51 protein-coding genes and 3 pseudogenes (2 of these 54 running past the window's edge) are annotated in these 55,709 nt (G+C 67.2%); 29 read left to right on the forward strand and 25 right to left on the reverse strand.

What is annotated here, in order from left to right; translation table 11 throughout:
- Window positions 1-252 carry the 3' end of a hypothetical protein gene (locus tag HZI36_RS04520; RefSeq protein WP_246326964.1) on the forward strand. It extends 423 nt beyond the left edge of the window, so the window shows 252 of its 675 coding nt (coding positions 424-675); its start codon lies beyond the left edge, outside the window; it ends in the stop codon at window positions 250-252.
- Window positions 253-276: 24 nt separating this feature from the next.
- A complete protein-coding gene (locus HZI36_RS04525; RefSeq protein WP_179401438.1) occupies window positions 277-1,074 on the forward strand; it encodes a protein phosphatase 2C domain-containing protein in 798 nt (265 codons plus the stop codon).
- Window positions 1,075-1,096: 22 nt separating this feature from the next.
- On the opposite strand, the gene HZI36_RS04530 is transcribed toward HZI36_RS04525, so the two are convergent.
- The 4 genes from HZI36_RS04530 to HZI36_RS04545 form a co-directional block, all read right to left on the reverse strand.
- Window positions 1,097-1,720: a hypothetical protein gene (locus HZI36_RS04530; protein WP_179401439.1), complete on the reverse strand. Its 624-nt coding sequence runs from the start codon at window positions 1,718-1,720 to the stop codon at window positions 1,097-1,099.
- Window positions 1,721-1,827: 107 nt separating this feature from the next.
- Window positions 1,828-6,450, reverse strand: coding sequence for a beta strand repeat-containing protein (locus tag HZI36_RS04535; protein ID WP_179401440.1), 4,623 nt, complete (start codon window positions 6,448-6,450; stop codon window positions 1,828-1,830).
- A gap of 108 nt (window positions 6,451-6,558) precedes the next feature.
- The gene (locus tag HZI36_RS04540; RefSeq protein ID WP_179401441.1) at window positions 6,559-8,241 is read right to left on the reverse strand and encodes a ShlB/FhaC/HecB family hemolysin secretion/activation protein; all 1,683 of its coding nucleotides are present in this window, start codon (window positions 8,239-8,241) and stop codon (window positions 6,559-6,561) included.
- A gap of 28 nt (window positions 8,242-8,269) precedes the next feature.
- Window positions 8,270-10,492: a CHAT domain-containing protein gene (locus tag HZI36_RS04545; protein ID WP_246326955.1), complete on the reverse strand. Its 2,223-nt coding sequence runs from the start codon at window positions 10,490-10,492 to the stop codon at window positions 8,270-8,272.
- Window positions 10,493-10,938: 446 nt separating this feature from the next.
- Here HZI36_RS04545 and HZI36_RS04550 point away from each other — a divergent pair, with 446 nt between their 5' ends.
- Window positions 10,939-13,191, forward strand: a complete 2,253-nt coding sequence (locus HZI36_RS04550) for a serine/threonine-protein kinase (RefSeq protein WP_179401442.1) — start codon at window positions 10,939-10,941, stop codon at window positions 13,189-13,191.
- 61 nt (window positions 13,192-13,252) lie between these two features.
- Window positions 13,253-15,145: a murein transglycosylase A gene (gene mltA, locus HZI36_RS04555; protein ID WP_246326956.1), complete on the forward strand. Its 1,893-nt coding sequence runs from the start codon at window positions 13,253-13,255 to the stop codon at window positions 15,143-15,145.
- Window positions 15,146-15,244: 99 nt separating this feature from the next.
- Here the strand turns inward: mltA and HZI36_RS04560 are convergent, their stop codons facing one another.
- Window positions 15,245-15,850 (reverse strand): TetR/AcrR family transcriptional regulator, encoded by a 606-nt coding sequence (locus tag HZI36_RS04560; protein ID WP_179401443.1) that lies wholly within the window; start codon window positions 15,848-15,850, stop codon window positions 15,245-15,247.
- 168 nt (window positions 15,851-16,018) lie between these two features.
- Here HZI36_RS04560 and HZI36_RS04565 point away from each other — a divergent pair, with 168 nt between their 5' ends.
- Window positions 16,019-16,789 (forward strand): alpha/beta hydrolase, encoded by a 771-nt coding sequence (locus HZI36_RS04565; RefSeq protein WP_179401444.1) that lies wholly within the window; start codon window positions 16,019-16,021, stop codon window positions 16,787-16,789.
- A gap of 161 nt (window positions 16,790-16,950) precedes the next feature.
- Here HZI36_RS04565 and HZI36_RS04570 read toward each other — a convergent pair whose 3' ends face one another.
- The 5 genes from HZI36_RS04570 to HZI36_RS04590 form a co-directional block, all read right to left on the reverse strand.
- Window positions 16,951-17,577, reverse strand: coding sequence for a 2OG-Fe(II) oxygenase family protein (locus HZI36_RS04570; RefSeq protein WP_179401445.1), 627 nt, complete (start codon window positions 17,575-17,577; stop codon window positions 16,951-16,953).
- 154 nt (window positions 17,578-17,731) lie between these two features.
- Window positions 17,732-18,358: a methyltransferase domain-containing protein gene (locus HZI36_RS04575; protein WP_179401446.1), complete on the reverse strand. Its 627-nt coding sequence runs from the start codon at window positions 18,356-18,358 to the stop codon at window positions 17,732-17,734.
- Between the two features lie 109 nt (window positions 18,359-18,467).
- Entirely contained in the window at window positions 18,468-19,004 is a 537-nt protein-coding gene (locus tag HZI36_RS04580; RefSeq protein ID WP_179401447.1) for a GNAT family N-acetyltransferase, read from the reverse strand.
- A gap of 183 nt (window positions 19,005-19,187) precedes the next feature.
- A complete protein-coding gene (locus HZI36_RS04585) occupies window positions 19,188-19,601 on the reverse strand; it encodes a hypothetical protein (RefSeq protein WP_179401297.1) in 414 nt (137 codons plus the stop codon).
- 206 nt (window positions 19,602-19,807) lie between these two features.
- Window positions 19,808-20,020, reverse strand: a complete 213-nt coding sequence (locus HZI36_RS04590; RefSeq protein WP_179401448.1) for a hypothetical protein — start codon at window positions 20,018-20,020, stop codon at window positions 19,808-19,810.
- Window positions 20,021-20,490: 470 nt separating this feature from the next.
- On the opposite strand from HZI36_RS04590, the gene HZI36_RS04595 reads away from it, so the two are divergent.
- Genes HZI36_RS04595 through HZI36_RS04605 form a run of 3 tightly spaced genes read left to right on the forward strand, consistent with a single transcriptional unit; the run spans window position 20,491 to window position 21,928 of the window.
- Complete coding sequence (locus tag HZI36_RS04595; RefSeq protein ID WP_179401449.1) at window positions 20,491-20,730, forward strand: hypothetical protein; 240 nt, start codon at window positions 20,491-20,493, stop codon at window positions 20,728-20,730.
- A gap of 26 nt (window positions 20,731-20,756) precedes the next feature.
- The gene (locus tag HZI36_RS04600; RefSeq protein ID WP_179401450.1) at window positions 20,757-20,909 is read left to right on the forward strand and encodes a hypothetical protein; all 153 of its coding nucleotides are present in this window, start codon (window positions 20,757-20,759) and stop codon (window positions 20,907-20,909) included.
- Entirely contained in the window at window positions 20,906-21,928 is a 1,023-nt protein-coding gene (locus HZI36_RS04605; protein ID WP_179401451.1) for a hypothetical protein, read from the forward strand. Before HZI36_RS04600 ends, HZI36_RS04605 begins: the two co-directional genes overlap by 4 nt.
- On the opposite strand, the gene HZI36_RS04610 is transcribed toward HZI36_RS04605, so the two are convergent.
- From HZI36_RS04610 to HZI36_RS04620, 3 genes are all read right to left on the reverse strand, one after another.
- Window positions 21,929-22,909 carry a lysylphosphatidylglycerol synthase domain-containing protein gene (locus HZI36_RS04610; protein WP_179401497.1) on the reverse strand — a complete coding sequence of 327 codons (981 nt, stop codon included), beginning with the start codon at window positions 22,907-22,909 and terminating at the stop codon, window positions 21,929-21,931. It abuts the gene before it with no gap.
- A gap of 135 nt (window positions 22,910-23,044) precedes the next feature.
- On the reverse strand, window positions 23,045-24,280 hold the full coding sequence (gene hpnI, locus HZI36_RS04615) for a bacteriohopanetetrol glucosamine biosynthesis glycosyltransferase HpnI (RefSeq protein ID WP_179401452.1): 1,236 nt from the start codon (window positions 24,278-24,280) through the stop codon (window positions 23,045-23,047).
- 186 nt (window positions 24,281-24,466) lie between these two features.
- Window positions 24,467-24,865, reverse strand: a complete 399-nt coding sequence (locus tag HZI36_RS04620; RefSeq protein ID WP_179401453.1) for an FKBP-type peptidyl-prolyl cis-trans isomerase — start codon at window positions 24,863-24,865, stop codon at window positions 24,467-24,469.
- Between the two features lie 69 nt (window positions 24,866-24,934).
- Between HZI36_RS04620 and HZI36_RS04625 the strand changes: the two genes are divergently transcribed.
- Window positions 24,935-25,714: a glutathione S-transferase family protein gene (locus HZI36_RS04625; RefSeq protein ID WP_179401454.1), complete on the forward strand. Its 780-nt coding sequence runs from the start codon at window positions 24,935-24,937 to the stop codon at window positions 25,712-25,714.
- Window positions 25,715-25,760: 46 nt separating this feature from the next.
- On the opposite strand, the gene HZI36_RS04630 is transcribed toward HZI36_RS04625, so the two are convergent.
- The 3 genes from HZI36_RS04630 to HZI36_RS04640 all read right to left on the reverse strand — a co-directional run bounded on the left by HZI36_RS04630 (window position 25,761) and on the right by HZI36_RS04640 (window position 29,413).
- Window positions 25,761-27,005, reverse strand: a complete 1,245-nt coding sequence (locus tag HZI36_RS04630; RefSeq protein WP_179401455.1) for a multidrug effflux MFS transporter — start codon at window positions 27,003-27,005, stop codon at window positions 25,761-25,763.
- 175 nt (window positions 27,006-27,180) lie between these two features.
- A complete protein-coding gene (locus HZI36_RS04635; protein ID WP_179401456.1) occupies window positions 27,181-28,698 on the reverse strand; it encodes a trypsin-like peptidase domain-containing protein in 1,518 nt (505 codons plus the stop codon).
- 169 nt (window positions 28,699-28,867) lie between these two features.
- Window positions 28,868-29,413, reverse strand: a complete 546-nt coding sequence (locus tag HZI36_RS04640; protein ID WP_179401457.1) for a PadR family transcriptional regulator — start codon at window positions 29,411-29,413, stop codon at window positions 28,868-28,870.
- 126 nt (window positions 29,414-29,539) lie between these two features.
- Between HZI36_RS04640 and HZI36_RS04645 the strand changes: the two genes are divergently transcribed.
- The 6 genes from HZI36_RS04645 (at window position 29,540) to HZI36_RS04670 (ending at window position 34,226) form a co-directional block, all read left to right on the forward strand.
- Entirely contained in the window at window positions 29,540-31,561 is a 2,022-nt protein-coding gene (locus HZI36_RS04645) for an FAD-dependent oxidoreductase (RefSeq protein ID WP_179401458.1), read from the forward strand.
- A 43-nt stretch (window positions 31,562-31,604) separates the two neighbouring features.
- On the forward strand, window positions 31,605-32,045 hold the full coding sequence (locus HZI36_RS04650) for a nuclear transport factor 2 family protein (RefSeq protein WP_179401459.1): 441 nt from the start codon (window positions 31,605-31,607) through the stop codon (window positions 32,043-32,045).
- Between the two features lie 28 nt (window positions 32,046-32,073).
- Window positions 32,074-32,937, forward strand: coding sequence for an enoyl-CoA hydratase-related protein (locus tag HZI36_RS04655; RefSeq protein ID WP_179401460.1), 864 nt, complete (start codon window positions 32,074-32,076; stop codon window positions 32,935-32,937).
- A 172-nt stretch (window positions 32,938-33,109) separates the two neighbouring features.
- Window positions 33,110-33,322 (forward strand): hypothetical protein, encoded by a 213-nt coding sequence (locus HZI36_RS04660; protein ID WP_179401461.1) that lies wholly within the window; start codon window positions 33,110-33,112, stop codon window positions 33,320-33,322.
- A gap of 78 nt (window positions 33,323-33,400) precedes the next feature.
- The gene (locus tag HZI36_RS04665; RefSeq protein ID WP_179401462.1) at window positions 33,401-33,763 is read left to right on the forward strand and encodes an ArsR/SmtB family transcription factor; all 363 of its coding nucleotides are present in this window, start codon (window positions 33,401-33,403) and stop codon (window positions 33,761-33,763) included.
- Window positions 33,741-34,226, forward strand: a complete 486-nt coding sequence (locus HZI36_RS04670; protein ID WP_179401463.1) for an SRPBCC family protein — start codon at window positions 33,741-33,743, stop codon at window positions 34,224-34,226. The genes HZI36_RS04665 and HZI36_RS04670 overlap by 23 nt, the downstream gene beginning before the upstream one ends.
- A 50-nt stretch (window positions 34,227-34,276) precedes the next feature.
- Here the strand turns inward: HZI36_RS04670 and HZI36_RS04675 are convergent, their stop codons facing one another.
- Window positions 34,277-34,930, reverse strand: a complete 654-nt coding sequence (locus HZI36_RS04675; RefSeq protein WP_179401464.1) for a J domain-containing protein — start codon at window positions 34,928-34,930, stop codon at window positions 34,277-34,279.
- Window positions 34,931-35,042: 112 nt separating this feature from the next.
- Here HZI36_RS04675 and HZI36_RS04680 point away from each other — a divergent pair, with 112 nt between their 5' ends.
- A complete protein-coding gene (locus tag HZI36_RS04680) occupies window positions 35,043-35,840 on the forward strand; it encodes a glycosyltransferase family 2 protein (protein WP_179401465.1) in 798 nt (265 codons plus the stop codon).
- A 1-nt stretch (window position 35,841) separates the two neighbouring features.
- On the opposite strand, the gene HZI36_RS26835 is transcribed toward HZI36_RS04680, so the two are convergent.
- The 3 genes from HZI36_RS26835 to HZI36_RS04695 form a co-directional block, all read right to left on the reverse strand.
- Window positions 35,842-37,053, reverse strand: a complete 1,212-nt coding sequence (locus HZI36_RS26835; protein WP_246326957.1) for a hypothetical protein — start codon at window positions 37,051-37,053, stop codon at window positions 35,842-35,844.
- A 176-nt stretch (window positions 37,054-37,229) separates the two neighbouring features.
- Window positions 37,230-37,994 carry a DUF169 domain-containing protein gene (locus HZI36_RS04690; RefSeq protein WP_179401466.1) on the reverse strand — a complete coding sequence of 255 codons (765 nt, stop codon included), beginning with the start codon at window positions 37,992-37,994 and terminating at the stop codon, window positions 37,230-37,232.
- A gap of 100 nt (window positions 37,995-38,094) precedes the next feature.
- Window positions 38,095-39,423, reverse strand: a complete 1,329-nt coding sequence (locus tag HZI36_RS04695) for a hypothetical protein (protein ID WP_179401467.1) — start codon at window positions 39,421-39,423, stop codon at window positions 38,095-38,097.
- A gap of 98 nt (window positions 39,424-39,521) precedes the next feature.
- Here HZI36_RS04695 and HZI36_RS04700 point away from each other — a divergent pair, with 98 nt between their 5' ends.
- Window positions 39,522-40,481, forward strand: a complete 960-nt coding sequence (locus HZI36_RS04700; RefSeq protein WP_179401468.1) for a LysR substrate-binding domain-containing protein — start codon at window positions 39,522-39,524, stop codon at window positions 40,479-40,481.
- 18 nt (window positions 40,482-40,499) lie between these two features.
- On the opposite strand, the gene amaB is transcribed toward HZI36_RS04700, so the two are convergent.
- The gene (gene amaB, locus HZI36_RS04705) at window positions 40,500-42,011 is read right to left on the reverse strand and encodes an L-piperidine-6-carboxylate dehydrogenase (protein ID WP_179401469.1); all 1,512 of its coding nucleotides are present in this window, start codon (window positions 42,009-42,011) and stop codon (window positions 40,500-40,502) included.
- Between the two features lie 157 nt (window positions 42,012-42,168).
- Between amaB and HZI36_RS04710 the strand changes: the two genes are divergently transcribed.
- Together HZI36_RS04710 and HZI36_RS04715 are read left to right on the forward strand one after the other, a co-directional pair.
- A complete protein-coding gene (locus HZI36_RS04710; RefSeq protein ID WP_179401470.1) occupies window positions 42,169-43,437 on the forward strand; it encodes an NAD(P)/FAD-dependent oxidoreductase in 1,269 nt (422 codons plus the stop codon).
- 67 nt (window positions 43,438-43,504) lie between these two features.
- Entirely contained in the window at window positions 43,505-44,179 is a 675-nt protein-coding gene (locus HZI36_RS04715) for a TetR/AcrR family transcriptional regulator (protein WP_179401471.1), read from the forward strand.
- A 58-nt stretch (window positions 44,180-44,237) separates the two neighbouring features.
- On the opposite strand, the gene HZI36_RS04720 is transcribed toward HZI36_RS04715, so the two are convergent.
- Window positions 44,238-44,996 carry a DeoR/GlpR family DNA-binding transcription regulator gene (locus HZI36_RS04720; protein ID WP_179401472.1) on the reverse strand — a complete coding sequence of 253 codons (759 nt, stop codon included), beginning with the start codon at window positions 44,994-44,996 and terminating at the stop codon, window positions 44,238-44,240.
- A 181-nt stretch (window positions 44,997-45,177) separates the two neighbouring features.
- On the opposite strand from HZI36_RS04720, the gene HZI36_RS04725 reads away from it, so the two are divergent.
- The 9 genes and pseudogenes from HZI36_RS04725 to HZI36_RS04760 all read left to right on the forward strand — a co-directional run bounded on the left by HZI36_RS04725 (window position 45,178) and on the right by HZI36_RS04760 (window position 51,423).
- Window positions 45,178-45,363: a hypothetical protein gene (locus HZI36_RS04725; protein WP_179401473.1), complete on the forward strand. Its 186-nt coding sequence runs from the start codon at window positions 45,178-45,180 to the stop codon at window positions 45,361-45,363.
- Window positions 45,364-45,471: 108 nt separating this feature from the next.
- Window positions 45,472-45,894, forward strand: a pseudogene (locus HZI36_RS27470) (EamA family transporter); the annotation flags it as partial.
- A gap of 168 nt (window positions 45,895-46,062) precedes the next feature.
- Window positions 46,063-46,494: pseudogene (locus HZI36_RS27475) on the forward strand (EamA family transporter); the annotation flags it as partial.
- A gap of 124 nt (window positions 46,495-46,618) precedes the next feature.
- Window positions 46,619-46,909, forward strand: a complete 291-nt coding sequence (locus HZI36_RS04735) for a YXWGXW repeat-containing protein (RefSeq protein WP_179401475.1) — start codon at window positions 46,619-46,621, stop codon at window positions 46,907-46,909.
- Between the two features lie 144 nt (window positions 46,910-47,053).
- On the forward strand, window positions 47,054-47,836 hold the full coding sequence (locus HZI36_RS04740; protein WP_425485200.1) for an RNA polymerase sigma factor: 783 nt from the start codon (window positions 47,054-47,056) through the stop codon (window positions 47,834-47,836).
- Window positions 47,833-48,252, forward strand: coding sequence for a hypothetical protein (locus HZI36_RS04745; protein WP_179401476.1), 420 nt, complete (start codon window positions 47,833-47,835; stop codon window positions 48,250-48,252). Before HZI36_RS04740 ends, HZI36_RS04745 begins: the two co-directional genes overlap by 4 nt.
- Complete coding sequence (locus HZI36_RS04750) at window positions 48,249-48,743, forward strand: periplasmic heavy metal sensor (RefSeq protein ID WP_179401477.1); 495 nt, start codon at window positions 48,249-48,251, stop codon at window positions 48,741-48,743. The genes HZI36_RS04745 and HZI36_RS04750 overlap by 4 nt, the downstream gene beginning before the upstream one ends.
- A gap of 113 nt (window positions 48,744-48,856) precedes the next feature.
- A pseudogene (locus tag HZI36_RS04755) lies at window positions 48,857-50,269 on the forward strand (DUF1800 domain-containing protein).
- A complete protein-coding gene (locus tag HZI36_RS04760; RefSeq protein WP_179401478.1) occupies window positions 50,266-51,423 on the forward strand; it encodes a DUF1501 domain-containing protein in 1,158 nt (385 codons plus the stop codon). The pseudogene HZI36_RS04755 and the gene HZI36_RS04760 overlap by 4 nt, the downstream one beginning before the upstream one ends.
- Window positions 51,424-51,506: 83 nt before the next feature.
- Here the strand turns inward: HZI36_RS04760 and HZI36_RS04765 are convergent, their stop codons facing one another.
- From HZI36_RS04765 to HZI36_RS04775, 3 genes are read right to left on the reverse strand one after another with little or no spacing between them, the layout of a single operon-like run.
- Complete coding sequence (locus HZI36_RS04765; protein WP_179401479.1) at window positions 51,507-52,226, reverse strand: OmpA/MotB family protein; 720 nt, start codon at window positions 52,224-52,226, stop codon at window positions 51,507-51,509.
- A gap of 36 nt (window positions 52,227-52,262) precedes the next feature.
- Entirely contained in the window at window positions 52,263-53,027 is a 765-nt protein-coding gene (locus tag HZI36_RS04770) for a flagellar motor protein (RefSeq protein WP_179401480.1), read from the reverse strand.
- Between the two features lie 59 nt (window positions 53,028-53,086).
- Window positions 53,087-54,337, reverse strand: coding sequence for a cyclic nucleotide-binding domain-containing protein (locus tag HZI36_RS04775; RefSeq protein WP_179401481.1), 1,251 nt, complete (start codon window positions 54,335-54,337; stop codon window positions 53,087-53,089).
- 402 nt (window positions 54,338-54,739) lie between these two features.
- Here HZI36_RS04775 and HZI36_RS04780 point away from each other — a divergent pair, with 402 nt between their 5' ends.
- Window positions 54,740-55,709, forward strand: the 5' portion of a protein-coding gene (locus tag HZI36_RS04780) for a class I SAM-dependent methyltransferase (protein ID WP_179401482.1). Its footprint extends 29 nt past the window's final position; 970 of the gene's 999 nt are visible here — the first part of the coding sequence; it begins with the start codon at window positions 54,740-54,742; the stop codon falls past the right edge of the window.

The following is a 55,709-nucleotide window of genomic DNA, read 5'->3' on the forward strand; positions in this document are numbered from 1 at the left end:
CTCGGCTGGCTGTCCGACTGCCAGGGCGGACTCTCGCAGGTCGCCGCGCGCTACCGGATCGCGTCGTATCACTATCGCGCGGCGAAGCTCGGCGTCACGCTGAAGAAGCACGCGCAGACGGCCGATTTCGCACGCACCGCGATCGGCCGCTGGATTACACAGACGCTCGGCATCGACATCGCGCCCGACAACCGCGCGGCCATCCTCGCGGTGCTCGGCATCCTGTCCGCGCAATCGCGAGAGCCCGAATAACGAGGAACGAGGAAAGAGGCAACGGTGCAACTGGCCACTGCAAGCCTGACCGACCCCGGCGGCCGGTCGCGCAACGAAGATTCGCTCGGCGAGTGGTCGAGCGAGCGGCTCTACTATTGTGTCGTCGCGGACGGCGCGGGCGGGCATGGCGGCGGCGACGTCGCGTCGCGAATCGTCGTCGACACGGTGCTCGCGGATCTGCGCTACCTGACCGTCGCGGAGCTGCCGCCGACCGGCGAGCGTCTCGTGAGCGCGCTGCTGCATGCGAACGACAACATCCTCGAAGAACAGACGCACGGTGACGTGGCGGTGCGCGACATGCGCTCGACCGCGGTGCTGCTCGCGATCGACCGCGATTGCGGGACGGCCGCGTGGGCGCATTGCGGCGACACGCGGCTCTACTGCTTTCGTGACGGACGGATTCGCGCGCAGACGCGCGATCACAGCATGGTCCAGCAGATGGTCGACGCGCATCTGCTGACGGCCGAGGACGCGCGGCATCATCCGCGCCGCAACGTGTTGTTCTCGGCGCTCGGCACGCGCGACGGGCTCGACGTCGCCGGGCTCGGCGGCACGTTCGCGCTCGATGAGCGCGACGCACTGCTGATCTGCACCGACGGGCTGTGGGAGTACGTCGACGAAGCGTTCATGCTCGCCGCGCTGTCGCACGCGGCGACGCCGGCCGCCTGGCTCGACGCGCTCGCCGCGCGCGTGCGCGCGAGCGTGACGAAGGCGAATCACGACAACTTCAGCGCGTTCGCGGTGTGGGTCGGGGACGCGTCGGACGTCACGGTGCTGAAACCGGCGGGCAACGCGGGCTGACGACGCGCGTTCACCCGGCGCATCACCCCGGAAACCGCGTCGACCTCGGCCCCCAATAGTCGACGTATTGCTGGATGACGGGCGCACTGAACGTCTGCCCGTAAACCAGCGCGGTAAACACCTCGGCCACGTACTCCTTCTTGTTGTTCCCCGCATACATCGACACCTGCCCGGCCATCTTCCCGTTCGGCAACTCGTTCGCCTCCTGGCTCCAGAAGAACTCCGGATTTTCCATTTCGTGCAGGATGTGACCGATTTCATGCACGCAGACCGCTTCGATGAACGCGTTGCCGGTGCCGATCCCCGTCGCGATCCCGACCGGCAGGCTCATCGGATTCGCGAGCTTGCCGCCCAACCCGATCGACGCGGCCTGCGCGCCGCCGATCGCCCGCTGAAACGCGACGTTGACGAACGTCAGATCGGACGACGTGTAGAGCGTGATCTCGCCCGGCATACGCAAGCCGGTTCGCCTGACCACTCGATTGATCGCCGAGCGCAGCGCGATGACCTTGTTGTCCGCCAGCGGATCGGAGAAACCGCGATGCACCTTGATGATGACCCCCGAAAGCGCATGGGTCTCGACCTTCTGGAATCCCTTCTGGCTATGCACGCTCTTGTACAGATCGAGCGCCGACAGCTCCGCCACGCGAGCCGCTCCGTCAGATAACGCCATACGTCACCCCGCCACGAAATTGCCTCCGATGTCGAGCGGACGCGGAGGCGTGATGGTTCGAAGTCGATTCGCGTCGACCGTTAGAAATCCCCACACCCATGCTCGCCGTTCGTGATCAGGCAGCTGTTCAGATTCGGCTGCTGGCGCACGCGCTTCCATTCGACCGCGAGCAGATCCTGCTGCTGGCCCGGCACCGCCGTCGTGAACAGCGGCTGCGTCGAGCCGATGCAGATGTTCGTCCCCTGCAGGTTGTTCTCGTAGACGAACGTCTGCTCGTCGTGGCCGAAGAACGCCTGCAACACACCCGACGCGAGCGTCGACCACGTATAGGCCACCGGCAGCACGGTCAGCGTGCCCGGCACCTGATTGACGATGTACCCGACGCTCGACGCGAAATTCGGATCGATCGGATACGTGCCGATCGGCGACGTCTGCGTCGCGGGCGTCGTCAGGCCGCCGGTCAGCGTCGCCGTCGTGTCGCCGTTGATCAGCCCGCTCGCCGTATACGTGAACGGCGGATTCGGCGTGAGCGCGGTGCGCGTCGCATCGTTGGCCGTGATCGTCACCGTCGGCCGGGCGGCGTAGACGTAGTGATCGCCCGTCGTCGGCACCGTGCCGCCCCAGCTGCAGCCCGCGCCGAACAGGCAGCCGTAGAAGTTCGGCTGCGTCGTGTTCGGCTGCACGTTGCCGCGCGTCTCGCCGTTCCACGTCTGCGCCCAGATTCGCCACGCATTGCCCGCGCTGATCGTGCCGGTGCCGGCATCGGTGAACACACCGTTCTCCATCACGAGGTCGGCCGAGCCGCCGGCGGTCAGATTCGTGTTCAAGCCGCCCGTCGGTCCGTTCGTCCCGTTCGACGTCGCCGTGCCGCCGCCGAGCGAGATGCCGCCCGTCGCCGCGGTCGCGACGAGATTGCCGGTCAGCGTCGAGTTCGTCGCGTCGATCGTCGCGAGCTGCCCGGTCGTCGAACTGTACGTCTTGCTGATGATCGGCCCGATCGCGAAGCCGACCGAGTTCAGGAAATTCACGGTGCCCGCATTCGCCATCGCGAGCACGCCGACGTCGTTCTGCGGATCGGTCAGCGTGAACGTGCCCGGGCCCGCGAGCAGCAGGCCGGCCGCCTGGATGCCGCCCGGGTCGGTCACCGGCCCGGCCGACGCAAGCGTCAGCGTATAGCCCGGCATCGAAATCCCGTACGGCAGCACGATCCCCTGGCTGCCCGCGCCCGGATTCGATAGCGTGAGGTTCGTCGTGAACGACGGCTTCGTCAGCACGCACGCGGCCGCGTTCGGCCCGCATACGCCGTTGACGGTGATCAGGCCCGTCTGCGACGTCGAGCCGAAGATCATCGACTGGAACCCGGAGAACATCTGGAACGTCGTCGGATCGATGCTGAGCCCGGCGCCGGTGCCGAGCAGCGTGATCGGCGTCGAGTCGACCGGCGTGACCGCGTAGCCGTTCGCCGCGTCGACCGCCGCGGGCGCGATGACGAGCGTGCCGTTCGACGAGAAAAAGACCGGCGAGCCGTCGAACGACACGATCGCGAGGCTGTCCGTGGTGCCGTCGTTCGCCGAGCGCAGCGTGACCGTGCCCGGGTTCGTGCTGGTAATCGTGACGGGGCCGGCGACGCTGCCGAACGACGTCGCCGGCAGCACGTAGCCGATCGCGACACCCGGATCGGACGTGTTCGTCGAGCCCGTGATCGCGATGTCGCCCTTCGTGCCGCTCGATAGCACGCCGCCGTTGAGAACGAGCACGCCGAAGTCGTTCTGCACGTTCGACTGGCCTGCAATCGCCGGCGGGCCGGCAACCGCGCCACGGATGTCGATGTTGCCGCCGTTCGTCGACGTGATGCCCGAGCCGTCGGCGACGATCACGCCTTCGGTCTGCGTGCCGACACCGCTGCCATAGATGCTCAGCGTGCCGCTACCGGTCGTCACGGAAGACGGGTTGCCGCCGCCGTCGGTGTTCCCCTCGATCGCGACACCCACCATCGACGCATTCGGATTGGTCGGATCGCCGTTGGTCGTGCCGGTCAGCGAGATCGAGCCGCTCGACGACGTGATCGTCGAGCCGGTGTTGATCGCCAGCCCGGTATTGTTGTAAAAGACCTGAACGGTCGTGTTCACGATACCCGTCAGCGAGATCGGGCCACTCGTCGTCGTCAGCGACGCGCCGTTCAAGTTGATGCCCGTGCCGTTGGATCCCTCCAGCCCCGTCGACGGCACGTTCTGGGTGCCCGTCATCGAAATCGCGCCGCTCGCCGTCGTCACCGTCCCACTGAGCGACACGCCGTTGCTGAATGCGCTGTTCGTCGTCCCGTCGATCGATACGCCGCCCCCTTGCGTCGCGGACGATGTCGTATCGATCGGCGACGAAAAGATCGATACGCCGTCTGCCGACGTCCCGCTGCCGGTTATCTGCAGGTTGCCGCCCTGCGTGGTGATCGGCGAGTTCGACAGCGCGACGCTGCCGGCGATGCCGTCGAGCGTGACCATGCCGCCGCCGGTTCCGATCGACGTCGTGCCGAGATTGAGCGCGGTACTCGTCGCGCTGTTGCCGGTAACGTCACCGGTGATGCTCAGGCCCCCGCCCGCCGTGGTGATGGTCGTCTGTTCGAGGTCGACGCCGTTTGACGTGGTCGGTACAAAACCCGACGTCTGCACCGAAATCGCCGACTCGAGCTTGCCGCCGATCGTCACGCTGCCGCCTTGCGTGCTGATCGCGCTATTGTTCGCGGTGACGATGGCACCCGTCGCGATCGTCGTGGCATAGGCGATCGCCACGTTCGGCGAATTGACGTCCGCGCTGAACTGCACACTGCCGCCGTGCGTCGTGAACGTCGATCCGTCGATCACGACGCCGCCGACCAGCGCGGAGGCCGACGACGTGCTGGTCGCGACCGTGCCGCCCGACCCGACGTTGCCGGTGATCGACACATTGCCGCCGCCGGTGTCGACGGTCGTCCGCGTAATGCTGGCCGCGCCGCTGCCGCCGTTGCCGTTGACGACGAAGTTGCCGCCGTTGGTCTGGATCGTCGCGCCGCCGAAAAAGCCGTCGCCGATGCTGACGGTCCCGCCGAACGGCGCCGTCACGCCGACGTTCGAATCGAGCAGCACATCGAGCTTGCCGGCCGACGACGTGATGCTGACGCCGTAGCCGATCACGACCGACCCCGACGCCTGCAGCGAGAACTTCGCGTCGCCGCCGCTCGTCTTCTGAATCGTCGCGGAGTCGGCGACGTCGATGTCGCCGGCGCCGTTGCCGCCGGTCGCCGACGTCGCGACCGTCACCGACGTGCCATTGTTCAGCTCCGATTGAATCGCGCCGGTCGTCAGCGTCGACGCGGACGAATACGAGAACGTCACCGAGCCGCCCGGCGCGTCCGACGCCGCAGCGGCCGGCCCGCTGGACACGATCGTGACCGAGTACGGATCGAGCAGCCACGTGCCGCCGACGCCATGCAGCGCCGACGCGTCGACGACCGCGCCGGCCGTGTCGAGCGAATGGCTCGACGTCTCGATGAGCCCGCCGTTGCCGCCCTGCGGCCCGCCCTTCGCGGAAAACGTTCCATACAGCCGCGCGACGCTATCGCCGTACGCGACGATGTGCCCGCCGTTGCCGTTCGCGAGCGCATCCGCATGAATCGACGCGTCCGGCGACATCCACAGCGCGTCCGCATCGCGGATCGTCGGATCCGCGCCGGCCGCGCCGCCGCCGAAGCGCACGGTGCCGCCACCCGCCGCGCCGCTCGCGTCGACGTTCGCGCCGGCCAGCAGCGCGACGTCGTGGCCGGTCACGTCGATCCGGCCGCCGGTGAGTCCCGCGCCGCCCGTCGCATCGAGCGTGCCGCTCACCTGCGTGATGCCGTTCGAGCCGCCATCGAGGAAGATGTGGCCGTCGCGCTCGGCGAGGCTTTGCGCGCGCACGATCCCCTGCTGGTTCAGCACGGTGCCCGCGAGCGCGTCGGCGGTCTGCGCGCTCATCACGACGGTGCCGCCGTCGGCCGCGAGCGTGCCGGCGTTGCCGACGAGCGCATGCGCGGCGCCCTGATTGATCTGCAGCGTCGTGAGTCCATCGCCGGCGAAATCGACGGTGACGTCGCTGCCCGCGCCGAGCGCGACGGTGCCCAGCCGCGCGCTGACGGTGCCGGTGTTGCTGACGGTGCCGCCGAGCAGCGCGATCGTGCCGCCGTCCCGCGCGGTCAGCGTGCCCGCGTTGCCGACCGGCGCGGCCGACGTGCCGACGAACCTGAAGTGCCCCGCCAGAAAATCCGCGTCCGAGATGTCGAGCGTCGACGCGATCATCGATCCGACGTTGACCGACGACCCCGGCGCGAAGATCACGCCGGCCGGGTTGACGAGGAACACGCGGCCGTTCGCCTGCAGCCGGCCCGCGATCACGCTCTCGTCGTTGCCGAGCACGCGGTTCAGCAGCGCGGCGCTCGCCGACGGCTGCGCGATCGTCACCGCTTCGTTCGCGCCGATCGAGAACGTGTTCCAGTTGACGATCGCGTTCGGCGTGCCCTGCGTGATGTTCATCTGCCCGGCCGCGGGCGAACTGACGCTGACCGAGCCCGACACGACCTGCGCGCCGGTCGGGTTCGCACACGACGGCGTCGCGACCGACGCGGCGAACAGCGCGGCGACCGCACTCGCGATGGCGCCCGCATGTCTCGATCGCGCACTAACCGGCTTCTTCATGACGCACCTCAAGCGCCGGCCCGCGCCGGCTCGAACCGCAATTCAGCGACCGCGGCCGCCGTCGCCCGCATGCGCGACGGCGGCCGTGACCTTCCCCCGGGCAGCCGGCTAGAACGCCTTCGTCAGCTGCACATAAAAGCGCGGCACGCGATCGTTGCCGGTCGTGTCGGATGCGGTCGTGCGCCACGCGACCGTCCCCTGCAGCGAGAATCCTGCCGGCGCCGCCCAGTACGCGCCAACGCCCGCGCCGCTGCGCGTGATGTTGTTCGCGCCCTGGCCGGGCCGCGGGTTCGCGTTGTACCAGCCGGTGCCGAAATCGAAGAAGCCGAACACCGTCACCTTCGAGTTCACCGCGTAGCGCGCTTCGGTCGTCGCGACGAAGCCCTCGTCGACGAGCCCTTCCGACGGCGAATACGCGCGCACCGCGTGCGGGCCGCCGAGCAGGAAGCGCGACGAGTTGTCCAGCGTCGTCGCGGCCCACTGGCCCGAGATGCCGGCAAATACGCTGATGCGCTCGGTCACCGAGTTCAGCCGGTTCGCGAAGAACGTCACGCGCGCCTCGGTGCCCTGCGTGTCGCGCCCGAAGCTCGACGCGTCGAGCGCGCGATCGGCGGCCGACCGAATGTCGAGGCTGCCGACCAGCAGCGCGAGATCGGCGCTGTTGAAGCCGCCGCCGAGCCATGCGTCGCGGCTCTCGTAGCTCACGCCGACGCTGCCTTCGATCAGCGCGCGCTGATTGTGCTCGTCGACGATGCCGATGTTGTCGCGCAGGTCGCGATACTCGAGGTTCACGCGCGCGAGCAGGTTCTGGTTGCGCGTGCGCACGAGCGGATGCGTGAGCGTCAGGTCCGCGACCGTCGCCTCGCCGGTCGCGTCGAGCGGCGCGAACTCCTTGCCGAGCGTGTAGTTGAGCCGCGCGAACGCGACGCCGACGCGCGTGCCGTCCGCATCGATCGGCGCTTCGTACGCGACGCGCCCGTACGCGGTGTCGAGCCGCTCGCTGCCGAGCAGGCGGATGTCGAGGTTGTCGCCGATCATGAACGGCGAGTTGAGCCGCGCGAGCGCGCCGAGCCGCCACGTGCCGGTCGGCGGCGAGCCGTAGTTGTCGACGTCGGTCGAGAAGGTCCAGCGCTTGGCCGGCGCGACGCGGATCGTCAGGTCGACGGTGCCCGGCTCGTTGCCGGCCTCGAGCGCCGACGATACCTGCACGCCGGGCAGATCGGACAGCAGCAGCATCGTGCGCTCGAGATCGCGCTGCTTCAGCGGCGCGCCGATCGGAATCGCGGCGACGCGCGCGCGCAGCAGGCTCTCGCGCACCGGCGTGCCGGCCGCGATGTCGAGCCGCACGTGGCCGACGCGCCCTTCGAGCACGCTCAGCTCGACGTTCCCGGACGTGACGTCCTGCGGCGGGATCACGACCTGCGCGAGCGCATAGCCGCGTTCGCGATAGACGCGCGTGATCCGCGCGGCGATCGCCTCGATGTCCGCGAAGCCGATCTGCGTGCCGATCCGCTCGCGCACCGGCGCGAGCAGCTCGTCGGTCGGAATCGCGTTGTTGCCCTTCAGCGTGATGCTTTTCAGCACGAAGGTCGGCCCGGGCGCGACGGCAGCGGGCGGCGACGCCTGTTGCGGCTCGGCCGGCAACGCGTTCGCGCCGCCGGGCGGCACCGGGCGCGTTTCGCGCGGTTGCGTCTCGTTCAGGATGCTGCCCGCGTTCGGCGGCGTCTGCGCGTACGCGAGCGCGCTGCTCCACGACACCGCCGCGGCCATGATTCGGAGGGTTCTTTTCATTGGTGGACGTGGGAGGCGTCGTTTCATATCAGTGCGCGACGGTCAGCCGCCAGCCTCCCATCAGATCGAACGGCGCCCAGAAGAACGGATGCGCGAAGCGCGGCGTCTTCAGCACCGCGAGCTGCGCGGTCCGCATCGCGTCGATCGCCTCGCGGCCGCCCGTCAGTTCCGAGTAGAAGGTCCGCATCGTCAGCGCGCTCGACTCGTCGGCGACCGGCCACATCGACACGATCAGGCTCGACGCGCCCGCATAGAAGAACGCGCGCGTGAAGCCGAGGATCTCGTCACCACGCGCGATGCGCCCGAGCCCCGTCTCGCACGCGGACAACGTGACGAGCGCGACGTCGTTCAGCTTCAGGTTGTAGATATCCTTCGCGAGCAGCGAATCGGGGCCGTCGGCCGGCTGCGCCGACGGCGCGAGCAGGATCCGCGAATGCAGCGGATCGATCGTGTCGGCCTGCGCGTGCGTCGCGACGTGCAGCACCCGGCCGGCGGGCGCGTTGTTCTGGAAGCTCGCGCGCGTCGCCGCGCGCTGCAGGAACAGCTCCTTCGTCGCGAACAGCGGCGCGATCCCCTCGACCTCCGCCTGCGCGCCGGGCAGCGCGTACGCGGGCGTGATCGACGGATTGCCGAACGCGACGAGGTTGCTCGCGACGCGCTGCTGGCGGTCGAGCAGTTGCAGCGCGACGCTCGTCGACGGCTCCAGCGCGATCGCGTGGCCCTCGATCAGGAAGTCGTCCGCGTCGCGCAGCGCCTGGAACGGCAGATAGTGGAGCGCGCCGTGCGGCACGATGATCAACCGTTCGAACTTCGGCAGCGCGAGCGGCGCGATCAGCAGCGCGTCGAGCTTCGCGCCGTACGTGAGCGCGGTCGGGCGGCGGTGGATGATCGCGTTGCGGAAATCGGTGACGGCCGCATCGAGGTCCGCGCGCGCGATCGGCAGCGTGTAGCCTGTCAGGCCTTTGCGGCGAATCACCCAGACGACGAGCTCGTCCTTCAGCCCGTGGAATTCGACGATCGCCTCGTCGGGCCGCAACGCGCGGCGCACCGCGTCGAGCGTCGGCACCTGGCCGTTCAGTTGCCGGTCGTCGACGCCCGCGTCGACGCGGTTGCGCACGACGTCGAGCAGCGCCCGCGCGCGGCTGCGCTCGGACAGGTTCCATGCGGACGTGTAGTCACCCGCGTCGACCGCCAGCTTGATCGACTCGTCGAACACCGATTGCGTGTCGCCGAACAGGCCCGTCTTGAATTCGTCGCTACGAAACCGCGCGCGGATCTTCTCGGAATCGTCGACGGCCTGCAAGTACGCGTCGCGCGCGTGCGGCTTGTCGCCGAGCGCGAGGTCCGCGCGGCCGATCCCCGCGTGCGCCCACAGGCGATCGTAGTCGGCGTCGGTCGACGCGTCGTTCGCGAGCAGCGCGTTGAACGCGCGCTTCGCGTCGTCGGGCTTGTTTTCCGCGAGCAGCAGGTTGCCTTCGATGCGCTGGTAGGCGGGCGCGAGATCCGCCGACGGTGGCGGATTCGCCGAGTCGAACGTCTTGCGCGCGCCGGCCGTGTCGCCGGCCGCGATCTGCGCGTTCGTCACCGACAACAGCACGAGCGGCCGGTAGCGCGGCGACGCCGTCTTCAGCGCGTCGTCGTACGCGGCGAGCGCCGCGTGCGGATCGCCGCGCCGCAGCGCGATGTCGCCGAGCACCTTGTTCGCGGGCGCGAACACCTGCTCCGGCGCCTTCGGATGCGACGCGAGGGCGTCCTTCGCGTAGCGCTCGGCGTCGTTCAGATCGCCCGCGTAGCTGTACGCGATCGCCAGATCGCGCTTCGACAGCGCGGCGAGATCCGCGTTGTCGGTCTGCTCGGCGACGACGAGCGCGCGCGCGGCCGCGTCGACGCTGTCGCGGAAGTCGCCGCGCTCGGCCGCGGACACCGCCATGCTGCAGTACTGGTACGCCGGGAGTTTCACGCTGTCGCGCGACAGCAGCAGGCGGCCTTCGGCGGTCAGCGATTTCAGCGTCTCCGCGTCGCGTACGCGCTCCTCGCTCTGCTGGAACGCGAAGGTGCCGGCGGCGGCAGGGTCCGCGCTGTTGGTTGGGCTGTTGGTTGCGCCGGCGGCTGGTGACGCGACGGCAGCCTTGGTTGCCTGATCCGCCGCGACCGGCGACGCCGCGTGCGCGATCGCGACCGGCACGAGCGCTGCGCCGAGCGCGGCGACAAGCTCGGCGCCCAGCATCACGGCCGGCATCATGACCTGCATCACGGCCAACACCAGCGCGCGCCGCGCGGCCGTACGCCGCACACGCCGCAACGCACCGGCGCACGACATCGCGCCGATGGCCCGGCCTACGTTCCCGCCCAAACGATCGTGGCGTTCATTCACATCGACTTCCTGCATAACGGTGGAGGAATGCGGTGGAGGAATGCAGCGTGTCCTGAATGCCTGCTCGCGGAACGGGCGTCGTGCGCGAGGGACCGTCGATTTCAATCACGTAAACGAACGGCGGCCGCGCGTTTTGAAAACATCGCACAGTTATTTTTCGAATTTATTTTTTGCGGCGGCGCCTCGCGGGTTTTCAAAATCGGCGGCGTCGTTCGTCTTCAGAGGTATACGCGCGTGCGCGTAAGGTCGGCGCGTGCGCGCTCGACGAGCATGTTCCGGTCGCCCACGCCGGTCGCACCTTTTCACCACGGAGCCCGAATCCGATGCCCCCTCCCGACGACAAGACGGTGATCGCGCGACAGCCGCTTGCGCCGGAGGAATCGCCCGCCCCGCCCGACACCGAGGCCGAGGCCACCGACGAACGCACGCTCGTGATGCCGGCCGCGCGGCCGGCGAGCGGGGATGCCGGCGCGTCGGCCGGCGACGCCGCGTCGACGTCCGCCACCGCCACCGCCACCGCGCTCGCGTCCGCGCCGCACGCGCTGCCGGTCGGCACGCGCCTCGCGGAGTTCGAGGTCGTCCGGCTGATCGGCGAAGGGGGCTTCGGCATCGTCTATCTCGCCGACGACACGCAGCTCGGCCGCCGCGTCGCGCTGAAGGAATACATCCCGGCCGCGCTCGCGTCGCGCGGCGGCAACGCGCAGGTCACGGTGAAGTCGGAGCGGCACGCGGAGACGTTCCGCGCGGGCCTGAAGAGCTTCATCAACGAAGCGCGGCTGCTCGCGCAGTTCGACCACCAGTCGCTCGTCAAGGTCTACCGGTTCTGGGAAGCGAACGGCACCGCGTATATGGTGATGCCGTACTACGAAGGCGCCACGCTGAAGGACGCGCTGCGGCAGATGCCCGCGCCGCCCGACGAGGACTGGCTGCGCGCGCTGCTCGCGCCGCTCGTCGAGGCGCTCGCGGTGCTGCACCGCGCGCAGTGTTTCCACCGCGACATCGCGCCCGACAACATCATGCTGCTGAAGGGCAGCGGCCGGCCGCTGCTGCTCGACTTCGGCGCCGCGCGGCGCGTGATCGGCGACATGACGCAGGCGCTGACCGTGATCCTGAAGCCGGGTTACGCGCCGGTCGAACAGTACGCGGAAGTGCCGTCGATGAAGCAGGGGCCGTGGACGGACCTGTACGCGCTCGCGGCGGTCGTCTATTTCGCGATCCTCGGCAAGACGCCGCCGGCTGCCGTCGGGCGGCTGCTGAACGATACGTACGAGCCGCTCGCGGTCGTGGCGGCCGGCCGGTATTCGGACGGCTTCCTGCGCGCGATCGATCGTGCGCTCGCGGTGCAGCCGCAGGACAGGCCGCAAGACGTGTTCGCGCTGGCGGCGGAGATGGGGCTCGACGTCGACAGCGACGCGGGGAGCGACAGCGGCGTAGCCACCGGCGTGGCCGGCACCGGAGCGGGACGTGCGGACGACGACGTCACGCGCGTGATGCCGCGTGAAACGCCGAGGCAGGCGACGGCGGGCGCGTCCGCGCCGGGGAATCGGGACAATACGCGAGGCAATACGCAGGGCGGTACGCAGGGCGGTACGCAGGGCGGTACGCAGGGCAATACGCGCCCGGGTGGCGGCGCGACTGCAGCGACCGCAGTGACCGCAGCACCGGCGGCAAGCGCGCCGCCCGCACGCGCGGGTGGCGGCAAGCGGCCCGCGATGATCGCGGCGATCGTGGCCGGCGTCATCGTCATCGCCGGAATCGGCGGCTGGTGGGCGACGCGGCCGTCGCCGACGACCGGCTCCTCGACGCTCGCGCATGCACCGGCCACGGCGGCGCCTTCCGCCGTCGGCCACGCATCGCAGTCTCAGCCGCAGTCTCAACCGGAAACGACCGCAGCGGCACCGACGACATCGACGCCCCCATCGGCATCCGCATCGATCGCGGCCACGCAGCCGGCCGCGCCGCCAGCCGGCGCCGCGTCGTCGGCGCTTCCATCGACCGCCGCACCCGCGATGTCGCTTGCGAGCGCGCAGCCATCGGCGGCCGCACCGCTGCCGCGCTACACGCCGGACGGCGAGTTCGAGCGGATCGCATCGTCGCTCGCCGACCCGTCGTTCCACGTCACGACGACGCTGCACGCCACGGTCGCGCGGATCAACCACGACCATCTGGAATTCCGGCTCGGCAGCAACCGCGCGGGCTACGCGTACGTGTTCATGGTCGATCCGGAAGGCCAGTACCTGATGCTGTTCCCGAACGCGCTCGACAAGAACAATGCGATCGCCGCTGGCGCGACGCTGAACCTGCCGCGCGACAGCTGGCCGATGCTCGCGGGCGCGCCGGCGGGCCCGAACCACTTCCTCGCGATCGTGTCGCCGGTGCCGCGCGACTTCACAGACGGCGGGCTGCATCGCGGCTCCGTGTTCGCGTCGTTCCCGTCCGACGCGCGGCGCGCGGCCGCCACGCGGCGCACAGCGAGCTATTCGCCGTTCGCGGGCAAGCCGCGCTGCGGCGCGAGCGTCGCGGATTGTCCCGACACGTTCGGCGCGTCGACGTTCACGATCGACGTCGTCAACTGACCGTCAACCGAGCCAGCCGCCCGTGGCGCGCCCCGGCGCGCCCGCGACTCAAGGAGGCGCCATGCGAAGCATCCTTCTGCTGACGATAGCCACGGCGACGCTCGCCGGATGCGCGAGCGACAACCCGGAGACCATCGTGACGATCGGGCCGGCGACAGCGCCGGCTGCGGCGCGCGCGGCAGCGGCCGCACCCGCGATGCCGGAAACGGGAACGGAGGCGGCCAGGCCCGCGCCGACCACCGTCGCTCGTTCGCAGTCTGCGGCGCCTGCGATGCCGGTCGCGCAGTCGGCTGCGGCGAAGCCGTCGGCGCAGCCCGGCGCCACACAGTACGCCGCTACCACGGCGGCCGTTGCCGGTCCTACCGTTGCCGCCGCCACTGTCACGGCCTCCCCCACCGTTGCCGCGCCTACCGAAGCGACCTCGCCCACCGTCGCCGCCCCTACCGCTGCGGCCTCCCCCGCCGTCGCCGCTCCTACCGCTGCAGCCGCTCCCGTCGCCACCCCACCTTCCGACGCATCCGCCCCGTCCGCGTTCTCGACGCGACACGCGTACTACGAAGCCACCCGCTTCTCGGACCTGCCGGGCTGGCGCACCGACGACCTGGGCGCCGCGTGGGACGCGTTCCGCCGCAGCTGCGGCGTGCTCGGCACGCGCAGCGGCTGGTCGGCGCCGTGCGCGGCGTCGCGCGCGGTCGACGCGCGCAACGCGGCGGCGATCCGGCAGTTCTTCGAGACGTACTTCAGCGCGTACCAGATCCGCAACGTCGACCGCTCGACCGACGGCACGCTGACCGGCTACTACGAGCCGCTGCTGAACGGCAGTCAGCAATACGGCGGCGCGTACATCTATCCGGTCTACGGCACGCCGGAGGACATGCTCTACCTCGACGCGCGCCGCGTGCCAGAGAGCGCGCGCGGCGGCACGCTGGCCGCGCGGATCGCCGGACGCACGATCGTGCCGATCGCGGACGCGCCGCCGGCCGTGCCCGGCGCGAACGGCGTCTACGTGCTGGACCTGCACGACGGCACCGCCGACGTCCGCGACAAGAAATACCGGATGCGGCTCGATCACGGTCGCATCGTCCCGTACTACACGCGCGCGGAGATCGAGCGCGGCGGGCTGAAGGCGCCGGTGCTCGCGTACGTCGACGATCCGGTGATGCTGTATTCGATGCAGGTGCAGGGCTCCGGCAAGATCCGGATGCGCGACGGCACGATCCGCCGCTTCGCGTACGCGGAGCAGAACGGCCGCCCGTTCCTGCCTCCGGTCGCGAACCGCGCCGGCGGACACAAGCTCGTCGTGCGCGGGATCGACATGGACATCGACGTGACCGACGACGATCCGTCGGCATCGGCCGCGCCCGCGCCGTCCGGCGACGACGCATCCGGCGACGACGCGCCGGTGTCGCCGCTGCTGCGCGGCTTCAAGCTCGCGGCCGCGAGCGTCGGCGGCACGGCCGGCGACGCGGCGCCGCCGGCGGGCGGCACGCCGATCCGCCACGGCTTCGCGACGTCGGACCCGAGCTACGTGTTCTTCCGGCCGATTCCGGATTCGCCGAACGGGCCGGTCGGCGCGCTCGGCGTGCCGCTGTCGGCGGGGCGCTCGGTCGCGGTCGATCCGCGCACGACGCCGCTCGGCGCGCCGGTATTCGTCGCGGCGGGCGGCGATCCGCAGGCGCCCGGCACGATCGACCGGCTGATGATGGCTCAGGATTCGGGCGGTGCGATTCGCGGCGCGGTGCGGGCCGATTACTTCTACGGTTTCGGCCAGACGGCGCAGACGGAGGCGAGCCACACGAAGGAACGTCTGCGGATGTGGGTACTGCTACCGAAGGGGCTGCATATCGCCGCGCAGGACGCGACGCTGAAGACGCGCGGCGTGGGCGGGCCGGCCGCGTCGAATGCGGATTGCGTGGTCAGCGATCCGGATTTCTGCGTCGACGATGCGCCGTGAGCGATGGCTGCTGTTGTGACGCACCCCGGTGGTCACCGGGACGAACGTCGGGCGTTCACAGTTCGCGGGGACGATCGACCAACGTCACCATGACGTCACTCAAGCGGATCGTGCGCGTTTGCGCGGCTTCACCAGCCGTTCCACCGCGCGTTCGGTCACGTCCTTGAATAGCGCGACGTTGCCATGAACCCGCGCAGCGAGCATCGCACCGTAGACGAGCGACACGAGCGTCGCAGCGTCGGTTTGAACCGACGAACCCAGTTCAATGAGGTTGTTTTTCACGCCCGATTCCAGCACCCGCTCGAGCCACGCAGTCAGGTTATCGAAGAACGCTTTCACCGCTTGCGCGACTTCCTCAGGCAACGACGGAAGTTCGGCGCCGAGCATGCCCGCTACGCAGAAAGGCGCCGTGTCGTCCGCAATGCAGCGTTCCCAATGGCCGATGTAGGCACGCAACTGCGCAATGGCGTCGGCACCGCTCGCCTCGAGTGAAGCGACGTCCGCGTCAAATGCGTCCCGCCACTCGTTCAACACCGCCACCACGAGATCGGTCTTGGCAGGGAAGTGGTGGTGAATGCTCGCCTTGCGGATGTTGATCGCTTCCGAGACGTCCGCATAGCTGAACCCGCTATAGCCGCGACGCATGATGAGTTGCCGCCCCTCGGCAATGATCCTGTTTGCCGTCAGGTTTCCAGTCGCTGTCATTTTACCTACCATCTAGTCGGTTGATTCCCCGGCAGTCTACCGCGGGTGAGGACCCATTTCCAGCCTCAAAAATTTTCTTGTATTTTTACCATCCTACTAGTAGGATGGTTTCATCGATCAGGCGACGCCCTGTCGGTTTCTCCGTCCCCCACTCTCTGGAGCATGAAAATGAAGGTTTCCTCATATGTGACCCGCATCGCCGCCGCCGTTGCCCTTTCCGCCGCCGCTCTCGGCTCGCAGGCCGCCACGGCTGCGCCGATCAGGAATGTCGTCCTCGTCCACGGCTATTTCGCCGACGGCTCGGGCTGGCAGGCCGTGTCGAAGATACTGACACGCGACGGCTACAAGGTCTCCGTCGTGCAGGAGCCGGAAACTTCATTCGACGACGACGTGAAGGCCACCACCCGCGTCGTCGACGCGCAGGATGGCCCGAGCATTCTTGTCGGCCACAGCTACGGCGGCGCGGTGGTGACCGAGGCCGGCAACGACGACAAGGTCGCGGGTCTCGTCTATGTGGCCGCGTTCCAGCCGGACACGGGAGAAAGCCCGCTCGATCTGACCAAGAAAATGCCGCCTGCCACCAAGGCCATCAAGGCGACCGCCGACGGCCACCTGTACATCGATCCGGCCAATTTCCACGAGGACTTCGCCGCCGACCTGCCCGCCGCCGAAACCAGCTTCATGGCCATCTCGCAGGTGACGCCCGCCGCGCAATCGTTCGGTGTTCCGATCACGCACGCCGCGTGGAGAACGAAGCCGAGCTGGGCCGTCGTGGCAACCGCTGACCGTGCGATCAATCCCGATCTGGAGCGCTTCATGACCCAGCGCGCAGGCAGCAAGACCATCGAGATCAACTCGAGCCACGTGGCCTACATGTCGCACCCGGCCAAGATCGCGAAGCTGATCGAGCAAGCTGCAGCGCAGTCCGGCAAAGAATGACGAAACGTGACGCGCCGCCTTCGGCCGCGATAGGGGCCGAGGCGGCGCTTGCCTCACTCGGCAAGCGGCTCGAAATACGGGCCGTATGAGACAGAGGGATAAGTCGCACCGCGCTGACTTTCCCGGCAAAGGCTTGCGGTCGCCGACATCGCGTTCCAATTTCACCAGAGCGGTGGACTCATGGTGATGTCATAGTCAGCAAACATGATGTTGAAGCTGACGCTCACGCGTGCTTGCGCACTTGTGTTCGCTGACACCGAATGCTGTAGCCAGGCTGGAAACAGCAACAACGTGCCTTCGCTGACTGGCAATACCACCAGATCGGTGTTGTAAGCCGTCAACTCAGTCACGGGCGGACGAATGATGGTCGTCTGCGGGCGCGGATCATGAAAATTGATCGTGTCGGCACCCGCTTGCGAGCGCAGGTAATACACGCCGCTCAGGAAATTGTTGGGATGGCTGTGCATCGCGTGTGTCCCGCCTGGATCCAGCACATTGACCCAGCATCCGGTAATGTGAAACGGGGCATCTGCGACTTTGAGAAACGCGAGTACGTCGCGCGCAGCCCGTCCGATATGCGCGATCAACTCGGAAAACTCCGGCTTTTCATGTTGCTGGTGACCAGATTGCCACGCGGCGCCGGTACGGATGCCGCTGCCGCTGCAGATCAAGGTGTCGACGTACGCCATCAGCTCCCGATCAAGCGGCTCGTAGCACGCCTGCTCGAGGAGACGCCGCCAAACGAAAGTCGGGAAAAGTCGGACGATATCCGGAGCGGAGGCTTCCATTGCCGGTTGCGCAACGCGCTAGTCGGGACGCTCATCCATCACTATAGGCGTGGAACAGCCGTTTCCGGAATGAAGCAGACCCTTGGATGGCCAAGTCGCGGTTACAGCGAATGACGCGTTCTGACCGTCTACCGTCTGATGCTGATTGCCAAGGCTAGCCCCGTGCGCCGTCTTTGACGAAAGCCAGGCGAGTCCACGTCACGCCCATGTGCCGATTTCCGGGCTGCATGGATTCGGTCTGGACGTTCAGCAGAGTTCGCAAACGATAAGCATTTGCGAGTTGAATGGTCTCCTCCGCCGAAACGTCGAACATCCGCCGTCCTTTCGGAACCGGGCCGTGACGCAAGGACAGGACTAGCATGGCACCCTCACACAGGAGAGCGCTGACGTTCGGCATCGCCCGATGACGCTCGTCTTCGTCAAGGTGCATCCAAACGGCCGACAGCATCGCGAAGTCAAATTCATTTCGTCTCGAACGCAGGATCGCGAGATCCGGCAGGCTATCGTCCAGCCATTCAATCCGGGGAGACGGATGCTGCCTGATTCCGGCAAAGCGCAACGCGTCCACCGGTTCGACGGCTACGACTGAATGCCCCATCGCCGCAAAAGCAGCGGCGTCGGTTCCGATACCGGCTCCAATATCAAGAATGCAAGCCGGGTGCGTCGGAACGAGATGCATGATGGGCTCGTGGTGTTCAGCAAACGAGATGTCTTGCCATTGCTCGATGAGCGATTGTGCATTCTCCGCGTAGCCTTCCGTGCCGCTTACATTGATGGACACCACCGCTCTCCCAGTATCGGTGTTTCGCGCAGTTTGCCAGATTGTTGCCAGTTCAGTGCCGCCCGCCCAATGTCTGGAACTCGCCGGTCGTGGTCGGTCGAAGACTTGCCTAGTCGTCCGGTAGCCTCGAGTAGAGAGCAAAATCCCCGGGAGTTCCGCGAACCATCCGGTAGGCACGCATTAGGCCTTCATATCGAAATCGACAACGCCGAAGTACTTCCGTCGAACGAGAATTGGTTTGCAAAACCGTCGCTTGCACCCGCACGAATCCGTAAGCGGAAAACGACCATGCCGTGACAGCCGCGCATACCGCGCTTGCAATCCCCTTACCCCAATGGACAGGCGACAGGTCATAGGCGATTTCAGCCGTGTGATTCACACTGGAAACCGTATGAAAACCGACCGTGCCAATCAGCTGCTGGCTACGGTTGTCGACAATGGCAAGACGTCGCGTGGAGTCGGCTGACGCCGAATCCAATTCATCAAACATCGCTCGAAGATCATCGCTCGACCGTAAGTTCCAGCTCGTATGCCGGAACACTTCCGGTAGCCGCAGATACTCGTACCAGGCCTCAACATCCGATTTCTCGAGTTGCCGCAGTGATACCTCAGCGTGTCCGGAACATGGCGCTGCATCGATTCTCATAGGGTTGCCTCGACCTTTCGCCGCTTACTTAGCGTCAATTGTCGACGAATTGCGAGGTGGCGTCGAATGCCGCAAACTGGCCGGCTACTGCCCAATGTGGTCGGCAGTAGTCGACCCATTGCAGCCACTCGATCTGCTCAATAGCGGTCATTCACCGTCCGGACCGGCATGCGCAATTCCAGCTTAATTCTCAATGAGCGATTCGCTGACGAAGACGTTATAAGGCGTGATTTCCAGATCCAGACTTTCAGGGATGGGTATGCCGTTTCCGCAATAGTCGATTTCGACATCGGCTAGATGACCTGACTCGTCGGCAAAGAGCAGAATCTCAATCGACCCCCAACCTTCCGGTTCCCTCCGATCCCGGAAGTTCGCTTCAAACACCATGCGATAAGGCTGTCCACTCGAAGCGATGGCTATGGGAGGAACTTTATCGGGCGCGGCCAGCGACAGGCCAAAACTGTTGCATCCACATTCACAGAGTCTGAGTATCTCTGCATTCGCGAACTGCGCCGCAAGCGCGTCTCGATTTGGAAACGGGCAGTGCTCAAGTATAAACGAAACCCAATAGGCTGCCTGGTTCAGATCGTTTGGCATATTACGTCCTAGCATCGCGGCTTCCGGCGTCAACGCGTCGATTGTCAGCGATTCAAGCCGCTCTGTCGAACGTCTCGATGTGGCCGATTACCGCCCGACGCGATCAGCACATGCTGCCCATGAGCAGGCCTTCGAACAGTTCGAAAGGAAGTACAAAGCGTCGTGGATCATCTTGCTTCCACTCCGTCAAAGCCCGCGCTTCGCTGCTAACCGAAAGTCGCCGCTATCAGATGCCGCTCAGAGTATGCAATCAAGGCAAATATGATCAGCCCTATCACAATCCCTGCAACGCGCCGGGTCGTGAAATTCGTCGGTTTGGGCATGATATCGCCGGCATTGCGCCGCTCTTTAAGGCGATTCATGGCGTAAAGCACGGCAGCCAATGCCGCCGCCCGGACAATTGCACTCTGAATAGTCATGTATCCCCCGGCTGATCTGCTTGATCTAATGTGCCGTCGATAGACGGTTATCAAGCGACGGCGAACCACTTTGTTGGTATGCGCCTTTGAGATGCTTGTGAGGGCAATTGTGGACGATTTGAGTCACGGTGTCGAACGACCGTTCCTGGTCGGCACCAGCCAGTCGTGATCTCCGGCAACTGGCCGAATGGCGAACTTCGCGCTTGCATGTCGGGAGCGCTGTAAACTCACGCGGCCAAAGCAACTTTTCCCGGCCACATGAGCACCCACCCCACCGACGTACCTGCAAGCGTCGCTCCAATGATGCAGCGGCACGTGTAAGGCAGTTGCATTTTGGGTCGTTGTCTCAAGCCCGTTTTCTTCGCTCATCGGCATGGCGAGACGAGGCGGACTATATAGCTGTCGCGCCTGCGGATAACCAACGCACGAGACAAACCCATCTCCTTTAGCCACGGCATTGAACAACCCAGATGGAATCGCACAAGATCCAGTTTACGGAGAAAGCGCTTAGCCACTGGGCCGGCATGGGTGACCATGTACTGATACCGCCGGACGGCAACTACGAGATAGCACTGAAATACGAAGGGGAGCCACCGCATGGTGACTCGTATCACACCGTCATAGTGAACGGCCGCCAGTTGCCGGGCTATGCGCGGGGCTGCATATTCCCGATGTCCGCTTGCTCGAGTTTCGTAGCGTTCGGCTGCTGAGGTCTGGCGAACGTTTTGACACCGTCATGATTGCTCTATCCAGCGCAATCGGTCATATAGTAGCAGTCGGCCAGCTTATACTTGACGCCGAGCGCCCCGAGGCCGCTGAGGGCGTCGGCGACATGCAAAACAATTTTCAAGATCAAAAACGCCAACTCAACAATGACAGGACATTATGAACCGCGAGCCTTTGACTTTTAAATTGAAATATCTGCAAAGGGCCAAATGGCTTGCACTGGTGCCGATAAGTGCGTTACTGGCAGGCTGCCCACCCATGATCGTGCCGAATATCGAGACGGAAAAATATGACAAGGTTTACAGCATTCCTGCCGACCCACGCCCGTGGCTGACACTGGAAAACGACGGCATTAATCTTTACCTGTATCAGGAATGTGGCAGCCACGAGGATTGGTGTTATCGGCAACAGCTGGTTGCCTTGAAGAGCGGGACACCTCCCGACTGGAAAAACCTTCTTGAAGCTCGTGAGGTTAGCTGGAGAGTCCAGGGCGCGAATCTGCCCATGCGTCGCCCGCTCTCTGCCTATGTGCCCGGTACGAAATATCGCTTGATGGGTTCGTTTGACGACTACCCTGAAATCGTGCTTTCAAACCCGAAAAATCTGGTCGACAACAATAACATCAATGGACCGGCACTGGACAACCGTTATACAAAGATTGAAGATTTTAATGATCTCGCACATCCAGTGAATATAGATGTGCAGCTAGTGATTTACGATGACGATCATCAATGGATTTTTGCGAATCAGCCAAAATTCAATTCAGACAGAAAAAATCCTCCCACCGACCTATTTATTCCAAGCAAATTGTTTCAATTTGAAGCCAGCGACGATGCGCGACTGAACCAGCCAATGGCATTATATTACTCCGGACCCAATATGATTCCCCATGGTTATCGCGTCGTATCCGGCAATGCGGTGAAATGGTGGACAGATAAATACAACATCAAACATTACGCCAACCAGATTGCGCTGGCTGATGTCATGTTTCCTTCAGTGCCACTCAAACTGGACACCTTGACGGTGGATAGCAAGACCGTGCCTACCAGGCCAACGCTGCTGTGCCATTACAGCCATACTCAATTTAACCTGGGCTGGATGGATGCAGCCCAGCACGGTCCGCCTTCAGAGGCGGATCGGAAGGGTTGCGAGCCGTATCATGGGCAGGCAGAGGTCAAGTGATTATTGAGTCGCCCGTCCCACCCGCCGCCATTCCATCATTTGCCAAGCGAACAACCCCGGCAGAAAAATAATCAAGTCCCGAACACGCCGGGCCCCCGCGAGCGCCAGACAGATCTGCGGGTCAAGCCCGAGCGCCGTCCCGATCAGCAAAAAACCGCCCTCCTGAACACCAAGCGCACCGGGAACAAAAAACGCAACGCTACTCAACGCCTGAATCAACGCCTCGAGAACGAACGCCTCCAGAAAACTCACCTTCGCGCCCAGAAAATACAGCGCGAGCCAGATCTCGAACGCCGTCGCCAGGCACTGAACCGTCTGCCAGACAAACAGATACCGCGTCACGATTCCCCTCTGCCGCCAGATCCGTTTGATCGACTGATCGATGCGCGCGGATTCGCCGAGCAGCGCCGCGAGCTTGCCGCTCGTCATGCGGTTGAGAAATTGCGTCATCCGCTCGAACGGACTGGCGTGCTGCACCAGCGAAAACAGGACCAGCACCGGGGTCAGCACAACCAGCCCCCACGCAAAATCCGCTGCAACGTGCAGCGAACCGGACGCCGCATGACCAAGCAAATAAGCGATGCCGGCAGTCGCGAAAATCAGCTGGCTGATCAGGGTAAGCTGGGTATCGACGATCAGACTCGCGACCACCGTCGACGGCCGCATGCCCCAACGCCGCATCACGCGGAACGAGACGATTTCGCCGCCGATTCGAGCCACGGGCAGCAAGCCGTTCACGGACTCCCGAATCCACACCAGACCGAGCACGGCACCCAGTCCAGGCCGCACCGGGCCTCGCATCAGCAATTGCCAATCCTTCGCATTGGCGAGCATCGGCAACACGTGCGCGATCCCCGCGAGCACGAGCCCTGCGCCCGCGGCGCGCATCAACGCCAGCACCGCGCTGGCGTCCTCGCGCCAGATCAGCCAGAACGAGACGACCAGGCCCACGAATGCGGCGGCCCGGCCCACATGCTTCATCGCGCCACCGGCGTTGAGAAGAGACGCCGGCTCGGCGGGATCGCTCCGGGGAGCAGGCAACGAGTCGGGCGCATGTTCGCGCGCCACTTCATGGATCGGATCGGCACGGCCGTCGAGCGTCGTTCGACTCATGCTTCACTTGTCCTGAACCGAACGCAGCATGCCGTCGGGTTCCACTTCGAAGGTAGAGCCGCGCCAGACCACGCGGGTCGAGAAAAAACTGGCGATCAGGATCGCGAACGATGCGATATCCGTCAATGGCAGCACCCAGAAATCACGGCGAGGTTCCAGCAACGCGGTGTCCGACTGCAGTTTCAGCACGATCCTGGCCAGCAGCGCGGCCGGCACGAGCGCCCACGTCCATTCGGCGGCGCCGGACAGCGCGAGTGTCAGCAACGCGAGCGGAAACGGATGCGTCAGCACTGACCCCAAATGGCCGGCCGGGTCGACTGCGCGGATGGTCCGGCTCCAGCGCAGCTCATGCGCGGCCAGCGTCATCGCACTCGCCTGGTCGCAGATATGCGACACCGCGAGCGGTGGAATGGCGACTTTCGCGCCAGCCATGCGGACAGCCTCGCCGATCGCATTGTCTTCGGCCAGGTGATGCACGAACGGGGCAAAGCCGCCGATCTTCTCGAGCGTCGCACGGCGCGTGGCGATGGTCTGGCCAAAGCATGGACGCGCGAGGCCGAGCGCGAGCCCCGTCATCACGGCGGGGAGAAAGTGATAGTTGATGGCCTGCGCCGACAGACTCGACCACAACCCGGGGCTTGGCCGGCCACGATAGACACAGGTCACGAGGCCCACATCGGGCTTCTGCAACTCGCCGATCACATGACGCAGATAGTCGGGCGCGACGCTGACGTCGCTATCCGCGAAGACCAGAAACTCATGAAGCGCATGCGGCATCATGTTGATGATGTTGCTCATTTTCCGATTCGGGCCGTGCAGACGCGCATCGGTCACCACGGTGATATGCGCGTCCGGATGGAGAAGCCGAAGCGCGTCGATCGTTTTGAGCGCGGGGTCGGCGCTGTCATGCACGCCGAACAGGAATTGTATGGGGCCCGGATAGTCCTGCTGGCAAAAGCTGATCAGATTGTCGAGCAGTGCCCATTCGTCGCCGTGCATCGGCTTGACGACGGTGACGGGCGGAAAGCTCGTGGGCTCCGACGTTCGCTGCTCGAAGAACCGGCGAGTCAGCACCGCGGCCAGCAGTGTGTAGCCGATCCCGAACAGCGCGCTCACGCCCGCCAGAACGGACATCGCCGTCAGAAAAACGGAACCCGCATGAGGAATGTCACCACGATCGAAAAATTCGAGCGTGACGACCAGGCCGACCAAGCAGACAAGCCACGTCAAATGCCTCATGCTCGGAATTCTCCGGGAGGGGACGGGGATACGCAGGACGATTACGCCCCGGTCTCGGGTAAAGCATGTGGAAGCAGGCTTTACGTATCCTACTACAGCCCGGAAGTCATTGGCTCCAACTTGTCGACGAGCCGCGCATGCGGCTCCGTTCATCGTAGAGAGGGGTGGCCCGGCACCCTTCTTCGACTACTGACCGATGCCGAGCAGTTCGACTTCGAACGTGAGGTCGCTGTTCGGCGGGATCGGGCCGACCGCGCGATCGCCATAGGCGGTCGCCGCCGGGCAGGTCAGCTTGGCCTTGCCGCCGACCTTCATCTTCTGCACGCCTTGCGTCCAGCACGGAATCACCTGACCAAGCGGGAAGGTCGCGGGGCCGCCATGCTTGGCGGAGCTGTCGAACTCGGTGCCGTTCGCCAGCGTGCCGCGATAGTTGACGCGCACGACGTCGTTGGCGGTCGGCTGCGGACCGGTGCCTTGCTTGATGTGCTCGACGACGACGCCCGACGGCAACTTCTCGGTGATATTGGCGGCGAACGCGGTCGATGCCATAGTGGCAGCGGCGAATAAGACAATCAGTGATTTCATATGAGATCCTCGTCAAATGGCACGCCGATTATATCGGGATGCTCGCTTCATCAAGTGAGGACCGCGCCCATGACCAACGATAGCGTTCGTCCTGCCGTATTGATCACGATGCCGCACAGCCACTACAGCGAGAAAGCGCGGTGGGCGCTCGACAGGCTCGCGCTGCCCTATCGGGAAGAGCCGCATGCCCCGCTGCTGCACCGTCTGGCGACGAAACCCAACGGCGGCGGCAGCGTGCCCGTGCTGGTTCATGACGGCGCTCATTTCATCGATTCCACCGACATCCTGGTGCATACGGATAACGTGTGCGGCGGCGATGTGCTGTACCCGCGCGATGCCGGCCTGCGGCAGGAAGTCGAAGCGCTCGAGACGCAATTCGACGAAGAACTCGGTCCGCATACGCGGCGCTGGGCCTATGCGCAATTGCTGTCGGAGCGCAGCCTGCTTCGGCAAGTGATGTCGCGCGGCGTCCCGCGATTCGAGGCGGTGCTGCTGCCGGTCATGATGCCGGGCGTGGTCCGGCTCGTCCGCGCGTCGCTCAGGATCACGCCGGAGAGTGCGGCGCGCTCCCTCGAGCGCGTGCGCGGCATCTTCAGGCATGTCGACGGCCGGCTGGACGATGGCCGACGGTTCCTGGTCGGCGAACGCTTCACGGCGGCGGATCTGACATTTGCCGCGCTCGCCGCGCCGGTGCTCTTTCCCGCGGGTTACCGTGCCGCTTACCCCGCGCTCGATGACGTGCCCGCCGCCATGCGCGACGAAGTCCTGCGCCTGCGGGAGACCGCCGCCGGACAATTTGCGCTGCGCATGTACGTGCAGGAACGCGACCGGTCGCACGCTGTTGCGTAGGGCCAGGGCCTGCAACACGGCCGGCTTCCACCGGCTCTTAAAGCGCTCACACCGCTTCCCGATCCCCGCGCACCACCGCCTGCACCTCACTCTGCGCCAAATGCCGCAGCAACTTCCCGACCATCCAGACAACCGTCAACGCAAGCACCACGAAAAACATCGCAAGCGGCGCCAGAATCTGAACCGACACGAACCCCGCCAGCCCCATCATCGCAGACGACACGAGCAGCAACGCACACCCGAGAATCGCGCTGGTCAGGCCCGCAATATGCGGAAACAGCGAATTCCCCTTGGCCATCAGCGTCGGATACATCGCGCCCGCGCAGAACCCCATCACGAGCACGGGCGTCGCGAGCGTCCACACCCGCAACCCGACCGTCAACGCCAGCACCAGCATGCCGACCGCCGCCCCCGCCATCACGCGCGCGCCGATATGCAGCCGCCGCTCCGCACTCGGCAGACCCAGGCCACGCACGCGATTCGACAGGCCGCCCAGGAAGTACATCATCCCGATCCCGAGCGCGAGATACCCGAAATACGTCGGCGGCTCATGCAGCGTGTTCTGCACCATGAACGGCCCGATGATGTTGAACACGAGCAGGATGCTGTAGCACAGCCCCTGCGCGAGAAAGCAGCTCTGGAACACCGGGCTCGCCAGCACCCGCCCCGCGTTCTTCGTCAGCGTGCGCAGTTCCAGCCGCACCGGCCGCGGCAGCGTCTCGTGATAGCGCCACAGCACGCCCCACATCACGAGCGAGTAGACGAGCAGGAAAACGAGGCACGCCTGCCAGCCGAACCAGGTCTGCAGATGAGCGCCGATCACCGGCGCGACGATCGGCGCGAGCCCCCATGCGATCGACATGTACGTGAACGTATGCATCAGCGCCGGCCCGGAGAACGAATCGGTGATGATCGCCTTCGCGAGCAGGTTCGTCGTCGCGATCCCCAGGCCCTGCAGGCAGCGGGCCAGCACGAACGTCTCCAGATTGGGCGCGCCGAGCGACAGCAGGCAGCCGATCGTGAAGACGAAAAGGCCGAACGCGAGCACCGGCTTGCGTCCGTATGCATCGGCGATCGGCCCGAAGATGAGCTGGCCGAACGCGTAGGCGGCCATGTAGCCGGACACGCTCGACTGGATCGCCTGCGGCGACGTCGCGAAGAAACGCGCCATCGCCGGCAGCGCGGGCACGTAGATGTCGATCGCCATCTGTCCCGCGGACGCGAACAGGCAGACCAGAAGCAGCAGGAAGCGCGGCGAGTTCGCCGTGCGGTCGGGGGGCGTGTGGGTCATGAAGGCATCGAAGAATCGGATTCCGGCGACGCAGCGTCATCCGGTTCGACTGTCGAACCCGGCATCCGCGCGGCGCCATAGCCGCGTATTGTGCCTGTTGCCGGCCGAATCGGTCCGATTCACCTTGCGGGCGCGAGGTTGATCGCTACAAGCGCATGGCATCGGGCCGGCGGTTTCATTTCAGTTTGACGGCGACGAAGCTGCGCGCGTTGTGACGCTGGATCAGCACCGACATCGACTTCCCCGCCCTCGCTTCCAGCGCGGCCACCTGTTCCGGCGACTCGACCAGCGTATCGTCGAGCGACAGCACGATATCGCCGGGCTGAATGCCCGCGCGCGCCGCGGGCCCATGAACCTCGTCCACCATCAGACCGACGGCGAGCCCACTCGTCTTTCGCTCGTCCTCGCTCAGCGGATGCATGACGAGGCCGAGGCGATCCGATCCACCGGCTTCCACGGCGGCAGGGGCAACGGGGCCGGCAACCGAATGATCGGCAGGCGCGCCCGCCATCACGCTCAACGTGATCGGCTTCCGGTTCCGGATCAGCTTCAGCACGATTTTCGCGCCGGCCGGCGCATCGGCCACCCGGTCGGCGAACTCGGCGGAGCGGTCGATCGCCTGATCGCCGACCTGCACGACGACGTCGCCGGGCTTCACGCCGCTCACGGCGGCCGGCGAACCGGGCTCGACGGCATTGACGAGCGCGCCGGCCGCTCGCGGCAAGCCGAGCGCCACGGCCACGCCCGGGCCGACGTCCTGCGCGTCGATGCCGAGCGACTCCCCGGACACCTCGCGCCGCGGTTGCAATTGGGCCCGCACCTGTTTCGCCAGATTGATCGGGATCGCAAACGTCAGGCTTCGGTATCGCTCGGCGTCCGCGTATATCTGCACGTCGATGCCGACCACCTCGCCCGCGCGGTTGAACAGCGGGCCGCCCGAGTTGTCGGGATTGACGGCGACGTCGGTCTGAAAGAACGGAAAGCCGCTGCCGTCCGGCAACGTGCGGCTGGTCGCGCTGACGATGCCGAAGGTGGCGGTGTTCTGGAAACCGTCGGGCGAGCCGATCGTCAGAATCTGCTCGCCGACGCGCACCTTCGACGAATCACCGAGCCTGACCGTCGGCAGTTTCGTCGCGTCGATCTGCAATACCGCGACGTCGCTGCGCGCGTCGACGGCCAGAACCTGCGCGGCGAACTCGCGCCGGTCGGTCAGGCGAACCGTCACGTCGTCGGCGTGATCGACCACGTGGGCGGTGGTCAGGATGAGGCCATCGGCGCTGATGATGAAGCCCGAACCGGTGCCCGTGATCGCATGCGGTGGATTGCCCTGCGCATCCTGCCCGTCGGGCCCGGGCGATTGCGGCGCCGCATGTTTGAAGAACGCGAAAAACGGATCGCTGGGGTCCAGCGCGTCGGCATCCGGTTCCGGCGTTTTCTGCTCCGCCGTTTTCTGCTCCGCCACATGCGCGGTGACGTTCACGACCGCCGGCCCGTATTGCTCGGCAATCGTGGAGAAATCGACCGGCGCCTTCGCGACGGGTGGAGCGACCGTTCGCTTGTCGTCCTTCTGTTTCAACGGTGGCCGGACCGGGCTTGCCGCCACCGCGGTCGGCGACGGGAACGGATAGCCGGTCAATGCCAGCGCCAGCGCCGCCGCGTAGAGCGGGGTGCGGGAAAGGGTCCAGTGGAGCACAACACACCTCCGGGGCGGTCGTCATGCCGGCGGCAAGTCACCTGTCACGCCATGCAACAAAAAACGGCGCTGACCAAATTCATATTAGGACATCGCCGCCGGCGCGCGTGCTCGCGCCGCCCGAGCGTTCTCGCGCTACCCACACGTCCTCGCGCCACCGTTTCCACCGCTACTCCGCGCGTCGTGCGGGCATCCGAAGCGCGGCCAGCGCGCCCTTCAGAATCTCCAGCCAGTAGCTTTCATAGCGAATGCCGGCTTGCAGCACGAGGCGCTGCAGCGCCGCTTCGCGATCCTGCGGCTCGTCCGGAAAGTCGCGTTTCTCGATGTCCCGGTACACCGCCAACTGCTCCTCGTGCAGCGCGATGCGGCGGCGTATCTCGTCGTCCAGCCCCGTCGGCCCGACGGCCGCCTCAGCCCGCAGGCGCACCATGAATTCGTCGCGCAGCGGCGCCGGTGCCTCCTGCTGCGTGATCCAGCGCTTCAGCTCGTCACGACCGGCCGGCAGGATCCGGTACGCGCGCCGGCGCCCTCGCGTGGGTTCCTCCGGCAGCGATTCGATCAGCCCGCCCCCCTCCAGCCTCGCCAGCTCGCGATAAATCTGCTGATGCGTCGCATGCCAGAAGTAGCCGATCGACCGGTCGAAGCGAGCGGCCAGCTCCGATCCCGAACCGGACCGTTCGACGAGCGCAGTAAGCAGGGCGTGAGGTAGAGACATCGGATCACCGTAACGGGCCGCGAGTTGAAGTAGGTGTTTTCCCGGGCGATTTTCCTCCGTTCTTGACACTCTTTGCAACCAGTTGCATTATCAGTTCATCTTTATGCAACTGGTTGCATTAAAACGATGAACGCGTACCCCCACCTCACTGCTCCGCTCGACCTCGGCTTCACGACGCTGAAGAACCGCGTGCTGATGGGCTCGATGCACGTCGGCCTCGAAGAGGCGCCGAACGGCTTCGCGCGCATGGCGGCTTTCTATGCCGAGCGCGCGCGCGGCGAAGCCGGCCTGATCGTGACCGGCGGCATCGCGCCGAACGAGCGCGCGCGCCCGATACACGGCGGCGCGATGCTGACCACCGAAACCGAAGCCGAGCGCCATCGCGTGATCACCGACGCGGTGCATGCGGAAGACGGCAAGATCGCGATGCAGATCCTGCACTTCGGCCGCTACTCGTACCAGCCGAAGCTCGTGGCGCCGAGCGCGCTGCAGGCGCCGATCAATCCGTTCGTCCCGCACGAACTGAGCGACGACGAAGTCGAGCAAACCATCGACGACTTCGTGAACTGTGCCGCGCTCGCCCAATACGCGGGCTACGACGGCGTCGAGATCATGGGTTCCGAGGGCTACCTGATCAACGAGTTCATCGCCGCGCGGACGAACCATCGCGGCGACCGCTGGGGCGGCGCGTACGAGAACCGGATGCGTTTTCCGGTGGAGATCGTGCGCCGGGTGCGCGAGCGCGTCGGGCGCAATTTCATCATCGTGTACCGTCTGTCGATGCTCGATCTGGTCGACGGCGGCTCGACGCTGGACGAAGTGATTCAGCTCGCGCAGGCGATCGAGCGAGCCGGCGCGACGATCATCAATACCGGCATCGGCTGGCACGAAGCCCGCATCCCGACGATCGCGACCAAGGTGCCGCGCGGCGCCTACGCGTGGGTGACGCAGCAGTTGATGGCCAAGGTGTCCGTGCCGCTGGTCGCGACCAACCGCATCAACACGCCGGAGCTCGCCGAGACGCTGCTGGCCGACGGCGTATGCGACATGGTGTCGATGGCCCGCCCGTTCCTGGCCGATGCCGATTTCGTCCGCAAGGCCCGCGAGGGGCGCGCGGACGAAATCAACACCTGCATCGCGTGCAATCAGGCGTGCCTGGACCATACCTTCGCCGGCAAGATCACGTCCTGCCTCGTGAACCCGCGCGCCTGTCACGAAACCGAGATCGTGATTCGCCCGGCCGTCGCGCGCAAGCGGATCGCCGTCGTCGGCGCGGGGCCCGCGGGGCTCAGTTGCGCGGTAACGGCGGCCGAGCGCGGCCATGCGGTCACGCTGTACGACGCCGGCGCCGAGATCGGCGGCCAGTTCAACGTCGCGAAGAAGGTGCCCGGCAAAGAGGAGTTCAACGAGACGCTGCGCTACTTCCGGCGGCAAATCGAGCTGCGCGGCGTGGACCTTCGGCTCAATACGCGCGTCACCGCCGAACAGTTGCTGCAGGGCGGCTTCGACGAAGTGGTGCTGGCGACGGGCATCGTGCCGCGCACGCCGCCGATCGACGGCATGGATCACCCGAAAACACTCGGCTACCTCGACGTGCTGCGCGACGGCAAGGACGTCGGGCGCAGCGTCGCGATCGTCGGCGCCGGCGGCATCGGCTTCGACGTGGCCGAGTACCTCACCCAGCACGGCGAGAGCGCGAGCCTGAATCCGGCCAAGTTCTTCGCCGAATGGGGCGTCGATCCCGCCTACGCGAGCGCCGGCGGCCTGCGCCCGCCCCGGCCGGAGCCGGCGCCGCGGCAGGTCCACCTGCTGCAGCGCAAGTCGTCGAAGGTCGGCGACGGGCTCGGCAAGACCACCGGCTGGATACACCGCACGGCGCTGAAGGCGCGCGGCGTGGCGATGTCTTCGTCGGTGGAATATCTGCGCATCGACGACGACGGCCTGCACGTGACGATCGACGGCGTCGCGCGCACGCTACCGGTCGACAACGTGGTGATCTGCGCCGGGCAGGAGCCGCTGCGCGAACTGGCGGCCCCGTTGCGGGCGGCAGGCCGCACGGTTCACCTGATCGGCGGCGCGGACGAAGCCGCCGAGCTCGACGCGAAGCGCGCGATCCACCAGGGCACCACGCTCGCCGCCACGCTCTGATGCTCGATCCGTCCATCCCAGAACGATCACACAGGAATCCGCGATGATGAATACCCCCACGCATCTGCATCCGGCCGTCGCGAAATCGCTCGCGATCTGGCATTCGATGGTCGAACGCAACGACCTGAGCGCGCTGGAATCGATCGTCCATCCGGACGCGGTGTTCCGCTCGCCGATGGCCTTCAAGCCGTACGCGCCAGCGCCCGCGCTGCTGCTCGCGCTGCGCACGGTGATCACGATCTTCAAGGACTTCACCTATCACCGCGAGTTCGGCAGCGGCGACGGCATGAGCGTGGTGCTGGAATTCAGCGCGACCGTCGGCGACAAGCAGCTCAAGGGGATCGACATGATCCGCTTCGACGACGACGGCCGCATCGTCGAATTCGAGGTGATGATCCGTCCGCTCAGCGGGCTGCAGGCGCTGGGCGCGGAAATGGGCGCCCGGCTCGGACAGCATCTGCCCGCGTTCAAGTCCAACGGCTGACGCGATCACCGACTTCCCTAGACCCGCCATGCAAAACGAATACTTTCAGATCAGCATCGAATCCGGCATCGCCCATCTGCAGCTGAACCGGCCCGACCGGCTCAACACGATGGGCCCGGCCTTCTTCACCGGGTTGCGCGACGCCGTGCTCGCGCTCGACGATGCGGGCGACACCCGCGTGCTCGTCATCAGCTCGACCGGGAAGCATTTTTCGGCCGGCATGGCGCTCGATGTGTTCGCCGACACGTCGAGCGTGTTCGACACCCGCAGCCCGCGCGCTCGCCTGACTTTCCAGCACGCGCTGAGAAATCTGATCGATTGCTTCGATACGCTCGATCAGGCGCGGTTTCCGGTCATCTGCGCGATTCAGGGCGGCTGCATCGGCGGCGGCCTCGATCTCGCCGTCGCGTGCGATATTCGCGTCTGCACGGCCGATGCATTCTTCGCGCTGCAGGAAACGCAGATCGGCATGACGGCCGACCTCGGCGTGCTCCAGCGCCTGCCGAAGGTCATTCCCGCCGGCGTGGCCCGCCAGATGGCCTACACCAGCGAGCGGCTGAGCGCCGAGCGTGCGTTGACCGTCGGCCTCGTGAATGCCGTGTTGCCCGATGCCGACGCGCTGCTCCGGCATGCGATGGACGTGGCCCAAGCGATCGCGTCGAAGTCCGCGCTCGCCGTGAGCGGGTGCAAGGCCTCGATCAACTTCGCGCGCGACCACAGTACGGCCGAATCCCTGCAGCATATGGCGTTGCTGCAAAGCGCGATCTTCGACACCCGGGATCTCGCCGAGGCCATTTCCGCGTGGCAGGGAAAGCGGCCGGCGCGCTTCGATCCGTTGTCGCCGCTGACGCCACGCCCGGCCGCGAATCCGAATGACAGGGAACTGCCGTAGGCCGGTCGCGTATCCGTCGATTCGCCGTTCGCCGTTCGCCGTTCGCCGTTCGCCGTTCGCCGTTCGCCGTTCGCCGTTCGCCGTTCGCCGTTCGTCGTTCGCCGTTCGTCGTTCGCCGTTCGCCGATTCGCCGTCATGCCGCCCCGACGACCCCACCCTGACGAGGCCATCGATGCCCTACTCCATTGAATCGACCGTGCGCGACCTGCTCGGCAACGACGCGACGAAAGCGATCATCGAACGCCATTTGCCCGGCTTGTCGGCGCACCCGCAAGCGGGCCTGGCGCAGGGATTCGCGCTGGCGACCGTCGCGAAGTTCGCGAACGGCCTGATCAGCGAGGATGCGCTTCGGAAGATCGACGCGGCGCTCAAGACACTGGGCTGAAGACGTCGCGCAAGACCGCCGGACGCCGGCGCAGCGCTCTCGTTGCACGTTCCCGAAGGCTCCCCTATACTTAGCTTCATGGCTAAGTATTATCCGCCGATCAGCGAGGTATTCCAGGCGCTGGCCGACCCCACCCGTCTCGCCGTCATCTGCGCGCTGGTCGGTGGCGCGCAGACGGTGTCGGCGTTGGCCGCACCGTTCGACATGGCGCTGCCGTCGTTCATGAAACACCTGACGGTGCTCGAGCGCAGCGGCCTGATCGTCACCCACAAGGTCGGTCGCACGCGCACGTGCGAGCTACGTCCGGACAGGCTGTCGGAGGCCGAGCAGTGGATAGCCGGGCAGCGGGCCATGTGGGAGGCCCGATCGGACCGGATGGTGCAATTCGTCGAACGACTTCATCGAGAGGAGCAAACCCATGACCCAGAACGCAGCGGATAGCGGCGATTCCCGCGACCTCGTCATCACCCGCGTGCTGCGCGCGCCGCGCGCCGCGTTGTGGCGCGCCTGGTCCGAGCCGGAGCTCCTGAAGCAATGGTGGTGCCCGAAGCCCTGGACGACCGACGTGCTCGCCTTCGACCTGCAACCGGGCGGCGCTTTCCATACGTTGTTGAAAGGACCGGACGGAAGCAGCAACGACATCCCCGGCGCCTTTCTCGACGTCGCACCGCAATCGCGCATCGTCTTCACGTCGATGCTCACGGCGGGCTGGCGTCCGGCCAAGCCATGGCTGGGCTTCACCGCGGTCATTACGATGGCCGACGAAGGCGACGGCTGCCGCTATGTCGCCCGGGTGATGCACCCGGACGACGCGTCGCGCGAGCAGCACGAGAAGCTCGGTTTCTTCGACGGCTGGAACACCGTGATCACGCAACTCGACGAATTCGCGTCCTCGCTGCGTTGAATGCCACGGCTGCGGCTGCGGCATTCACCCACCGCCCGGCGCCCGTTGCTTCAGTGGCGCAGCCCGAACACGCCGTGCCAGAGGGTGCTGAAAAAATCCATCTGCGCGCGGTCGTTGCCCGTTCGAGCCTCGTCCTTCGCGTGAGGCTCCGGTGCCGATTGCCGCATCGCGTCCGCTTCCGCAGGGTCGTCCTGCGCCGACGCAGTGTGCGTCGCATCCTGATCGGATTCCTCGGGCACGGCGTCGTCGCTGCGCGCATCCTGACACGCGTCCTGCTGGCGCGATGCATGCAGCTCGGTCACGCTATCCGCAATACGCCCGGCGAGCGACTCATCGCAATCGCGGCCGAGCAGAACGCCGAACACGACGTCGCGGTTGTGCCCTTGCTCCGCGAAGCGCATCGCCAGCGCCACGAGCCGCGCATATTCCGCGTCGCGCTCCGCCTGCAGGCGTTCCTCTTCCTCGCGAAGATGCGCGTGACGGCGCATCTCCTCCGCATAGACGGTGTCGTAGACCCGACGCTGCGCCGGATCCGACAGAATCGCGTAAGCCTCCTTGACCTCCTGAAACCGCGCGTGCGCGGACGCTTCGCTCCCGACGTTGCGGTCGGGATGCGCTCTCATCGCGGCCTTCCGGTAGCCGCGCTTGATTTCCTCGTCGGTGGCGTCCTCGCGCACGCCGAGCATTTCATACAACGTCGTCATCGTGTAACCGCGTGAAAGTCTGATCGCGCCGATCGTAGCATGCCGCGCGCGGCGGCACCGCCCGCGCTATGATGCGTCGATCCCGTCCCGCCGGCGCCCGCTCCCGCATCCGATGCTGCCCATCTCCGCGATCATCCCGTGCTACGACGATCGCGCGACGCTCGGTCGCGCGATCGAGAGTTGCATCGCCCAACGCAACGTCGCGCAGATCATCGTCGTCGACGACGCGTCGACCGACGGCACCGCCGACGTCGCGCGCGTCTGGGCGGCGCGGGATCCGCGCATCGCGCTGCTGCGGTGCGCGAGCAACGGCGGCGTCGCACGCGCCCGCAACTGGGCGGCGCTGCACGCAACGCAGCCGCTGCTCGCGTTCCTCGACGCCGACGACGAATACCTGCCCGACGCGCTGACGTCACCCGCCGCATACCTCGAGCACCGCGCGGATGCGGCGGCCGTTCGGCTCGACGTCGAATTCGCGGGTTTTCCGCCGGAGATCGTCACGCATCCCGATTTCGAGCAGCACGCGGCGACGCTGAGCTGCACAGTGCCGAGCAGCCTCGTGATCCGGCGCGCCGCGTATCTCGCACTCGGCGGCTTTCCGATGGACGAGTTCTTCCGCATCAAGGGCGGCGAGGACGGCGCCTTCTCGTGGGCGCTCGCGACGATCTTCGGCAATCCCCGGCTCGTCGACGCGAAGCGCGTGCGGATGCATTTTCACGCGGACATCTTCGCGGAACGCTACTTCCGGATTCGGATGGGCATGTGGACGGTCACCGACGACGAAGTCGCGCAGTCGGTCGAGATGTCGCGGCGCTTCGTCGAGACGGCCTCGGCGAACGTCGCGCAGTTGCGCGCGCTCGGTCTTGCGCAGCATGCGGCGGCGCCCGCGTCACGCGATCCCGCTCGCTAGGTCAATCGGCGGTATCCCCGCCCTTCGGCACTCTCGCCCACGCGGCGCGGCCGGGCAGCGGCGACCATGCGGGCCGCGTCCTGCGTGCCGAATCGACGACGACGACGTAGCGGCCCGCCCACGGCGTGATGTCGCGCCCCGGATGCAGCACCCAGAACGACTTGCCGGCGTCGACACGCGCGTCGTAATCCGCGTCGAGCAGATCGTGCCGATCGATGAACACGTTCAGCGATGCCGGAATCCGCACGCAGCCCTTCGAATGGCGAATGCCGAGCAGCGGCTCGAGGCGCTCGGGGTCGGTCGCGTGCATCTGGAAGCGCATCTCCGACATGCCGCCCTTGCCCCATCCGCGCTGGCCGTCGACCCAGCCGAAATCGAAGATCCGCATGTCGCGCACGCCATAGCCGCGAATGCCGTTGTCGTTCATCGTGCCTTCGGCGCGGAAATCCATGTTCGCGGGCGTGTGCTCGAACACGCCGAGCGGCGTCAGGAAGTGATCGTACGTGCCGGGCAGGCCCGTCGCGACCGGCGACGCGCCGATCATCAGCCACGCGTTCGACGCTGTCGCGCGGAAATAGACGAACAGCGCCTGCACGGCCGCCGCGCGATCGACGAGCACCACGTATTCGCCCGCGAGATCGCCGAGGCCGTCCGCCGCGAGCGCCTGCTGCAGACGTTCGCCATATGCGCGCTGCGCGGCGGCAGGCACGCGCAGGCGCCGCGTGACGTCGTGCGTGTAGGTCACGCGCAGGCCAAGCGCGTCGTGCGTCGCGCGCTGCGCTTCATCGGGCGAAAGCGGCGGATGGCGCGGCGGGGGCGTGGCGGCGGAGGCGGCGCTCGCCGCCGACGCGGGCGGCGTTGAAGCGGGCGACGCCGATGGTGCCGGCGAGACCGACGATGTGGGCGCTGTGGGCGCTGTGGGCGACGTGGGCGCTGTGGGCGACGTGGGCGCTGTGGGCGACGTGGGCGACGTGGGCGACGTGGGCGACGTGGGCGACGTGGGCGACGTGGGCGACGTGGGCGATGTAGGCAACGCGGGCGATACAGGCGACCTCGGCGCATGCACCGGCGCTGCGGGAGAGGAAGCGCCTGCGGCGGACGTTTCAGCGGGCGACGCAACGGGAATCGAAACAACCGCCAGCCATGCGCAGACGGCGGCGGCACATGCAACACACGCGGCGCGATACCGCGAAACCAGAACACGATGCTTCATACGATCGAAGCCGTCGGCCGCCCCGGCATGCGAAACGTCCAGGGAAACGCGCACGACGGGCACGTCGTCCGGGCCGACGAAGCGAAGTCGTCAGACTTCCCATTCTACGCGTGCACGCAAACGTCGGCCGAAAGGCCGGGCAGCTTCACACAGGCGCGGCGGCGGGCCGTCCGCGGCTACTTTTTCGGATAGCTGACCTCCAGCCCGGCACGCGCATCCTGCTGAATGCCATACTGCGCGAACGGATACCGGAGGCCGTTTTTCGCGAGCGCCTCCATGCCGGCGATGGCCTGCGCCAACGTCGCGGGGGGCAGCGCCATCAGCATTTCGTCGTCCAGAACGCCGCCGTATCTACGCTCCGCATAGCACGGGATCGACAGGCTCGGCTGCCCCGTCTTGAGCGCCCTTCCCCACGAATCCGCGCACGACGATTCTCCGACCACGCTCCAGTCGAAACGCTTGTACCCGGACCACTGCAATCCGTTGATGAAATACATCATCGCGCCGGGCGTCGCGTAGAACAGCGCAATGGCCGGCTCGATGCGGCCGGCGGCCAGCGGAGACACCACCAGCGCCTCGTACTGGCCGTCCGGCACGCAGTCCATCGCGGCCTGATGGGCCTGGGAGTCTTCGAGCGTCGCGTACCACACGCCCGCCATTTGCCGGCCGGACTTCCACTCGGCGTCCTTCGCGTGCCCCAGACCGACGACCGCCCGGCATTGCGGCCCGACCAGATCGTCGGCGGTGACCCCGATCGTGAAGCCGAGCCGCGCCGTTTGCCCGACGATCTGATCCAGCGTGTGTATCGCTTTCGGCCGGCGAATGCGGGCAATCCCGTCCATCTGTTCGCGCCGTTCGCAGAGCATCATCCCGAACGGGAAGCTGCGCAGCTTGAGCAGGCGCTCGAGGTCCGAGGCCAATTTCCCGAGGTCGTCTTTCATCGAGGTCATCCTGAGATATCGAAACGGTTGCCCGGTCCAAACGGGATGACAGCATCATAGTCGCGCGGCGTTCGTTCGATGCACGCGCCACGCCCGGCGATCACTGTTTCCGCCCGTCACGCTGACTGTCGACGATATCCTCCAGCGACGCGACAAACGCCCGTACCACGGGCTCGGGCAAATCGGGGCTGGTCATCCGCGCGTTGTCGAACGGCGTATGAAACAGCGGATGCAAGCCGGCCATTCCGAAGACATGCGAATACCCCGCACCGATGATGTCGCGCAATTCACCGACGCTGGCACGCGGACCGGTCACATGCTGCGCCGCCACGTCCTTGAACGCGGGTTCTACGTACCGCGCAACGTCGTCGGTCATCAACAGAAACCGCGAGTCGCTGTTGATCGGCCGGGCACCGCTCGACCGGGATGCATCCGCGGGTTGCGCATAGCATGCAAGCGACGCGCCATAGTGCAGCCACACGGCGACATCCTGCGGCTTCGGCGCTTTATCGCGGATGAAGTATTCCATTCCGCCATGCCCCACTTCGTGGCCGCTGGTCGCGACGAACACGAGATTGACGTCCTTCAGCGATTGCGCCGCGACGCTGGCCGTCGCGAGGAATGCCGCGATCCCCGGCCCGCGCTCGCAGGTGCTTTCGAACCAGCTGCTCTCCGGCGTCGACACGACGACGGTACGCGCCTTGCCGCGATCCAGCCTGCCGATGATGTTTCTGCCCGGCACATTGTGCTCGTAGTGCCCGTTCACCGACAGCGTGACCGGCTCGCCCGTCTTCTCCGCCGCCTCCAGCATCGGCACGTCCTTGGGCGCGACCAGGATGACGGGCACCGGCCACGGCGTATCCGTCTGGGCGACGTTGTATGCAAAGACTTCGCCGCTCGGATGGTCGATCGTGAGCAGCACCGCGGCCGGATGCCGTTGCACCGCCTGCGCGACCGCGTCGCGCTGACGCGCGCCGAGATACGCGCCCCGGTCGTACGGAATCGTCACGCGGACGAATTTTCCCGCCGCGTCGCCTTCCCGGACGATCGGCGCCGACAGCGAGAACCTGGCCGCACGCTCGGGAAGCCACCATTGCGGCATGACCGTGAGCGTCGTCCCGCCGACCTTCAGCGACGCATCGTCGAGAAAATATTGCCGATCCACGGAAAATCGCTGTTCCTCGACAGTGAATCCGTCCGACTTCAGGCGATCCGCGATCCAGTCGAGCGCGGCATTCTGGCCTGCGGAGCCGAAGCGATGGATGCCGAACTGCTCGAAATGCAGCACATCCGCATATAACGCCTGCCCCGACGTGGCGTCGGCCGGCTGTGCGGCCACGCCCGGCAGCGCGACAGCGATGCCGAACACGGCGACACCAGCCGAACGCAGCACCGCCGCCGCGAAACCGTTGATCGAGATTTTTTTCATGGCGGGTCGAACGCTCGAATGCGGGTTGGAATGCCAGTCTAGGCGAGCAATGATTAAGATAAAATTCAATTTATCCAATTGAGTGATCCGAATCGCTTATGTCTAAATCCAGCGCGCCGCCTGCGTTGTCGCCGCGCGAAGGGCAGATCCGGTTGCGTCAACTGCAGTTGCTGGAGTTGATCGCCGGGCAGGGCTCGCTGCGTGCCGCGGCGCAAAGCCTGCACGTCAGCCAGCCGGCCGTGACGATGATGCTGCGCGAGCTCGAATCGGCGTTCGGCACGCCGCTCGTCGAGCGGAACAGGCGCGGTGCGAATCTGACGGCCGCGGGCCATGCCGCATTGGAGCACCTGCGCGTGGCGTCACGCGAATTCGGCGCGGCCATCACGGCCGCGCGCGAGGCCGTGCGAGGCACGACGATTCGGCTCGGCGCGCTGCCGCTGCTCTCGGTGCGGATACTGCCGCGCGCGATCGACGCGATGCAGCGCGCCGGGCGATTGCCTCGCATCGTCCTCGCTGAAGGCAGTGTCGACGAGCTGCTCGCGCGCCTGCGCGAAGGCGACCTGGACTGCGTCGTGGCCCCCGTGTTCGCGGCGGCAAACACGGCCATCGATGATCTCGGCGGGCTCGTGTTCGATGCGCTATGTGACGAATCGCTGCAGTTCGTCTGTTCGAGCGAGCACCCGTTCGCGCGCCGCCGCAAGGTCGGCGCGGCGGAACTGGCCGGCTCGCGCTGGGTGCTGCCGCCGGACAGCACGCTCACGCGCCGCGTGTTCTTCAGCACGTTCCTGCGCGTCGAACAGGCCCCACCGCTACCGGCGATCGAGTCGTCTTCGTTCTACACGAGCCTGAACATCGTCAGCCATTCGCAGCTTCTGACCATCGCGCCGACCGCGGCCATTTCGCTCTATCGGCAACTCGGTGCGATCGCGACGATCAAGACCCCGCTCGCGATCGAGACCTGCCGGATTTCGTTCATCACGCGCGAATCCAACCGGCAGGCCGAATCGATCGAAACCCTGAAGACGTTTCTGTCGACGGCGGCGGCAAGCCTGCGATGACGTCGTCCGCCGCCCCCGTCAGACGTCGAACCTCACCCCCTGCGCAAGCGGCAGCTCGTGACTGTAGTTGATCGTGTTCGTCGCGCGGCGCATATAGCTCTTCCATGCGTCGGAACCCGATTCGCGCCCGCCGCCCGTCTCCTTCTCGCCGCCGAACGCGCCGCCGATCTCCGCGCCGCTCGTGCCGATGTTCACGTTCACGATCCCGCAGTCGCTGCCCGCCGACGACATGAACTGTTCGGCTTCGCGCATGTCGTTCGTGAAGATCGCCGATGACAACCCCTGCGGCACCGCGTTGTGCATCGTGAGCGCGTTGTCGAAGCCGTCGTACAGCATCACGTAGAGGATCGGCGCGAACGTCTCGCGCTCGACGACGGCCGTTTGCTTCGGCATCCGCACGATCGCCGGGCGCACGTAGTACGCGCCGTCGCGCCCCAGATCGACGCGCTCGCCGCCGACGACCTCGCCGCCCTGCTCGCGCGCGTCGTCAAGCGCCTGCTGCATCGCGTCGAACGCTCCGCCATCGATCAGCGGGCCGACCAGCGTGCCCGCGTCGAGCGGATCGCCGACCTTCACCGACGCAAACGCCTTCTCGAGCCGCGGCAGCAACTGCGCGGCGACGCTGCGATGCACGATCAGCCGGCGCAGCGTCGTGCAACGCTGGCCCGCGGTGCCGACCGCCGCGAACGTGACCGCGCGCACGACGAGATCGAGATCGGCGCTCGGCGCGACGATCATCCCGTTGTTGCCGCCGAGCTCGAGGATGCTGCGCGCGAGCCGCCGGCTCAGCACGTTCGCGACCTCGATGCCCATCCGCACGCTGCCCGTCGCGCTGACGAGCGGCACCCGCGGCGACGTCGTCAGCGCCTCGCCGACGTCGCGCGCGCCGAGCAGCAGCTGATGCAGGCCGTCGGGCGCGACGCCCGGATGCGTCTTCCCGAACTCGTGCATGGCCTTCGCGAACAGCGTGTGGCACGCGATGGCGGTGAGCGGCGTCTTCTCCGACGGCTTCCACACGACGGAATCGCCGCAGACGAGCGCAAGCGCCGCGTTCCACGACCAGACCGCCACCGGAAAATTGAACGCCGAAATCACGCCGCAGACGCCGAGCGGATGCCAGGTCTCCATCATCCGGTGGCCGGGGCGCTCGGATGCGATCGTGAGACCGTAAAGTTGCCGCGACAGGCCGACTGCGAAATCGCAGATGTCGATCATTTCCTGCACTTCGCCGAGCCCTTCGGACGCGATCTTGCCCGCCTCGAGCGAGACGAGCCGGCCGAGCGCGGCCTTGTGCTCGCGCAGCACGTGGCCGAGCACACGCACGAGCTCGCCGCGCACCGGCGCGGGCACCGTGCGCCACTTCAGGAAAGCCGCGTGCGCGGCGTTGATCTTGCGCGCGGCGTCGGCGGGGCTGTCGACGGCGAGCGTCGCGAGCGTCCTGCCGTCGATCGGCGAACGCGCGGCCAGCGCGCCGCCCTGCCACGCAGCGAGATCGACGCCGAGCGCGGCAAGCATGTCGTTGAATTCCATCGCTTCCTCTTCGGGGACAGGTTGATCGGAGGCGGCACCGCCGCCATGACCTTTCGATTGGAACGCGTTCGCGCGCCGCGTGCAAGCGGCGGGGGCTATCGCCCGCCGGCGTCCGCCGGGTACGATAGCGCGACCTTTCACGCCATCCGATTCCCGTATGCAGAACTTCTACGAAGCCACCGTCACCCGTCCCACGTACCCGTCGCTGACCGGCCCGGTCGATGCGCAGGTCTGCATCGTCGGCGGCGGGCTCGCGGGGCTCAGCACGGCGCTCGGGCTCGTCGAGCGCGGCGTGCGCGACGTCGTCGTGCTCGACGGCGAGCGGGTCGGCTTCGGCGCGTCGGGCCGCAACGGCGGCTTCGTGTTCGGCGGCTACAGCCTCGACAACGCCGATCTGCTGCGCACGCTCGGCCGTGACGAAGCGCGGCGCCTCTACCGGCTCACCGTCGATGCGGTCGACCTGATCCGCACGCGCATCGCGCGCTACGGCATCGCCTGCGACATCGTCGATCGCGGCGCGCTGCTCGCGAACTGGTTCGACGATCCCGCGCGGCTCGACGGCGCGCGCCAGCTGATGCAGCGCGAATTCGGCGTCGAATGGGAGCCGGTCGACGCGGCCGCGCTGCGCACGCGCCTGAAGACCGCGCGCTACCACGGCGGCCTGTTCGAGCCGAACGCGTTCCACTTCCATCCGCTGAAATATGTGCTCGGCGTCGCCGACGCCGCGACGCGCGGCGGCGCGCGAATCTTCGAGCGCTCGGCCGCGCGCGCGATCCGGCGCGATGGCGCGGCGTTCGTCGTCGACACGGCGGGCGGCACGGTCCGAGCGAAGGACGTCGTGTTCGCGGGCGGCGGCTACGCGCGCGGCGTCGCGCCGCGCATCGAGCGCGCGGTGCTGCCGATCGCGACCTACGTGATCGCGACCGAGCCGCTCGGCGCGCGCCTCGCGGACGCGATCGACGCGCCGTACGCGATCTACGACACGCGCTTCGCGTTCGACTACTACCGTCCGCTCGTCGATACGCGGATTCTGTGGGGCGGCCGGATCTCGGTGCTCGATCGCGGCCCCGAAGCGATCGCGCGGCTGCTGCGGCGCGACCTCGTGCGCGTGTATCCGCAGCTCGCGGACGTGAAGATCGAATACGCGTGGGGCGGGCTGATGAGCTACGCGCGGCACAAGATGCCGCAGATCGGCCGCGACGCGGACGGCGTCTGGCACGCGATCGCGTTCGGCGGGCACGGCATGGCGCCGACGACGGTCGCGGGCGAGGTGCTCGCCGCCGCGCTCGCCGAGCGCAAACCGGTGCCGGACGGCTTCGCGGCGTTCGGCCTGACCCGCACATTCGGGCTCGCCGGGCTCGCGGCCGCGCAGCTCACGTACACCGCGTACCAGGCGCGCGACGCGCTCGCCGGGTACCGGGGCTGAAAAAGGGCGCATGCTAGAATGCTGGGTCCCAGAGCCCGCCGGCCCACTCAGCAAAATAAAACGTCAGATGAAAACTGGAAGCAAGGCCGCCGCGCCCGATAGCCGCGCGCTTCCGTCCGAGCCGCGGCGCAAATACGATCCCGAGCAGACGAAGCGCAACATCCTCGACGTCGCCACGCAGGAATTCTCCGCGATGGGGCTCTCGGGCGCGCGCGTCGACGCGATCGCCGAACGCACGAACACGACGAAGCGGATGCTGTACTACTACTTCGACAGCAAGGAAGGCCTGTACGAGGCCGTGCTCGAGAAGGTCTACGGCGACATCCGCGAACTCGAGCAGGAACTGCACGTCGGCGAGCTCGAGCCGCGCGAAGGGCTGCGCCGGCTCGTCGAGTTCACGTTCGACTATCACGACAAGCATCGCGACTTCGTGCGGCTCGTATCGATCGAGAACATCCACGGCGCGAAGTACATCGAGCACCTGAAGTCGTTCAAGACCCGCAACGTCAGCATCATCAACACGATCGAGGCGCTGCTCGCGCGCGGCGTGGCCGGCGGCGTGTTCCGCGCCGACGTCGACGCGTTCGACCTGCATCTGCTGATCAGCTCGTTCTGCTTCCATCGCGTCGCGAACCGCTACACGTTCGGCACCGCATTCGGCAAGGATCCGTCGGCGCCACGGCTGCGCGTGCGGCATCGCGACCTGATCGTCGACGCGGTGCTGCGCTACGTCGCGGCCTGACGGCCGCGCACACGCAAACACGAGCGCACGCGCGTCAGTGCGGCAGTGCGGCAGTGCGTCAGCCGCAGACGATCAGCTCGATCCCGCGCGCGGTCAGCGCGCGGCGCAACGCGGCGTCCGGCGCGCGCTCGGTGACCAGATAGCGCGCCGCGTCGGTGCCGTTGATCCGCACCGGCGTCAGGCGGCCGAACTTCGAATGGTCGGCGACGACGATCGCGGTGCCCGCCGCGGTCAGCATCCGGCTGCGCACTTCGGCTGCGAGCCGCGAGTAGTCGGTGAGTTCACCGTCCTGCGCAATCCCGCCTGCGCCGACGAACGCGAAGTCGACGTGATACTGCGCGAGCTGCTGGATCGTGTCGAGGCCGAACGTCGCGTCCTCGTCGTCGGACAGCTCGCCGCCGAGCAGCGTCACGCGGTTGCCGTTGCGGCGCGCGAGCACGAACGCGGTGCGCCAGTCGTTCGTGTAGACCGACAGGCGATGGCGATCGGCGAGCGCGAGCGCGACCGCGTTCGTCGTGCTGCCCGAATCGATCAGCACCGATGCGTCGTCGGGCACGAACTCGGCCGCGCGCAGGCCGATCCTGCGCTTCGCATCCGCGTTCGCGGCCTCGCGGTCGGACAGGCTCGGCTCGCGGCGATCGGCGGCGAGCGCGCCGCCGTGCGTCGTCACGAGCAGGCCGCGCGCGGCGAGCGCGTTCAGGTCGCGCCGCACGGTCTCGCGCGACACGTCGAGCGTGCGCACGAGTTCGGCGATCGATAGTGCGCCCGTCCTGCCGAGTTCCGACAAAATGTATTGATGACGTTGTTCCGCGAGCATCGGGATGCGCCTGCGGCGCGGGTGAATAAGGTAGCGCGATTGTAGTACGGCCACCCGTGCGCGATGCAAGCGTCGCGCGGCCGCCGCAACACTGCATTGCCCGAAGCGCGTCGATACGCGCCGCGCGGATTGCTAGACTCTGCGTTTCGCCGGACGTCACCGCAACGAGGAGGCCTGACCGATGTATCGCAAAGGAATCGTGCTCGAAATCCAGTTCCCGCCCGAACGCCTGAACGACGCCGCCGGCGATCCGTACTGGATCGACCTGTCGCTCGACGAGGCGCGCCGCCTGCACCGCCTGTTGAGCGAGCGCTTCGCGACCGACACGAGCGCGAACCAGCCGGTCGACACGTTCTCGCTCGACTGATCCGCCGCGCGCGGATCGTTGCAGAATTCGACAAGACGGCGGCCGCGCCGCCGCGGGATACTGCCGGACCTCGTTCCTTCGCCCGGCCCGCGCACGGGCCCGCTTCGCATGCTCAATACGGTTGTCGCCGCAACGTTCGTCGCGCTCTGGTCCACCGGCTTCATCGTCGCGCGCGCGATCAAGCCATACGCCGATCCGAACCTGTTCCTGCTCGCGCGCTTCGCGGGCACCGCGCTGCTGTTCGGCGCGGTCGCGCTCGCCGCGCGCGCGCCGTGGCCGCCACGGCGCGAATGGGCACGCCATCTGATCGCCGGCGCGCTGCTGCAGGGCATCTATCTCGGCGCGAGCTACTGGGCAGTCGCGCAGGGGCTGAATGCCGGCGTGATGGCGCTGCTCGGCGCGCTGCAGCCGCTGGCGACCGCGGTGCTCGCGGTGCCGATGTTTCGCGAGACGCTGCCCGCGCGCGGCTGGGCCGGGATGATGCTCGGACTCGCGGGCGTCGCGCTCGTGCTCGCGCCGAAGGTCGGCGCCGTCGCGGGCACGACAACCGCTTCCGCCGTCTCCGCTTCCGCTTCCGCCGTCTCCGTCTCCGCCACCGCCGCCTCCATCTCCGCCGCCTCCGCCTCCGCCTCCGCCTCCGCCACTGCCGCCTCCGCCTCCGCCACTGCCGCCTCCGCCTCCGCCTCCGCCGCCGCCGCAACCGCCGCCGCACCGGGCTGGCTCGTCGTCGCGGTGTCCGTACTGGCGGTCGCGTCGATCACGGCCGGATCGCTGTATCAGAAGGGCCGGCTCGCGCGGACCGACCTGCGCACCGCCGTCGCCGTGCAAAATGCCGGCGCCGCGCTCGTCGCCGCCGCGTTCGCGGCGCTGCTGCACGAGACGCGCTGGACCGGCGCGCCGGCGCTGTGGGCGTCGCTCGTCTGGGGCGTCGTGTTTCTGTCCGGCGGCGCGGTCACGATGCTGATGTGGATGCTCCGCCGTGGGAACGCCGCGCGCGCGACGTCACTGCTGTTTCTCGCGCCGCCGCTCGCGGCCGTGCAGGGCTACGCGCTGTTCGGCGAGCGGCTGTCGCCGCTGCAGTTCGCCGGGTTCGCGATCGCGCTCGGCGGCGTCGTGCTCGCCCGGCGCTAGCCGGTCCGCGCGAGCCGAATAAAAAAATGTCCGGTTTTGCGTTTTGCAGCGACGGATTTCTCCGCGTCGCCCCGTTCAACGAACAAGCGGCCATTCCGGCCGATCCGCGAACCTGGGAGAAAAAATGAACCGGATCACGCTGCAAAAAATACTGGTCGGCGCGTGCGCGGCCGTCGCGACATCGGCCGCGCTCGCGCAGGCGATCGTCGTCGCGCCGCCGCCGCCGCGAATGGAAGTCGTGCCGCCGGCGCGCGCCGGCTTCGTCTGGGATCCGGGCCGGTGGCGCTGGGCTCATGGGCAATACGTGTGGATTCCCGGGCACTGGCAGCCGGTGCGCGTCGGCTACCACTGGGTGCCGGGGCACTGGGCGCGGCGCGGGCCGGGCTGGCGCTGGATTCCGGGCCACTGGGCCTGAACCGGCACGCCTGTCCTTCAAACGATCGAACCGACGCACGCACATGAAGACGCTCCTGATCCTCGCACTGACGGCAGCCACACTGGCCGGCTGCGTCGTCGTACCCGCGCGGCCCGCGTACTACCGGCCGCCGGTCGTCGTATATTGAACGCCGCCGACGCCGCGCCCGACGCCGGCGGTCTCGCTCCCGCGACCTGTGACGGAGAACACGACGATGAAGCATGCACGGCCGTCGCGATCGCGACGGCCTGCCCCGACGACGCGGCCGCCGTGCGTGCGCGCGAGCTCGCCGCGCCAGCCGCCGGAGGGCGCGCGTTGAGTAACGGCGACGACGGCAACGGCAACGGCAACGGCGGCGGCAACGGCAACGGCAACGGCGATCCGGACGCGGAACTCGTCGCGCGCGTCGGCCGGCGGGAGGCGAGCGCGATCCGCGCGCTCATCGCGCGCAAATTGCCGCGGCTGCTCGCGCTCGCGACGCGGATGCTCGGCGACCGGATGGAAGCCGAGGACGTCGCGCAGGAGGCATTCATGCGAATCTGGCGGCAGGCGCCGCACTGGAAAACCGGCGACGCGAAATTCGACACGTGGCTGCATCGTGTCGCGCTGAATCTCTGCTACGACCGGCTGCGCGGCCATCGCGAAGAGCCGGCTGAAACACTGCCGGACGCGCCCGATCCGGCTGCCGCGCCGGACGCGCGGCTCGATGCGCGTGCGCGCGACGAACGCGTGCGCGCGGCGCTCGCGGCACTGCCGGCGCGGCAGCGCGAGGCGCTCGTGCTCACTTATTATCAGGAGCTGTCGAACATCGACGCGGCCGGCCTGATGGGCATTTCGGTCGACGCGCTGGAGAGCCTGCTCGCGCGGGCCCGGCGCACACTGCGCGCGCAACTGGCCGGCGACGGCGCAAGCAAGGACATCGCATGACACCCGAACGATTCCGCACCATCGTCGACGCGTACGGCGCCGATCCCCGCCGCTGGCCGGCGGACGAGCGCGCCGACGCGCAGGACTGGGCCCGCCGGCATCGTGCCGACGCGCACGCAGCGCTCGCCGACGCCACCGAACTCGACACATGGCTCGCGCGGCACGCGGTCGCGCCGCCCGGGCGCGCGCTCGTCGAGCGCATCGTCGCATCCGCGCCGGCGCACGTGCACGCGCCGTCGCGGCGGCGCGTCTGGTGGTCGGGCGCGGCGCTGGCCGGCGCCGGCCTCGCCGGCGCGCTGGCCGGCGCGCTCGCGATGTCGATCGTCGTCGTCGGCAGCGCGCCGTCCGCGACGCACGAAAGCGCCTACCTGACGACGAGCTTCGGCGGACCGAGCGCCGACTGGAGCGACGAATGAACGGCCGATCGTGGAAGCTCCTCGTCGCCGGATCGGTGCTGCTGAACGTGTTCCTGCTCGGCGGGATCGCGGGCGGCGCGTGGCGGTGGTTCGCGGTGCACGGCGCGCCGCACGCCCAGCCCGCGCAGCGTACCGCGCTGCGCTTCGCCGCCGAGGATCTGTCGCCCGAGCGCCAGCGGCAGTTCGTCGACGTGCTGAAGTCGGCCCGCCGCGACGCTCGCCAGTACGCGCGCGACGGCCGCGAAGGCCGCCGCGAGGTGCTCGACCTGCTCGCCGCGCCGCAGCTCGACCGCGCGGCACTCGATGCCGCGCTCGCCCGCACGCGCGTGGCCGACGGCGCGATGCGCGCGCAGGTCGAAGCGAGTGTCGTGAATTTCGCGGCGACGCTGTCGCCCGACGAGCGCGTGAAATTCGTCGACGGGTTGCGGCAGCGCGGCCAGTGGCGTCTACCGCCACAGCAGCCACAGAAACCGGTCAGCGAAGCGGAGTGAGCGCACGCGGCAAATCGTGCGCCGCCGATAGGCCGAAAAAATTTCGATGATCGGCGACGGAAATGCCGGCGCCGACCGTTAAACGGACATACGCCACGTCCGCAGGACCGCCGATGAACAGCTCGCCTCCCGTCAACGCCGCCGCGATCGCGATGAATCGCTTCGGCCTCGGCGCGCGCGCCGACGACACACCGCCGGCGAACCCGAAAGGCTGGCTGCTCGCGTAGTTCGCGGACTACGAACCGCTGCCGGCCGCGTGGAGCCAGCAGCCCGGCGCGGTCGCGCTGACCACGCGCTTCGGCGAGGAACGGCAGCAGACGATGCCCGGCGACGCCCCCGCGAGCCAGGGTCAGGCAGCGCGGCAGGCCGTGAACCGCGACATCCGCAAGCAGAGCGTCGACGTCTATCGCAGTGCGGTGAACGCACGCGTGACGAGCGCACTGACGACGCCGGCGCCGTTCGTCGAGCGCCTCGTGCATTTCTGGTCGAACCACTTCGCGGTGTCCGTCGACAAGCCCGCGCTCGCGGGGCTCGCCGGCGCGTTCGAGATGGAGGCGATCCGCCCGCACGTGCTCGGCCGCTTCGAGGACATGCTGGTCGCCGTCGAGCGCCATCCGGCGATGCAGATTTTTCTCGACCAGGTGCGCTCGGTCGGCCCCGACAGCCGCGCGGCGCTGCGCGCGGATCAGCGCGATCCGGCGCACAAGCGCGGCCTGAACGAGAATCTCGCGCGCGAGATCATGGAGCTGCATACGCTCGGCGTGCGCACCGGCTACACGCAGAACGACGTCACCGAATTCGCGCGCGCGCTGACCGGCTGGAGCATCGCGGGCGTGCGCGGCCCGCAGCCCGGCAACGCGGCGCCGGGCGCGTTCGCGTTCCGTCCGGCGCTGCACGAGCCCGGCGAGCGGATCGTGATGGGCCAGCGCTACGACCAGCCCGGCGAACAACAGGCGCTCGCGATCCTGCACGATCTCGCGCGAGCGCCGGCCACGCATCGGCACGTCGCGTTCCAGCTCGCGCGCCATTTCGTCGCCGACAACCCGCCGCCCGAACTCACCGAACGGCTCGCCGCGGCATTCGCGCAAAGCGGCGGCGATCTGCCGACCGTGTACCGCGCGCTCGTCGACGCACCGCAGGCGTGGATGCCGACGAACGCGAAGTTCAAGACGCCGTGGGAATGGACCGTGTCGTCGATGCGCGGCCTTGGCTGGCGCGAACTCGGCGACGTGAACGCGGCGCCGCTGCTGACGCAGCTCGGCCAGCCCGTATGGCGGCCCGGCTCGCCCGCCGGCTACGACGACATCGCCGCGAGCTGGGCCGCGCCCGACGCGCTCGTGCGCCGCGTCGAGGTCGCGCAGCGCTTCGCCGCACGCGTCGGCGACCGGCTCGATCCGCGCACGCTCGGCCAGACGCTGCTCGCCGGCTCGCTCGGCGCGCCGACGGCGACCGCGGTCTCGCACGCGGAGAGCGCGCCGACGGCGATCGCGCTGCTGCTCGTGTCGCCGGATTTTCTGAGGAGATGAACGCCATGCTCTCACGCCGCCGCTTCCTGAGCGCCGCCGCCGCGGGCGCCGGCGCGTTCCTCGTCGGCCCGCGAATCGCGTTTGCGAACGTCGAGACCGACCGCCGCTTCGTGTTCGTGATCCAGCGCGGCGCGGCCGACGGGCTCAACGTCGTCGTCCCGTACGCGGAGCCCGCATACGCGAGCCTGCGCGGCCCGCTCGCGATCGACGCGGCGAACGCGACGAAGCTCGACGGCACGTTCGCGCTGCATCCGTCGCTCGCGCAAACCGCGAAGCTGTACCAGTCCGGCCAGGCGCTGTTCGTGCATGCGATCGCGTCGCCGTATCGCGATCGTTCGCACTTCGACGGGCAGAACGTGCTCGAAACGGGCGGACGCTCGCCGTATCAGGTGAAGGACGGCTGGCTGAACCGCCTCGTCGCGATGCTACCCGCGACGCGCGACAACGCGATCGCGCTCGCGCCGACCGTGCCGCTCGCGCTGCGCGGGCCGGCGTCGGTGACGTCGTATGCGCCGTCCGCGCTGCCGCAGGCGTCCGACGATCTGCTGACGCGCGTGGCGGCGCTGTACGAAGGGGATGCGCAGTTGCGGCCGCTGTGGGCGTCGGCGATGAGCGCGCGCGATCTCGCGGGCGACATGCGCGCGAAGCAGGACCCGGCCGGCGTCGGCAAGCTCGCGGCCGGCTTTCTGTCGCGCGCGGACGGGCCGCGAATCGCGATGATCGAAACCGGCGGATGGGACACGCACAGCGCGCAGAACGCGCGCCTCGCGAATCAGCTGAAGGCGCTCGATACGATGCTCGCCGCCTTGCGCGACGGGCTCGGCGTGGCGTGGGACAAGACGACCGTGCTCGTCGCGACCGAGTTCGGGCGAACCGCGGCGGCGAACGGCACCGGCGGGACGGATCACGGCCAGGCGTCGGTCGCGATGCTGATCGGCGGCGCGGTCGCCGGCGGGCGGGTCGTCGCGGACTGGCCGGGATTGCGGAGCGCCGATCTTTACGAAGGCAGGGATCTGAAGCCGACGGCGTCGCTCGATGCGCTGATCGCGGGCGCGACCGGCGAGAGCCTGCGGCTGGATCCGCAGCGCACGGCGACGACGCTTTTCGCGGAGGCCGGCGCGCCGAAGGCGATGACCGGATTGATCCGCGCGTGAGACGCACTGCGTGGTCCGCAACCGAGGGTTCGCGGTGTACGACGGGTTGAAGCGTCATCATCCGGCATGCCGACCCACCCGCGCTACTCCCCCGAATAGTCGACGACGATCGTCACCCGCCGATTGACCGCCCGCGCGGCCGGATCGTCGCCGAGCACGACCGGATCGTTATCCGCGCGCCCGATCGCCGCCAGCCGATGCGGATCGATACCGTGCTCCACCAGATAGCGCACCACCGCGCCGGCCCGCGCCGCCGACAGTTCCCAGTTCGAAGCGAACCGGCTGTTCGAGATCGGCGCGTTGTCGGTATGCCCGACGACGAGAATATTCCCCGACGATGCCGCCTCCAGCGCCCGCGCGACCCCCTCGAGCGACGCGACCGCATCCGGCAGCAGCCGGGCCTCGGCGGACCCGAACAGCACGTGCGTATTGATGCCGATCTCCACGCCTTGCGGTGTCTGCGTCGCCGTGATTTCCTTGAGCGCGACGAGCGGCGCCAGTCGCGCGAGCAATTGCGCCTTCGCCTGCGTCGGCTGCTTCGCAACAACGGGCGCCTGCGCGGTCGCAGCGGTCGAAGCGCTCGCAGCAGCCGCAGCAACCGCCGAGCGCGCGGCGAAGTCCTTCATCCGCAGCGCGTTATCCCGCGAAACCTGCAGGATATAGAGCGCGAGAAAGAACACCATCAGCGTCGTGACGAGGTCCGCATATGAAACCAGCCACCGCTCCGAGCGCGCCTGCTCGTCGTCGTGATCCTGATCGCCCCATTCCACGCCGGAAGACCTGTCGGCCGATAACGGTTTCATCGCGATGCACCCGATTGCATGAGAAAACGCGCCCGGCTACTTGAGCAGCTCGGCGGACCGCTCGCGAACCTCGCCGGCGAGACGCGCGGCGATCATCGTCGGCGATTCCTTGCGGGAGATCGCGAGCAGTCCGTCGAAATAGAGGCGGCGATAGCGTTGCTCGCTGTTGATCCGCGTCTTGATCTTGCCGTGGATCGGCAGGAACACGAGATTCGCGAGCGCCAGTCCGTAGAGCGTCGCCGTGAACGCGCCGGCGATCCCCGAGCCGAGCCGCTCCGGATCGAGGATGTGCCCGGTCACCTGTATCAGCCCGATCACCGCGCCGACGATCCCGAACGTCGGCGCATAGCCGCCCGCCTGAAGCCAGATCCGCGCCGCGCTCATCCTGTTGCGCTCGATCGCCTCGAGCTCCCGCTGCAGCGCATCCTTCAGCACTTCGGTCGGCACGCCGTCGGCGAGCAGCTCGAGACCGCGCCGCGCGAACGCGTCCACGCCGTTCGCATCGATCGACTCGAACACCAGCATCCCGTTCAGTTTCGCCTGATCGCCCCATTCGAGCAGCACCGAAAGCTGCGCGCGATCGACCTGCCGCGGCTTCGAGAATGCGAGCCCGAGCTGCCTGACACCATCGGCGAAACACGCCCACGAGTTCTGGATCATCACCGCGCCCAGCGTGCCGCCGAGCACGATCACGAGCGACTGCGGCTGAACGAGCGCACCGAAATGCCCGCCCTCGAACCAGAAGCCGACGCCGATCGCGACGACACCGACGAGCGCTCCCACAATAGTCAGAAAGTCCATTGACGTCTCACGCAGTGTGCCGGGCCAAGCGCCCGGGATAATGGGTCCGGCTCCGTGGGTCAGGCTCCGCGCTCCGCCGGCTCGGCGGCACCGGATGCGGCTGCCTTGATCGCCTTGATCGTGTCGAGAAAGGTCTGCTCGATCTCCGCGACCTCGATCGGGTCGACTTTCAGGTCGCGCCGCATCACCCACGCGATCTCGTTCTTGCGCCCTTCCGACATCGCGCCCGTCAGGCGATCGGCAATCGTGCGATCGGAGATCGACGCCAGCAGCTTCGCGAGCGCATACGTGTCGATTCGGCTGATCGCCTCGAACAGCGTGCGATCGTCGACGAATTCGATGTCCTCGAGCGAGCCGAACGTCACGCGCGCGCGCGGATTGAGCCGCGAGAAATACGCGACGCCTTTCTCCTCGACGACGCTCAGCACCCGGGTCTTGCGAAACGCGAACAGATCCTCGGCGATTTCCGCGCGGGACAGCTTGTTCAGAATCATCGATTTGTCGACGCCGATCAGCGCTTCCAGATCGTCCAGATCGATCAGTTCGAGATCGCTGCTGATCGCGAGGTCGAGTTCCTCGTCGGCGACGCGCTGCGCGCGGTCCGCGATGCGCGCCGGCTCGAACGTGACGACCTGGCGATCGACCGCGCCGCCGGTCGCGCCGGCGGTGCGCGCATCGCCGCCCGGCACGCGCTCGCCGGTGCCGGTCTCGACGGCGAGCAGATTCAGCTTCTCCATGCGCTTGAGCATCGTCATCACGTGCGAGCGCGAATGGCCGGCGATCGCGCGGCATTTCTTGACGACATCCGGGAGCGGCACCGACACCTCGCCGGATTGTCCGCGGCGCGCCCCCCACACGTCGCGCGCGCCCCCGCCTTCCTTCGCGGCCATCAGCGCGAGCACGTGCGCATAGGAGACGACGCCCGGAAGAAAATCGGCATGCGTGTAAGTGGCGAGCAGATCGTCCGTCTTCTGCGCGCGGCGAATGATCGTGCGCACCAGGTGACGCAGCAGCGGCGACGCTCGCTCGAGCTCCTGCTCGACGACGTCGGCCGGCACGATGGTCAACTGGCAGAACGTCAGCGCCTTCGCGGAGTGCGTGTGAGCCTCGCCCGCCAGCAACGACGCTTCACCGAAGAAACCGCCTTTGCCGAGCGTGGCGAGCGTGACCTTCTTGTCCTCGCACCGCGTGAAGATTTCGACCTTGCCTTCCGCGATCACATAGATCGCCCGCTCGCCGGCATAGCCTTCGGAGTAGATGGTCTCGCCCGGCGACGCCGGACGAGACCTCGTTGCCTGTTGCTGATTCACGCTGTTCCCCGTCATGCATATTGATTTTGATCGGGCGGCGGCAGAGGTGTCTGTTGGCGGCACGCATACACGCAGTCCATGCCGCCATTAACGGTTCGCAATTCGCGTTCTTTACATCGAATACGCATGTTTTTTGATTGAATCGCACGCGGGCGCATGCGTGTTGCAGCTGCAATCTTTAACGCGTCGCGCCGCATTCGCGCATTTTTGCGGAAACCGCCAAATAGCAAACGTTTGCCGCTGTCGAATCGCGCGCGCGACGTCAATTCGGCCGCGCCGCCTCCCTTCCACTCTCGACTCGACGCCGGCCCAACGCTCGCCTACGCTGATTGAACGTGCCCGACCGCGCACGATCAGCCTCCCCACGCTACCTGCCCAACCATTCGCCAGAGGATTCCGCTCATGGACGACATCTCCCCACTGGCCTTCATCGATGCCGCGCTGGCCTTTCAGAAAACCGCCGCGCTCAAGGCCGCCGTCGGGCTCGATCTGTTCACCGCGATCGCGCACGAAGACGGCGACCCGGCGCGCGTCGCGGCGCGCGTGCAAGCCGCCGAACGCGGCGTACGTTCGCTGTGCGACTTCCTGACGATCCACGGCTTTCTTCAAAAGGAATCGGCCCGGTATCGGCTGACGCCGTCGACCGCCGCGTTCCTGACGACGTCCTCCCCCGCCTGGATGGGCGGCATCGTCGATTTCCTCGCGGCGCCGGAAATGATCGCGCTATGGTTCGACGATCCGGTCTCGTTCGTCCGCAACGGCGGCTCGGTGGGGCTCGGCAACCTGTCCGCCGACCATCCGGTCTGGGTGAAATTCGCGCGCGCGATGGTGCCGTTCGTCGCGCCGACCGCACACGACATCGCGCAGCAAGTCGCCGCATGGCCGCAACCACCGAAACGCGTGCTCGACGTTGCGGCCGGCCACGGACTCTTCGGCATCTCGATCGCGAAGGCGGTGCCCGATGCGGAAATCGTCGCGGTCGACTGGCAGGCGGTGCTGGACGTCGCCCGCGAAAACGCCGGATCGGCCGGCGTGAGCGCGCGTTATCGCACGCTGGCGGGCAGCGCGTTCGACGTCGATTGGGGCACGGATTTCGATCTGGTGCTGCTGACGAATTTCCTGCATCACTTCGATCCGGCGACCTGCGTATCGCTGCTGTCGAAGGTCCGCCGCAGCCTCGCGCCCGGCGCGCGCGCACTGGCGGTGGAGTTCGTTCCGAACGACGACCGCGTGTCGCCGCCGTTCGCCGCCGCGTTCTCGCTGATGATGCTCGCGTCGACACCGCATGGCGACGCGTACACCGCGCGCGAATTCGAGCAGATGGGGCGCGAAGCGGGGTTTTCGAAGGTCACCGTGACGCCGCTGCCGCCTT

It is taken from the genome of Burkholderia guangdongensis (assembly GCF_013403875.1).
GTDB lineage: Bacteria > Pseudomonadota > Gammaproteobacteria > Burkholderiales > Burkholderiaceae > Burkholderia > Burkholderia guangdongensis.

Excerpts from the sequence above, each read along its gene's own strand:
- HZI36_RS04585 (WP_179401297.1), bottom strand. The coding sequence starts at position 19,601 with ATGCCAAACGATCTGAACCAGGCAGCCTATTGGGTTTCGTTTATACTT.
- HZI36_RS04605 (WP_179401451.1), top strand. The coding sequence starts at position 20,906 with ATGAACCGCGAGCCTTTGACTTTTAAATTGAAATATCTGCAAAGGGCC.
- HZI36_RS04645 (WP_179401458.1), top strand. The coding sequence starts at position 29,540 with ATGAACGCGTACCCCCACCTCACTGCTCCGCTCGACCTCGGCTTCACG.
- HZI36_RS04670 (WP_179401463.1), top strand. The coding sequence starts at position 33,741 with ATGACCCAGAACGCAGCGGATAGCGGCGATTCCCGCGACCTCGTCATC.
- HZI36_RS04690 (WP_179401466.1), bottom strand. The coding sequence starts at position 37,994 with ATGAAAGACGACCTCGGGAAATTGGCCTCGGACCTCGAGCGCCTGCTC.
- HZI36_RS26835 (WP_246326957.1), bottom strand. The coding sequence starts at position 37,053 with ATGAAGCATCGTGTTCTGGTTTCGCGGTATCGCGCCGCGTGTGTTGCA.
- HZI36_RS04560 (WP_179401443.1), bottom strand. The coding sequence starts at position 15,850 with ATGACAGCGACTGGAAACCTGACGGCAAACAGGATCATTGCCGAGGGG.
- HZI36_RS04595 (WP_179401449.1), top strand. The coding sequence starts at position 20,491 with ATGGAATCGCACAAGATCCAGTTTACGGAGAAAGCGCTTAGCCACTGG.
- HZI36_RS04745 (WP_179401476.1), top strand. The coding sequence starts at position 47,833 with ATGACACCCGAACGATTCCGCACCATCGTCGACGCGTACGGCGCCGAT.
- HZI36_RS04715 (WP_179401471.1), top strand. The coding sequence starts at position 43,505 with ATGAAAACTGGAAGCAAGGCCGCCGCGCCCGATAGCCGCGCGCTTCCG.
- HZI36_RS04710 (WP_179401470.1), top strand. The coding sequence starts at position 42,169 with ATGCAGAACTTCTACGAAGCCACCGTCACCCGTCCCACGTACCCGTCG.
- HZI36_RS04725 (WP_179401473.1), top strand. The coding sequence starts at position 45,178 with ATGTATCGCAAAGGAATCGTGCTCGAAATCCAGTTCCCGCCCGAACGC.
- HZI36_RS04565 (WP_179401444.1), top strand. The coding sequence starts at position 16,019 with ATGAAGGTTTCCTCATATGTGACCCGCATCGCCGCCGCCGTTGCCCTT.
- HZI36_RS04600 (WP_179401450.1), top strand. The coding sequence starts at position 20,757 with ATGATTGCTCTATCCAGCGCAATCGGTCATATAGTAGCAGTCGGCCAG.
- hpnI (WP_179401452.1), bottom strand. The coding sequence starts at position 24,280 with ATGAGGCATTTGACGTGGCTTGTCTGCTTGGTCGGCCTGGTCGTCACG.
- HZI36_RS04535 (WP_179401440.1), bottom strand. The coding sequence starts at position 6,450 with ATGAAGAAGCCGGTTAGTGCGCGATCGAGACATGCGGGCGCCATCGCG.
- HZI36_RS04580 (WP_179401447.1), bottom strand. The coding sequence starts at position 19,004 with ATGAGAATCGATGCAGCGCCATGTTCCGGACACGCTGAGGTATCACTG.
- HZI36_RS04590 (WP_179401448.1), bottom strand. The coding sequence starts at position 20,020 with ATGACTATTCAGAGTGCAATTGTCCGGGCGGCGGCATTGGCTGCCGTG.
- HZI36_RS04675 (WP_179401464.1), bottom strand. The coding sequence starts at position 34,930 with ATGACGACGTTGTATGAAATGCTCGGCGTGCGCGAGGACGCCACCGAC.
- HZI36_RS04700 (WP_179401468.1), top strand. The coding sequence starts at position 39,522 with ATGTCTAAATCCAGCGCGCCGCCTGCGTTGTCGCCGCGCGAAGGGCAG.
- amaB (WP_179401469.1), bottom strand. The coding sequence starts at position 42,011 with ATGGAATTCAACGACATGCTTGCCGCGCTCGGCGTCGATCTCGCTGCG.
- HZI36_RS04655 (WP_179401460.1), top strand. The coding sequence starts at position 32,074 with ATGCAAAACGAATACTTTCAGATCAGCATCGAATCCGGCATCGCCCAT.
- HZI36_RS04720 (WP_179401472.1), bottom strand. The coding sequence starts at position 44,996 with ATGCTCGCGGAACAACGTCATCAATACATTTTGTCGGAACTCGGCAGG.
- HZI36_RS04695 (WP_179401467.1), bottom strand. The coding sequence starts at position 39,423 with ATGAAAAAAATCTCGATCAACGGTTTCGCGGCGGCGGTGCTGCGTTCG.
- HZI36_RS04660 (WP_179401461.1), top strand. The coding sequence starts at position 33,110 with ATGCCCTACTCCATTGAATCGACCGTGCGCGACCTGCTCGGCAACGAC.
- HZI36_RS04765 (WP_179401479.1), bottom strand. The coding sequence starts at position 52,226 with ATGAAACCGTTATCGGCCGACAGGTCTTCCGGCGTGGAATGGGGCGAT.
- HZI36_RS04650 (WP_179401459.1), top strand. The coding sequence starts at position 31,605 with ATGATGAATACCCCCACGCATCTGCATCCGGCCGTCGCGAAATCGCTC.
- HZI36_RS04735 (WP_179401475.1), top strand. The coding sequence starts at position 46,619 with ATGAACCGGATCACGCTGCAAAAAATACTGGTCGGCGCGTGCGCGGCC.
- HZI36_RS04620 (WP_179401453.1), bottom strand. The coding sequence starts at position 24,865 with ATGAAATCACTGATTGTCTTATTCGCCGCTGCCACTATGGCATCGACC.
- HZI36_RS04540 (WP_179401441.1), bottom strand. The coding sequence starts at position 8,241 with ATGAAAAGAACCCTCCGAATCATGGCCGCGGCGGTGTCGTGGAGCAGC.
- HZI36_RS04750 (WP_179401477.1), top strand. The coding sequence starts at position 48,249 with ATGAACGGCCGATCGTGGAAGCTCCTCGTCGCCGGATCGGTGCTGCTG.
- HZI36_RS04680 (WP_179401465.1), top strand. The coding sequence starts at position 35,043 with ATGCTGCCCATCTCCGCGATCATCCCGTGCTACGACGATCGCGCGACG.
- HZI36_RS04610 (WP_179401497.1), bottom strand. The coding sequence starts at position 22,909 with ATGAAGCATGTGGGCCGGGCCGCCGCATTCGTGGGCCTGGTCGTCTCG.
- HZI36_RS04770 (WP_179401480.1), bottom strand. The coding sequence starts at position 53,027 with ATGGACTTTCTGACTATTGTGGGAGCGCTCGTCGGTGTCGTCGCGATC.
- HZI36_RS04545 (WP_246326955.1), bottom strand. The coding sequence starts at position 10,492 with ATGCAGGTCATGATGCCGGCCGTGATGCTGGGCGCCGAGCTTGTCGCC.
- HZI36_RS04625 (WP_179401454.1), top strand. The coding sequence starts at position 24,935 with ATGACCAACGATAGCGTTCGTCCTGCCGTATTGATCACGATGCCGCAC.
- HZI36_RS04550 (WP_179401442.1), top strand. The coding sequence starts at position 10,939 with ATGCCCCCTCCCGACGACAAGACGGTGATCGCGCGACAGCCGCTTGCG.
- HZI36_RS04630 (WP_179401455.1), bottom strand. The coding sequence starts at position 27,005 with ATGACCCACACGCCCCCCGACCGCACGGCGAACTCGCCGCGCTTCCTG.
- mltA (WP_246326956.1), top strand. The coding sequence starts at position 13,253 with ATGCGAAGCATCCTTCTGCTGACGATAGCCACGGCGACGCTCGCCGGA.
- HZI36_RS04570 (WP_179401445.1), bottom strand. The coding sequence starts at position 17,577 with ATGGAAGCCTCCGCTCCGGATATCGTCCGACTTTTCCCGACTTTCGTT.
- HZI36_RS04640 (WP_179401457.1), bottom strand. The coding sequence starts at position 29,413 with ATGTCTCTACCTCACGCCCTGCTTACTGCGCTCGTCGAACGGTCCGGT.
- HZI36_RS04665 (WP_179401462.1), top strand. The coding sequence starts at position 33,401 with ATGGCTAAGTATTATCCGCCGATCAGCGAGGTATTCCAGGCGCTGGCC.
- HZI36_RS04760 (WP_179401478.1), top strand. The coding sequence starts at position 50,266 with ATGAACGCCATGCTCTCACGCCGCCGCTTCCTGAGCGCCGCCGCCGCG.